The 55,609-nt window shown below is 68.3% G+C and carries 57 protein-coding genes (2 of these 57 only partly in view); 27 read left to right on the top strand and 30 right to left on the bottom strand.

All coding sequences use genetic code 11. The features are described 5' to 3' along the window. Positions 1 to 963: the 5' portion of a PAS domain-containing protein gene (locus EZ216_RS14405; protein WP_135250475.1), read on the bottom strand. It extends 267 nt beyond the left edge of the window; 963 of the gene's 1,230 nt are visible here — the first part of the coding sequence; its start codon is at positions 961 to 963; its stop codon lies beyond the left edge, outside the window. Positions 964 to 1,064: 101 nt separating this feature from the next. Continuing rightward, a complete protein-coding gene (locus EZ216_RS14400) occupies positions 1,065 to 2,225 on the bottom strand; it encodes a hypothetical protein (RefSeq protein ID WP_135250474.1) in 1,161 nt (386 codons plus the stop codon). Positions 2,226 to 2,472: 247 nt separating this feature from the next. On the opposite strand from EZ216_RS14400, the gene EZ216_RS14395 reads away from it, so the two are divergent. Further along, entirely contained in the window at positions 2,473 to 3,210 is a 738-nt protein-coding gene (locus EZ216_RS14395; RefSeq protein ID WP_135250473.1) for a response regulator transcription factor, read from the top strand. A gap of 87 nt (positions 3,211 to 3,297) precedes the next feature. Here the strand turns inward: EZ216_RS14395 and EZ216_RS14390 are convergent, their stop codons facing one another. From EZ216_RS14390 to EZ216_RS14380, 3 genes are all read right to left on the bottom strand, one after another. Further along, positions 3,298 to 3,870: a hypothetical protein gene (locus EZ216_RS14390; RefSeq protein WP_135250472.1), complete on the bottom strand. Its 573-nt coding sequence runs from the start codon at positions 3,868 to 3,870 to the stop codon at positions 3,298 to 3,300. A 50-nt stretch (positions 3,871 to 3,920) separates the two neighbouring features. After that, complete coding sequence (locus EZ216_RS14385; RefSeq protein WP_135250471.1) at positions 3,921 to 4,247, bottom strand: hypothetical protein; 327 nt, start codon at positions 4,245 to 4,247, stop codon at positions 3,921 to 3,923. 153 nt (positions 4,248 to 4,400) lie between these two features. After that, positions 4,401 to 5,570 (bottom strand): lactonase family protein, encoded by a 1,170-nt coding sequence (locus tag EZ216_RS14380; protein ID WP_167772927.1) that lies wholly within the window; start codon positions 5,568 to 5,570, stop codon positions 4,401 to 4,403. Positions 5,571 to 6,004: 434 nt separating this feature from the next. Between EZ216_RS14380 and EZ216_RS14375 the strand changes: the two genes are divergently transcribed. Both EZ216_RS14375 and EZ216_RS14370 read left to right on the top strand, forming a co-directional pair. Further along, complete coding sequence (locus EZ216_RS14375) at positions 6,005 to 7,009, top strand: lactonase family protein (RefSeq protein WP_167772926.1); 1,005 nt, start codon at positions 6,005 to 6,007, stop codon at positions 7,007 to 7,009. 239 nt (positions 7,010 to 7,248) lie between these two features. Then, complete coding sequence (locus tag EZ216_RS14370; protein WP_135250468.1) at positions 7,249 to 9,135, top strand: hybrid sensor histidine kinase/response regulator; 1,887 nt, start codon at positions 7,249 to 7,251, stop codon at positions 9,133 to 9,135. 46 nt (positions 9,136 to 9,181) lie between these two features. Here the strand turns inward: EZ216_RS14370 and EZ216_RS14365 are convergent, their stop codons facing one another. Then, on the bottom strand, positions 9,182 to 10,036 hold the full coding sequence (locus EZ216_RS14365) for a hypothetical protein (RefSeq protein ID WP_135250467.1): 855 nt from the start codon (positions 10,034 to 10,036) through the stop codon (positions 9,182 to 9,184). 495 nt (positions 10,037 to 10,531) lie between these two features. On the opposite strand from EZ216_RS14365, the gene EZ216_RS14360 reads away from it, so the two are divergent. Continuing rightward, positions 10,532 to 10,978: a hypothetical protein gene (locus EZ216_RS14360; RefSeq protein WP_135250466.1), complete on the top strand. Its 447-nt coding sequence runs from the start codon at positions 10,532 to 10,534 to the stop codon at positions 10,976 to 10,978. Between the two features lie 16 nt (positions 10,979 to 10,994). Here EZ216_RS14360 and EZ216_RS14355 read toward each other — a convergent pair whose 3' ends face one another. Beyond that, a complete protein-coding gene (locus EZ216_RS14355; protein ID WP_167772925.1) occupies positions 10,995 to 11,510 on the bottom strand; it encodes a hypothetical protein in 516 nt (171 codons plus the stop codon). 277 nt (positions 11,511 to 11,787) lie between these two features. Between EZ216_RS14355 and EZ216_RS14350 the strand changes: the two genes are divergently transcribed. After that, on the top strand, positions 11,788 to 12,402 hold the full coding sequence (locus EZ216_RS14350) for a response regulator transcription factor (RefSeq protein WP_135250464.1): 615 nt from the start codon (positions 11,788 to 11,790) through the stop codon (positions 12,400 to 12,402). Positions 12,403 to 12,438: 36 nt separating this feature from the next. Here EZ216_RS14350 and EZ216_RS14345 read toward each other — a convergent pair whose 3' ends face one another. Both EZ216_RS14345 and EZ216_RS14340 read right to left on the bottom strand, forming a co-directional pair. Continuing rightward, a complete protein-coding gene (locus tag EZ216_RS14345; RefSeq protein ID WP_135250463.1) occupies positions 12,439 to 12,900 on the bottom strand; it encodes a hypothetical protein in 462 nt (153 codons plus the stop codon). A gap of 61 nt (positions 12,901 to 12,961) precedes the next feature. Further along, positions 12,962 to 13,531, bottom strand: coding sequence for a hypothetical protein (locus tag EZ216_RS14340; RefSeq protein ID WP_135250462.1), 570 nt, complete (start codon positions 13,529 to 13,531; stop codon positions 12,962 to 12,964). Positions 13,532 to 14,110: 579 nt separating this feature from the next. Between EZ216_RS14340 and EZ216_RS14335 the strand changes: the two genes are divergently transcribed. Next, entirely contained in the window at positions 14,111 to 14,605 is a 495-nt protein-coding gene (locus EZ216_RS14335; RefSeq protein WP_135250461.1) for a hypothetical protein, read from the top strand. Between the two features lie 31 nt (positions 14,606 to 14,636). Here EZ216_RS14335 and EZ216_RS14330 read toward each other — a convergent pair whose 3' ends face one another. The 7 genes from EZ216_RS14330 to EZ216_RS14300 form a co-directional block, all read right to left on the bottom strand. Continuing rightward, positions 14,637 to 15,188 (bottom strand): DUF6869 domain-containing protein, encoded by a 552-nt coding sequence (locus EZ216_RS14330; protein WP_135250460.1) that lies wholly within the window; start codon positions 15,186 to 15,188, stop codon positions 14,637 to 14,639. Between the two features lie 51 nt (positions 15,189 to 15,239). Beyond that, the gene (locus tag EZ216_RS14325) at positions 15,240 to 16,202 is read right to left on the bottom strand and encodes a Csu type fimbrial protein (protein ID WP_135250459.1); all 963 of its coding nucleotides are present in this window, start codon (positions 16,200 to 16,202) and stop codon (positions 15,240 to 15,242) included. Next, positions 16,199 to 18,559: a fimbria/pilus outer membrane usher protein gene (locus EZ216_RS14320; RefSeq protein ID WP_135250458.1), complete on the bottom strand. Its 2,361-nt coding sequence runs from the start codon at positions 18,557 to 18,559 to the stop codon at positions 16,199 to 16,201. Before EZ216_RS14320 ends, EZ216_RS14325 begins: the two co-directional genes overlap by 4 nt. Continuing rightward, the gene (locus EZ216_RS14315; RefSeq protein ID WP_135250457.1) at positions 18,534 to 19,295 is read right to left on the bottom strand and encodes a fimbrial biogenesis chaperone; all 762 of its coding nucleotides are present in this window, start codon (positions 19,293 to 19,295) and stop codon (positions 18,534 to 18,536) included. The genes EZ216_RS14320 and EZ216_RS14315 overlap by 26 nt, the downstream gene beginning before the upstream one ends. 10 nt (positions 19,296 to 19,305) lie before the next feature. Further along, positions 19,306 to 19,812, bottom strand: coding sequence for a Csu type fimbrial protein (locus EZ216_RS14310; protein WP_135250456.1), 507 nt, complete (start codon positions 19,810 to 19,812; stop codon positions 19,306 to 19,308). Between the two features lie 293 nt (positions 19,813 to 20,105). Next, positions 20,106 to 20,309, bottom strand: coding sequence for a hypothetical protein (locus EZ216_RS14305; protein WP_135250455.1), 204 nt, complete (start codon positions 20,307 to 20,309; stop codon positions 20,106 to 20,108). 35 nt (positions 20,310 to 20,344) lie between these two features. Continuing rightward, entirely contained in the window at positions 20,345 to 20,683 is a 339-nt protein-coding gene (locus tag EZ216_RS14300) for a DUF805 domain-containing protein (RefSeq protein ID WP_135250454.1), read from the bottom strand. 276 nt (positions 20,684 to 20,959) lie between these two features. Here EZ216_RS14300 and EZ216_RS14295 point away from each other — a divergent pair, with 276 nt between their 5' ends. The 9 genes from EZ216_RS14295 (at position 20,960) to EZ216_RS14255 (ending at position 31,759) form a co-directional block, all read left to right on the top strand. Next, positions 20,960 to 21,568 carry a GspH/FimT family pseudopilin gene (locus EZ216_RS14295; RefSeq protein WP_167772924.1) on the top strand — a complete coding sequence of 203 codons (609 nt, stop codon included), beginning with the start codon at positions 20,960 to 20,962 and terminating at the stop codon, positions 21,566 to 21,568. Beyond that, entirely contained in the window at positions 21,568 to 22,110 is a 543-nt protein-coding gene (gene pilV / locus EZ216_RS14290) for a type IV pilus modification protein PilV (protein ID WP_135250452.1), read from the top strand. The genes EZ216_RS14295 and pilV overlap by 1 nt, the downstream gene beginning before the upstream one ends. Then, positions 22,083 to 23,072, top strand: a complete 990-nt coding sequence (locus tag EZ216_RS14285) for a PilW family protein (RefSeq protein WP_135250451.1) — start codon at positions 22,083 to 22,085, stop codon at positions 23,070 to 23,072. Before pilV ends, EZ216_RS14285 begins: the two co-directional genes overlap by 28 nt. 11 nt (positions 23,073 to 23,083) lie before the next feature. Next, positions 23,084 to 23,692, top strand: a complete 609-nt coding sequence (locus EZ216_RS14280; RefSeq protein ID WP_167772922.1) for a pilus assembly PilX family protein — start codon at positions 23,084 to 23,086, stop codon at positions 23,690 to 23,692. Then, positions 23,685 to 27,134: a pilus assembly protein gene (locus EZ216_RS14275; protein ID WP_167772921.1), complete on the top strand. Its 3,450-nt coding sequence runs from the start codon at positions 23,685 to 23,687 to the stop codon at positions 27,132 to 27,134. Before EZ216_RS14280 ends, EZ216_RS14275 begins: the two co-directional genes overlap by 8 nt. Before the next feature lie 4 nt (positions 27,135 to 27,138). Then, a complete protein-coding gene (locus tag EZ216_RS14270; RefSeq protein ID WP_135250448.1) occupies positions 27,139 to 27,612 on the top strand; it encodes a type IV pilin protein in 474 nt (157 codons plus the stop codon). 179 nt (positions 27,613 to 27,791) lie between these two features. Next, complete coding sequence (locus EZ216_RS14265; RefSeq protein ID WP_135250447.1) at positions 27,792 to 29,126, top strand: lactonase family protein; 1,335 nt, start codon at positions 27,792 to 27,794, stop codon at positions 29,124 to 29,126. Between the two features lie 152 nt (positions 29,127 to 29,278). Next, positions 29,279 to 30,934: a hypothetical protein gene (locus EZ216_RS14260; protein ID WP_135250446.1), complete on the top strand. Its 1,656-nt coding sequence runs from the start codon at positions 29,279 to 29,281 to the stop codon at positions 30,932 to 30,934. Between the two features lie 63 nt (positions 30,935 to 30,997). Next, the gene (locus tag EZ216_RS14255) at positions 30,998 to 31,759 is read left to right on the top strand and encodes a hypothetical protein (protein ID WP_135250445.1); all 762 of its coding nucleotides are present in this window, start codon (positions 30,998 to 31,000) and stop codon (positions 31,757 to 31,759) included. A 36-nt stretch (positions 31,760 to 31,795) separates the two neighbouring features. Here EZ216_RS14255 and EZ216_RS14250 read toward each other — a convergent pair whose 3' ends face one another. Next, on the bottom strand, positions 31,796 to 33,442 hold the full coding sequence (locus EZ216_RS14250) for a vWA domain-containing protein (RefSeq protein WP_167772920.1): 1,647 nt from the start codon (positions 33,440 to 33,442) through the stop codon (positions 31,796 to 31,798). Then, positions 33,439 to 33,852, bottom strand: coding sequence for a hypothetical protein (locus EZ216_RS14245; protein WP_135250443.1), 414 nt, complete (start codon positions 33,850 to 33,852; stop codon positions 33,439 to 33,441). Before EZ216_RS14245 ends, EZ216_RS14250 begins: the two co-directional genes overlap by 4 nt. 292 nt (positions 33,853 to 34,144) lie before the next feature. On the opposite strand from EZ216_RS14245, the gene EZ216_RS14240 reads away from it, so the two are divergent. Next, positions 34,145 to 34,336, top strand: coding sequence for a hypothetical protein (locus EZ216_RS14240; RefSeq protein WP_135250442.1), 192 nt, complete (start codon positions 34,145 to 34,147; stop codon positions 34,334 to 34,336). Between the two features lie 33 nt (positions 34,337 to 34,369). Further along, a complete protein-coding gene (locus tag EZ216_RS14235) occupies positions 34,370 to 35,083 on the top strand; it encodes a pseudouridine synthase (RefSeq protein ID WP_135250441.1) in 714 nt (237 codons plus the stop codon). On the opposite strand, the gene EZ216_RS14230 is transcribed toward EZ216_RS14235, so the two are convergent. Further along, positions 35,080 to 35,847, bottom strand: coding sequence for an alpha/beta fold hydrolase (locus EZ216_RS14230; protein ID WP_135250440.1), 768 nt, complete (start codon positions 35,845 to 35,847; stop codon positions 35,080 to 35,082). The two genes, EZ216_RS14235 and EZ216_RS14230, sit on opposite strands and share 4 nt — an antisense overlap. Positions 35,848 to 35,942: 95 nt before the next feature. On the opposite strand from EZ216_RS14230, the gene EZ216_RS14225 reads away from it, so the two are divergent. From EZ216_RS14225 to ntrC, 9 genes are all read left to right on the top strand, one after another. Further along, the gene (locus EZ216_RS14225; protein ID WP_239024396.1) at positions 35,943 to 36,890 is read left to right on the top strand and encodes a YncE family protein; all 948 of its coding nucleotides are present in this window, start codon (positions 35,943 to 35,945) and stop codon (positions 36,888 to 36,890) included. After that, entirely contained in the window at positions 36,856 to 37,677 is an 822-nt protein-coding gene (locus tag EZ216_RS14220) for a polysaccharide deacetylase family protein (RefSeq protein ID WP_135250438.1), read from the top strand. The genes EZ216_RS14225 and EZ216_RS14220 overlap by 35 nt, the downstream gene beginning before the upstream one ends. Next, complete coding sequence (locus EZ216_RS14215; RefSeq protein WP_135250437.1) at positions 37,674 to 38,630, top strand: sterol desaturase family protein; 957 nt, start codon at positions 37,674 to 37,676, stop codon at positions 38,628 to 38,630. The genes EZ216_RS14220 and EZ216_RS14215 overlap by 4 nt, the downstream gene beginning before the upstream one ends. Before the next feature lie 5 nt (positions 38,631 to 38,635). Beyond that, positions 38,636 to 39,484, top strand: coding sequence for an EI24 domain-containing protein (locus EZ216_RS14210; RefSeq protein WP_135250436.1), 849 nt, complete (start codon positions 38,636 to 38,638; stop codon positions 39,482 to 39,484). Then, entirely contained in the window at positions 39,468 to 40,274 is an 807-nt protein-coding gene (locus EZ216_RS14205; protein WP_135250435.1) for a competence/damage-inducible protein A, read from the top strand. The genes EZ216_RS14210 and EZ216_RS14205 overlap by 17 nt, the downstream gene beginning before the upstream one ends. A gap of 208 nt (positions 40,275 to 40,482) precedes the next feature. Further along, on the top strand, positions 40,483 to 41,901 hold the full coding sequence (glnA, locus tag EZ216_RS14200; protein ID WP_135250434.1) for a type I glutamate--ammonia ligase: 1,419 nt from the start codon (positions 40,483 to 40,485) through the stop codon (positions 41,899 to 41,901). 251 nt (positions 41,902 to 42,152) lie between these two features. Then, a complete protein-coding gene (locus EZ216_RS14195) occupies positions 42,153 to 42,668 on the top strand; it encodes a hypothetical protein (RefSeq protein WP_135250433.1) in 516 nt (171 codons plus the stop codon). Between the two features lie 4 nt (positions 42,669 to 42,672). Then, positions 42,673 to 43,758 (top strand): nitrogen regulation protein NR(II), encoded by a 1,086-nt coding sequence (glnL, locus tag EZ216_RS14190; protein WP_135250432.1) that lies wholly within the window; start codon positions 42,673 to 42,675, stop codon positions 43,756 to 43,758. Between the two features lie 40 nt (positions 43,759 to 43,798). After that, positions 43,799 to 45,274: a nitrogen regulation protein NR(I) gene (gene ntrC / locus EZ216_RS14185; protein ID WP_135250555.1), complete on the top strand. Its 1,476-nt coding sequence runs from the start codon at positions 43,799 to 43,801 to the stop codon at positions 45,272 to 45,274. Between the two features lie 99 nt (positions 45,275 to 45,373). On the opposite strand, the gene xth is transcribed toward ntrC, so the two are convergent. From xth to EZ216_RS14155, 6 genes are read right to left on the bottom strand one after another with little or no spacing between them, the layout of a single operon-like run. Continuing rightward, positions 45,374 to 46,150 (bottom strand): exodeoxyribonuclease III, encoded by a 777-nt coding sequence (gene xth, locus EZ216_RS14180; RefSeq protein ID WP_135250431.1) that lies wholly within the window; start codon positions 46,148 to 46,150, stop codon positions 45,374 to 45,376. 13 nt (positions 46,151 to 46,163) lie between these two features. Beyond that, on the bottom strand, positions 46,164 to 46,781 hold the full coding sequence (locus EZ216_RS14175; RefSeq protein WP_135250430.1) for a DUF4337 domain-containing protein: 618 nt from the start codon (positions 46,779 to 46,781) through the stop codon (positions 46,164 to 46,166). 1 nt (position 46,782) lies between these two features. Next, a complete protein-coding gene (locus tag EZ216_RS14170) occupies positions 46,783 to 47,283 on the bottom strand; it encodes a dihydrofolate reductase (protein WP_135250429.1) in 501 nt (166 codons plus the stop codon). A gap of 4 nt (positions 47,284 to 47,287) precedes the next feature. Next, a complete protein-coding gene (locus EZ216_RS14165) occupies positions 47,288 to 48,097 on the bottom strand; it encodes a thymidylate synthase (RefSeq protein ID WP_135250428.1) in 810 nt (269 codons plus the stop codon). 7 nt (positions 48,098 to 48,104) lie between these two features. Beyond that, positions 48,105 to 49,517: an FAD-binding oxidoreductase gene (locus EZ216_RS14160; protein WP_135250427.1), complete on the bottom strand. Its 1,413-nt coding sequence runs from the start codon at positions 49,515 to 49,517 to the stop codon at positions 48,105 to 48,107. After that, the gene (locus EZ216_RS14155; protein ID WP_239024387.1) at positions 49,514 to 49,906 is read right to left on the bottom strand and encodes a DUF2069 domain-containing protein; all 393 of its coding nucleotides are present in this window, start codon (positions 49,904 to 49,906) and stop codon (positions 49,514 to 49,516) included. Before EZ216_RS14155 ends, EZ216_RS14160 begins: the two co-directional genes overlap by 4 nt. A gap of 23 nt (positions 49,907 to 49,929) precedes the next feature. Between EZ216_RS14155 and EZ216_RS14150 the strand changes: the two genes are divergently transcribed. Continuing rightward, the gene (locus tag EZ216_RS14150) at positions 49,930 to 51,132 is read left to right on the top strand and encodes a YihY family inner membrane protein (protein ID WP_135250425.1); all 1,203 of its coding nucleotides are present in this window, start codon (positions 49,930 to 49,932) and stop codon (positions 51,130 to 51,132) included. On the opposite strand, the gene EZ216_RS14145 is transcribed toward EZ216_RS14150, so the two are convergent. The 5 genes in view from EZ216_RS14145 to EZ216_RS14125 are tightly spaced (at most 33 nt apart) and all read right to left on the bottom strand, a layout consistent with a single transcriptional unit that may run on beyond the window. Next, positions 51,129 to 51,455: an Mpo1-like protein gene (locus EZ216_RS14145; RefSeq protein WP_135250424.1), complete on the bottom strand. Its 327-nt coding sequence runs from the start codon at positions 51,453 to 51,455 to the stop codon at positions 51,129 to 51,131. The genes EZ216_RS14150 and EZ216_RS14145 overlap by 4 nt on opposite strands. A gap of 33 nt (positions 51,456 to 51,488) precedes the next feature. After that, positions 51,489 to 52,772 (bottom strand): cytochrome P450, encoded by a 1,284-nt coding sequence (locus tag EZ216_RS14140; protein WP_135250423.1) that lies wholly within the window; start codon positions 52,770 to 52,772, stop codon positions 51,489 to 51,491. Next, positions 52,769 to 54,379, bottom strand: a complete 1,611-nt coding sequence (locus EZ216_RS14135) for a GDYXXLXY domain-containing protein (RefSeq protein WP_135250422.1) — start codon at positions 54,377 to 54,379, stop codon at positions 52,769 to 52,771. The genes EZ216_RS14140 and EZ216_RS14135 overlap by 4 nt, the downstream gene beginning before the upstream one ends. Continuing rightward, positions 54,376 to 55,347 (bottom strand): DUF2157 domain-containing protein, encoded by a 972-nt coding sequence (locus tag EZ216_RS14130; protein WP_135250421.1) that lies wholly within the window; start codon positions 55,345 to 55,347, stop codon positions 54,376 to 54,378. The genes EZ216_RS14135 and EZ216_RS14130 overlap by 4 nt, the downstream gene beginning before the upstream one ends. Next, positions 55,344 to 55,609, bottom strand: the 3' end of a protein-coding gene (locus EZ216_RS14125; RefSeq protein ID WP_135250420.1) for an alpha/beta fold hydrolase. The gene runs 541 nt beyond the window's last position; only the last 266 of its 807 coding nucleotides appear in the window; its start codon lies off the right edge, out of view; its stop codon occupies positions 55,344 to 55,346. Before EZ216_RS14125 ends, EZ216_RS14130 begins: the two co-directional genes overlap by 4 nt.

The following is a 55,609-nucleotide window of genomic DNA, read 5'->3' as shown; positions in this document are numbered from 1 at the left end:
AAGCTCCGCCAGACTCCCCACGCCCATCAGGTCGAGGAAGGCCTGGTTGCATTCCGCAAGTTTCGAGCGGAGCATGATTCGCGGGACCGCGGAACTGGGCGGCAAATCTGCCGGCAGGGGGACTGGCATTTCAACGCGCCAGATCGGGTCCGCGCTGGAGGCTATGAAGTGCTTGTAGCGCTCGTCGCTCTCCCGCATCCTCTGTTCACCCAGACGCCGATCATGGATGTCCGTCACTGCGCCTGAATGGCCGAGGAAACTTCCGTCCTGGGCGAAACGGGGGTTGCCGACGCAGGTCACCCACCGCCAGGAGCCGTCATGGCGTCTCAATCGATGCTCGATCCGGAAGTGGGTCTTCTGCTCGGCGGCGCGCCTGGCGCACTCCGTCGCCATCGAGATGTCGGCGGGATGCACCATCTTCAGCCACCCCAAGCCCAAAGCGTCCTCGGGACTCTGCCCCGTGTACTGATACCAACTGCGCGAAAAGAAGGAACAGAAGCCGTTCGGGTCCATCACCCAGAGCAGCGCGGGCGTCTCGTCGGCAAGCATCGACAACTTCGCCTGCGCCCGCACGCGGTCGGTCTCGTCCAGCAGTACAGCTGAGTGCACGACCATCTCACCGCTTTTCACGCCGACATCGGCACTGGCACGCATGAAGCGGACAGGATCACTGCTCGAGCGAAACGCGACGTCCAGGCTTTGTCCCTCCGCCAGGGCTTTGGCGGCTGCAGAGCAGACTGCCTGGTGATCGCCTGGGTGAACCAGGTCAAGCAGATCGTCGAGGGATCGGCCTGCGGCGTCCCCTCCTTCAGGATCGGACGCCCACCAACTGACCCCGACGAGTGCGGCGAGATCGCGAAGGCTGCGAGACGACTTGGTCTTGGCGGTTTCCATGGGTGCAAAGGCTAAGGTGGCGTTGGCGACAAAGGTCGGATGCGCAAAGCGGTCATCGGCAAACAGCACCCAACCCTCGCTTGCGGCGACGACTCGACCAAGCCAAAGGCAGCTCCAACCACCAGGGAGGTGATGAGCAGCGAGGCCGCGGAGAGGGTAGGTGGCTGCAATCAGTCAACGTCATTCCCGGTCACGAGTTCGAAACGCTGCGAATAAGCCAGGGCTTCGAGCGTGAACCGAAGATCTTGCAGCAGCTGCGCGTCGGAAAGCTTTCCCCGATCGAGTTCGACGTTGCCTGCGCCATCGAAGGCACAAACGACACCGTCTTCGTCCACGGACAGGGGATATGTCGCGTCTTCGGCCGCGAGCGCGACAGGTCGTGCGCTTGAACTTGCGCCTGACCAGAGGATTTCGACAGCGGCTCCCGGCACGCCAACGGGGTACCTGCCCAGCAAATGACCCTGAACGTCATGAAAGTAAGCCCACCCCCGGCGTTCCCGCAGCACCATCGATGGCGCCCAGTCCGGCAGCTGGAAAGCCAGGTCATAGGACAGGTTTTCCCGGCCGGTTCCCTTCCACGGCGCCGGCGGCCGCATCCAGTCCGTTTCGAACACCCGCCTGTGCAGGAAGTTGAAGCCGATCTTCCGCGCCAGGAGAACTTCGCCAACCTTCTTCTCGATCCGGGCAGCGCGTCCAGCGGCGTCTTGCACGGTCGCTACCGCGTCAGCCACAACCTGAGCAGCAGTGGCGGCCACGCGCGCGCAGCCTCGGCCACGCTGCACAACTCTCGCGCCGTTCCATTCAACTGATTCACCTGGCGCGCCGGCGTAGAAAAGTACGCCCCCGGACGGGTATCTGACCGCGTCGACCCGGCCCGTGACGTCACGGCGCAATTCCAGACTCTGCGTCGCCACGCCGTCGAGCACCTGCTTGTGCCTCACCACACGGCCTTCGCAGTCCCGTCGCCAACGGGTCGTCACGGCAATTTCGCGAACTTCGCTAAGCGCTGCGGACGGCGCGCCGGCCACGGAGAGGTTGTATTCGGCGCCCGGCAAACCATAGAAGAATTCCGCGATCTGACCTGGACGCAGAACCACGCGGATTCGCCCTCCGTCATCGCGCAGCACCTCCGTTCCATTTCCAGGAGCGTTCGAGGATTCCACGAGCGATTGGATGTCCATGTCCGAGCGCGTCACCCGATCAACGCCTTCCGGTTTCGCTTCTGGCCCCGGTTCCGCATGCAAGGCTACCCCCAAGAGTGAAGCAGTCGCGGCAACCACGACGGTACGGACAATCGACACGCATTCATCGACGCAGCTGATCGAGTTCACGGCACGCAGCCCAGACTGGCCAGCATAGACGCACGACGAGCGCGCGTCCTTCAAATTCCATTCCGTGCAGGTCGCTTGCGAGTTTCTTGGTCGCCTTTGAGTGCTCTTTGATTGTTCGGATGCGATGGCTTCATTCGAAGCCTCTAGGATCGACGGGCTCCGGTGAGATCGGGGCGGCTTGTGCAAATGACCCATTTCCCAGGCTCGATTCATCTACAGGCGGTCGAGAGAGGAGCAGTTGACTACCTTGAGCAGTTCCGGCAACGCGGCGCTCCGCGCGCCCGTGCAGCCTTGCAAGATCCTGGTCGCCAGCGAACACGGCATCATCCGGCAGGGCCTGCGGCTGATGCTCGGCGCCGCGACCTCGCACGTTCTGGTGGATGACGCGCGGCCGATGCGCGAGATCCGCGAGGCGATCGCTTCCCTCCGCCCGGACGTGGTCGTTGCCGACGTGAGCACCGGACCCGAGGGCGTGAGCGCGCTCGCACAGGTCTTCGCCGACCGGCCGCCGCCGGCGCGGCTGCTGCTGCTGTACCCGCCGTGCACCACTCCGGGCACCGGGATGTTCTCGATGCTGCGCGGGTACGCCGCGGTCTCCGCCTCCAACGATCCGATGGAGCTGCTTGGCGCGCTGCAGGCGCTTCTGTGCGATGAAGTCCGAACCGGCGTCGACCCAGGCGAAACCGTTCCGGATTCGATGGTCGTGGAAGGCGTCCGCATCACGCCGCGCGAGCGCGAAGTCATGCAGCTGATCACCCAGGGCCTGTGCAACAAACGGATCGCACGGGCGCTGAACATCAGCCTTGCCACCGTGCGAACGCACCGCCAGCGCCTCATGAGCAAGTTGGGCCTGCGCAACTCGGTGGAAGTGGCGCTGTTCGGCGCGCGGGCCTTCCGCAACGGGCAGGCCGAACCAGGCCCGCGGCAGCCCGTGCGGCGCCCGCCGGCCAAGCCAGCCAAGTGCGCAGCCAGCGAGGCGACGTAGGCCGCTTTCGCGTCGATCAGGCGTTCCACAGCGCGCCGCCGATCGCCGCGCGCCAGCGACGCCCGCGCCAAATTGACCGGGAACTTCCTATCCGCCGGGCGCCGCACCCGCGTCCGGCAGCTTGCACTTCTTCTGCAGGAACAACCCCACGATGTGGTCGTTGCGTGCCTGCGCATACGCAAGTTGCTCCTGCGCCTGCGCCATGCGCTGGTAGGCGGCCGTCATCCGGCCCGCACCCTTCTGCATGGCCGAACGCTGGGCCGATGCCTGCGCCTGTGCCGCCAGGCTGCTGACCATGCCGCCGCCCGGGACCATGCCGAGCAGCGTGGAGCCGACCGGCGCGCCCATGCCGCTGTGGGCCTGCTGCATCACCTCTTCCTGGGCCACGTTGGCCTCGCGCTGCGCCGCCTCCGCGTCCGCCCGATGCTTCGCGATGGCCGCATCGAGTGCGAGCGACTCGGCGTGGATCTGCCCGCAGGTGAGCGCCGCGTCGGTGATCTTGCGCACGCCGGCCGGCGGGCTCGCGGGCACGGCCGGCATCACGGGATCGGGCAGGTCTTCGTCCTCCATTTCCGCAGTTGCCGCTGGCGCCGCGGCGAAGACCGGCAGGCTGAGAGCGAGCGCCAGCGCGAGCAGGAAAGAGGCGGGACGCAGCTTCATTCGGCGTCGACGCGGTTGCAAGAACTCCTTGGCGCTTCTCGACGAGCGCCTCAATCGTTGTCGCCTCCCCCTCGGCATGCCTGAGGCTGGCTTGCGTTGATCGCCGACACCGGCGCGGCAACCCACTGACCCCCTTGCAGCATCTCCACCTTGCGCGCGCCCGCGACGGAGGCAGCGATGTGGCCGGTCTTCGACTTTCGATCGAGAAACACCAGGACGCAGCCGTCCTTGGCCGTTTTGAGTCGACCCTCCACCCAATCTCCCGTCCCAAGACTGGGATCCAGCACACGCATCCGCGTGCCTTCAGGAACGGGGGATGCGGCAAAGACGAGAGCGCTGGCGAGCGCCGAAGCGGCGAGCACGAGGGACTTGAACATGCGGGTAAGCGACAGGGGTGGATGGGTTGCCCCGCGGCCGATCTGGCCGGCTGAGCGGCCCTCTCATTCTTCACGCAGCGGGCCTGCTCGGATACTCAATGAATCTGCACTTCGCAGGCGGATTGCATTCCGGGGCCGGGTCGTTCAGCTGGTTCAAGACAGCGCCAAGCGAGTGCCGCCACCGAACACCGACACCTTTTGCAAGGGCGTCAGGTCACCGCTGTTGGCTGAATCGCAGGAGAACACTTCGATCTCACTGCCATTGGAGCTCGACACGTAAACGACGCCGCCGCCCGAATCGATCGAGATGGAGGCAGACCGAAGGACGGCTTTGGTCAACACGGTACCCGCGGTCAGGCTCCCGGTGGTGGGATCGATTTCGAGCTTTCGCAGGTCGCCCCCGAATGGCGTGGTGTTGTTGTGTGTTGCCAGGTACAGGTACCGTCCTGAAGGATGGACAGCGAGGCCACCCGGTTGCGCATCCAGGGCGAGATGTTGCCGCTGGGTGAGGGCCCCAGTGGCCGCATCGATGCCGTGGGCCGTCACGTTGCGATCGTGCACGTTGGACGTGCTGGTGTAGAGCGCCTGTCCAGCCGGATCAACCGCGAGGCTTTCGATGCCGAATGTTGCGGGCGTGCTGGCCGCCTGCGTCAGCAGGCCGGTACCTGGGTCGACCGCGATCGACCAGAGGTTGCCCCCACCCGCGGCGGAGAAGACGAAAGCACCCGAAGGATGGAATTCGAGAACACCCGTGTCGCACGCGAGGGAACCAATCAGCGTGAGCCCTCCGGTCGCCGGATCGATGAGGTACGACGAGAGCTGCCGGTTGAAGCGATCCCCCACGCAGAGGAACTTGCCCGAGGGATGCAGCGCAAGCACGTCGGGGCTTGGACCGGCGGGGAATGAGCCCTTGAGGGTCAGCGCACGCGTCACCGTGTCCACTTCGTAGAGTTTCACCTCGCCATTGGCGGGTTGCGCCGCGTAGACATGTTCGGGCCGCGCGCCCATGCAGACGTGGACGGGCGCGCCATCGGTCGTGAGCGACTGAATCTCCGTCAGTGCGCCACTGGAGGGGTCCACGCTGTATTCGAAAAGCGTCGCGGCGCTCGATCCCGAATAGGCGAACCTTGCCGTCGGTGGCGCAGGGGGCGCGGCCGGCCCGGGCGCCATCGGCCCCGGAGTCTCTTCGGCCGCGGAGGAAGATTCGCCGCTCCCGTCCCCGCCGCCGCTGCCGCCGCAGGCTGCGAGTTGCGACGCGGCGGCTGAGGCAAAAAGGAACAACTTCGCCAAGGTGCGGCGGCGCGTGATCGAGGTGTGGGGCATGAAGCGTCTCCGTGAAATGCCTATGGAGCCAACAGTACGCCTGCACACCCGACCGGCGTTACGCAGATATTGGTCAAACAATCGTGGCTGTCGCGGGCCGGCCCTTGCTCGCCGGGCGGGGCCGCGTCGAGGCACTTGCTCCTGACTCTCCATTCGCGGAAAAGTGACTATCCCCTCCGGAGACCAAGTGCTGCAATCGAAGAGTCCCGCCCATTCACTGGGCCGGGGCTCATTCGATTGCCAGCATGACCACTCGCCGCGACGCCCTTCAACGACTGTTCACTTCTGTATCCCTGCTCTCGGCCATGGACCTGCTTTCGGCATGCGGAGGGGGCGACGACGACAGGGGAAGCGACGACAGCCCCTCGCCAGCCCCTTCGCCGGTAGGCAATCCACCCGCCCCGGCCCCGAGGCCCTCGCCGTGGGCGTACGTCATGAACACGTCGGCGTCGCCGGCCGGTACGGGCGTGACCGCCGTCGCGTTGAATGCCACGACCGGGATCGCGGAAAGCATCGTAGGCACGATCGCGAACATCGGCAGTCCAACCGCACTCTGCTTGGCGGCGGACGGCTCGTTCCTCTACGTGACGGACAGCAGCAGCCACACCGTGGTCATCTACTCAGTCGACCGTGCCACGGGAGCCATCTCACTGGCTTCGACGCCGACGGTCCCGGCCGGCACCTCGCCGACTTCGCTTGCGCTCCATCCGAACGAGGACATTCTTTACGTCTGCAACTTTGGCAGCGCGGACATCTGGGCTTTCCGCATCGACCGCGCCACAGGCATCCCGTCGCGGTTCTCTGTCGCACCGGGATCGGGCAGGGGAAGCCCCGTGGGCGTGACCGTACATCCCAGCGGCAAATTCCTCTATCTCTCCGAAGACGAGCAGGGGTGTGTCTCCACCTACACCATCGGGGCGGATGGCAGCCTGGCACTCGCGGATTCCATGGCCCTCGTTTCGGATTTCCCCGGCCCCGTCAGCATCGACCCTTCTGGCCGCTTCGCATTCTTCTCGCAGTATCAGGACAGTTCGCTGCGTGTCGTGCCGATCGACCCGCAAACAGGCATTCTGATCGAACCCGCCACCCGGCTGATCAGGATGCCGCCGCCGTTCAACTATGTCCGCCTGGCTTTTCACCCGCAACGACCGGACTGCGTTTACGCCACCGTCGGCAATCAGGACGTCGGCCAATTCACCCTCGATGCGGCCACAGGCGACCTGGCGCTCGTGCGCCGGGTCACGGTGGCGTCGGCACAGACTCTCGACGCCGTCCGCGTGGACGCCAGTGGCAAGCGCCTCTACGCATGCGACAGCAGTTCGGCGGAGATGCACACGTTCAGCTGCGATGAGGCAACGGGGCAGCTGACGTACCAGGGCGCGGGGGAGGCAGGCGAGTTGCCTTCCGACTTCGTCCTCTTTGATGGCTGGAACTCCTGAAGGCCCGGCAGGGAGAACCGGGTCACCCACGGCACGGCAGCGACTCCATTCTCCATCCGGCATGCTCCTCGTCTGACGTTCACAAATGCCGAATGGCTTGCGCCCGGTGATGGCTCCCGGGCGCTTTTTTTTCTGGCCGACAGCTTTCGCGAGCGCGGCTGCCTGGCGGCCCGCTTCATTGACTGCTGGGTAGGCTGCCGATACGCTTGATCCCTCCCGATCCGCCCGCTTGCTCCCTGATGTCGATCCCGCTGAGCCCCGAACTGGTGCCGGAGCAAGACCTGGGCGTTCCATCGTCAGCTCCCGCTCGACCAGTCCTCTCTTCTTCTCATCCCAATGACACGGCGCAGGCCGCTGCTGCCAGCGTCGACATCGGCCTGGAAGAGGAGATCGCGCGGCGGATGACCGCCCGCTATGTGGCGAACCTCCGGCAGACGGGCGTGGTCGCGAACCTCGGCACCGCTTTGCTGTTCGCGGGTTTCTTCTGGCACCACAAGGACGCGGCGATCCTGGCGTGCCTGGCCGTGGTTTTCCTCCTGGGGAGCGCTTGGAGCTCGGTCGGTCGCTGGCCGATGGACCGGCTCATGCGCCAGAGCCGGATGGACGAGGAGCAGCAGATCCTGCTCTTCGCCAGTGCCTGCTCCCTGGCGTATGGGGCCAGCGCCTTCGTGCTGTATTCCCGCGGCGATGCCTTCGCCAATGCCGTGCTCGTCCTGGGTTATGTCATGGCCTTGCACAGCACCGCGTCGGGGACGTTCTGGCTGAAGCGCCCCATGATCGCGGCCTGCTCGCTCATGGGCGGGGGAATCGCATTGCGGTTTGCTCTCGAGCCGGACTTCATCCACCGGTTCATCGCGACGGGCGTGGTGTTTTTCACGGCGATGCAGGTGACGTTCGCCATGCAGGCCCACCGGATGCAGGCGGAGTCGATCCGCCAGCTGATCCTCAACGAAAGGCTGGCGGCACGACTGGACGAGCAGGCGCGGCTTGCCGATGCCGCGAGCCTGCAGGCCGAGCGCGCCAGCCTGGAGAAGAGCCGATTCCTTGCCGCCGCGAGCCATGACCTGCGCCAGCCGCTGCACGCGGTATGCCTGCTCACGGACCTGGTCAGCACGGCGCACAGGGCGGAGGACCGGCACGACGAGCAGTTCTCAAGGCTGGCACGCTCGGTCTTCGAGCTGTCGGAGACCGTCGACGCCATCCTCGACCTGTCGCGGCTCGACGCGGGCGACGAGCCGCCGCGGCAGGAGCCGGTTCGCGTCGCGGACATGATCGCGGTTCTGCACCGCCGATACGCCGCGCGGGGCGCGCAGAAGGGGCTGGCTTTGCGCTTCTTCCATCGTGGCCAGACGGTCCTGGCGGATCGCCGGATGCTCGAGCGCCTGCTGGGCAACCTCGTCGACAACGCGATCAAGTACACCGACGCGGGGGGCATCCTGGTGGCGGCCCGCACGGTCTTCCACCAGGGGCAGCGCCAGGTTCGCTTCGAAGTTCGCGACTCGGGCGTGGGAATTGCGCCCGCGCTGCACGACCAGGTCTTCGAGGAATTCTTCCAGGTCGGCAACGCCGCTCGCGACCGCAAGGAAGGATTGGGGCTGGGCCTGTCCATCGTGCATCGCATGGCGCGCGCGATGGACGCGTCCGTCGGTCTGCGCTCGGCGCCCGGGGCTGGCTCCACGTTCTGGGTGCGCCTCAGGTCGGCGCCCCCTTCGGCGTCCGACGACACGCCGGAAGTGCGGGGCGCGGGCGACCTGGCCGATCTCCGCGGCGTCCGGGCGCTGGTGGTCGACAACGAATGGCAGATCGTGGAGGCGGCGTCCGCGGTCCTCACCCGTGCCGGCGCGCGCGTGACGCCGGCCGCCACCTCGCAGGAAGCGCTGGCCGCGCCCGGTGATTTCGACGTCGCGGTGCTGGACTACCGGCTGCGTGGCGAAATGACGGGCGTCCAACTCGCGCGCGTGCTGCGCGAACGCCTGGGTGAGCGGCTCGCCATCCTGATCATCACCGGCGACAGGGCGCTTCCCGATGCGGGTGAACTGCGCCAGGCCGGGCTCCAGGTGCTCTTCAAGCCGTTGCGCGCGGCGGCGTTCACGGCGGCCGTGGCGCAAGTCCTGGGCCGGCGCTGATCGCCGTGCGCCCGTTGCGGACGGCCAGGCCCGCGACCGCGGCTTGTCAGAGGTCCGTGAATCGCCAGGACAACTCGACTTCCACGCTGCCTGTCCGCTTGCCGCCCATCCCGGGCTTGTCGCCGAGCTGCAAGGTTGTCTTCGCCTGGCCCGACCTGGGTGCGCCATGCAGTTGCTGGCGGACCCAGGCCAGGGCTTCCGCGCTCAGCCGCAGTTCCGTGTCCCTCTCGCGCAGGATCGGATGGGAGGACCCTTCCGAATAGGTGGTCTTGCCGCGCACCGGGGGCTCTCCCAGCGCGACGTGGATCGTCTGCGCCTTGGGGTCGAGGAAGAGGTCGTTGAGCTTGGGGCAGATCAGCAGCAGCTTGTCGCCGGCGGTGGCCTGGTAGTCCGCCTGCGATTTCTCGGTGAAGGCTTCGCTCTTGTGGATAGTGGGATCCGACAGTACGCCCTCCCGGCTGCGCTGCACGACGGCGTGCATTTCCGCGCCGCAGTCCTGCTGCGCGCGATAGGCCAGGTAACGCGCATCGCCCCGGGCGGGCGCGGGCGTGGGCGCCGGAAGGGGAGCGGGGGAGGGCCGCGCGGTGGAGCGCGCCCGTTCCCTCGTGGGGCGGCCGGACGGCGGGGGCGCCATCGCGGGGCTTGGCCGGCTGAGCGCGACCAGCGTCCCGTCGGTGCGTAGGGTGGCTTCCAGGTGCAGCGTCTCGCTCGACGTTCCGGTGCTTGTCTCGCCGGCATAGCCGTTGGCGATGCTTTCCCGCACCTGGATCTTCAGATCCAGCAGCAACCGGCCGGTTTGGGTCGCCGCGAAGGCCGGCAACGCACCGGTAGCGAGCGCAAACGGAATCAGCACGGCCACGGCGCACCGGTGAACCAGGCCATCAGTCATGGAGGAGGGCATGGCCGCCAGTCTGCGGTGCGCGGCGCGCGCCGTCACGTGTCGATCGGCCTTGACATCGGGATGGAAGGCTGCACTCCCCGCGCAGATGTGAGGTGGGCCACTTGTGAGTGAACTCTGAGGGTGTCGGCATGGACCCGGCCCCTAGACTTTTCCTGACCGGGTCGGCGCGCCGCGGGAATCGTTCCCGTGGGCTTCCATTCCGGCATGCGGTCCCGCTCAGCGCGCCGCCCCCGAAAGTCCGCGATGGCCAGCGAACAACCTCCAGGGCTCTCCATCCGCCTCAGGACAGCGGCCGGGAGTGGCGCATCCCAACCTGCGTGCCATGCCGGGGCGAGCGCGTTCCGTCTCGCCTCGTGGCCCGATCTGCTGGACGCCGCATCGGGCCGCTCCACGCGGACGGCACGGCTGGACACCCTGATCTGCGGCCGGCGCGCGAGGTTGGAAGCGGGCGCTCCATCCCGCGCTTTCGTCCAGGGCACGGAGCTTCGCGCCTGCGTGCAACTCGCCGTCGACGCAGCGCCCGCGGTGATCCTGTTCGACCGGAAGCTGAAGGACCGGATCGAGGCACAGGCCTACGGCATGTTGACCGAGCCGGAACGCACGGCGGTGGAGCGGTCCCTCCCGGAGGAGATCCGTTGGCTCGCCGTCTACCCCGAAGTGAAATGGCGCTCCGCGCCCGACATGTTCTGGCGGCGCTTCGCGGTCCTCACGGCGAGGAAGGAGCATGCACCGGCCTGGATCGACGACCGCTTCGTCGACTTGCTGCTGGGGCTTCCACTCGGCGCCGCGCCCACGCCGCTGATGCTGGCCGTCGAGCGTGGACAGTGCACCCTGCGCACGCAGCTGACCCCCGGTGACCGCTGGCACCTGGACACGCTCGACGCGATCCTTGCTCATGCCTGCGACCGCGCCGCCCGCACCTTCCCGCGCGCTCGGACTTGAAGAGGTCCGTCCCCGTTCAGCGGGCCGTGACAGCGGAAGGCACGCGCGCGCGGTCGACTTCCATCGGCGTGCCGGGCACCCGGGAACCGTCGCGGCCCGCATCGGTTTCCAGGCGGACGATCACCTGGTGGATTTCCGACAGCACCGCCGGAGAGCGGACCGGTGAAGCCGCATGAAGCCAAAGGCCGCCGAAGATGCTGACCTCGCCCAGCCACGTGCCTTCGAGCGCCTTGCGCGCCTTGGCCTCCAGCAGGGGCAGTGCCAGGAGCATGCGGACGCTGCGCCGCGGCTCCCACTTGGCCAGTCGAAGCAGTCCGATGTACACCGAGCGCCCATCCGGCGAACCGCCCACGACCTGGATCTGGATCTCCACCGTGCCCTTCGGAATGCCGAGCCGGGAAAGGCGGTTGCAGAGAAGTTCCCGGTACTCCTGCTCGACCCCCTGGTCGGCCGTGGTCTGCACCGTGAACGCGGATTCCTCGAAGGCCCCCTGCGGTGCAGGTGCGGAGTGCCCGGATCGCTTGTCAAACATGGAAGCTGCTCCTGCGAATGGCGGCGGGAAGAGACGGCCGGCACTGGCTGTCGACACGGTGCGATTCTGGAAACACTTCGCTGTGCATGTAAGAAAGTTCATGCTCAGATTTCATAGAATCAGATGCATGTGTTGTCCCTTGCCCACCGCGCATCGCGCGAGCGCCGGCGGGCGGCGGCAACACGGTCGACGGCGCCGAGACGCCGCTCGGGGGGGATGAAGTGACCATTGCGGCACCCGGACGAAGTCGGTGCCGCGTACCATCTCCCTGCACACCATGAAGATCCTGCTGATCGACGACCACGAACTTGTCCGCTACGCGATCGGCAACCTGCTGAAGGACCTGGTGCATGGCGCGGTCATCGTCGAGGCTTCGTCGCTGGCGCGGGGATCGCGCGCCTATTCCGAAATGGAAGGCGGCGCCGACCTGGTCGTGCTGGACCTGAACCTGCCCGACTCCCGGGGACTCGCGGGCGTCGGCCGGTTCATGCGGCAGCACCCGCAAGCCCGGCTCGTCGTCTTGTCCGGCAGCGTCGATGAGGCGATCGCCGCGGAGGCGGCGTCCATGGGCGCCATGGCGTTCCTCCACAAGACCAGCGACATCCAGAGTCTGCGCAGCCGGATGCTGGAGGTTCTGGCCAAGGTCGGGGCGGCCGCCGATCCGGCCGCGCCCGGGCCCAGGGGCCCGGCGCCTCGCGTGTGGGCCGGCCGGGACCTGGGCCTGAATGCCCGCGAACTCAAGGTGCTCGACCTGGTCCTGCAAGGCCACAACAACCGGGAGATCGCCGAGGAGATGAACATCGCGACGGGCACGGTGAAGAACCACATCTCCGGCCTGCTCGCCGCCTTCGGCGTCACCTCCCGCGCGCGGCTGATCGCACTGTTCCACTGAGCGCCGGCCGGCAGACGTCATGCCGGCGCGGCGGGCTCAGTTGATCTCGAGGACTTCGATCGCGGAGGAGGTCAGTGGCGCGCGCGTATCGTCACGCGACGCTCCCGGCTTGGACTTGGCCGGCTGCGGCCGCCGTTGCCGGTCGCGTTCGCGCTCGGCTTCCAGGCATTCGCGGAACGCCACCCGGGAAGCGGGATCCAGCTTGCCTGCGACCTCATGGAAGCTCTCCAGCAGCAGTTCCGCGTCGACGCGCGGCGCGCTGCCGCGGCGCAGCCGCCTGCGGATCGTGTCGTAGAGCTCCACGGTCGCGGGAAAGCTGCGCTTCTCCTGGCCGCGAGGGCATCGGGACAGCACCAGCGCCAAGCCACCCGCGACCGTCAGCAGTCGCTGGGTCGGGCTGGATTCGGGGCCCGGCGCATCCGGGACCTCGCACAGCTCGATGGGTGAGCGTCGCCAGCTGGCAGGGCTACCAAGGAGAGAAAAGACCGAGTTGAACATCGTTGGTCACCTCCATCACTTTCACCGTCGCGGCGGGCGGCATCCAGAAAGGCCGCATCGACTAACCGTCCTGGCCGCCGTACATGGGCTGCGTCGGGCGGAAGTCGTGGCCGGGATCGTGTCGCTTGGGCGCAGCGTCGAACATGCGCTCCAGCCAATCGCGCGAGCTGTCCGGTGACTTGTCCTCGCGTCGCGGCTCCGGTTTCTGGCGAGGCTTCTGCACGGCGCCCCAGGAGCTCACCGGCGGCATCGGCTGGTGACGATGGCCTGCCGGGAGGTCGAACCGCACCGACGTGGCCAGCAGCCACTGCGGCGATGAATGGTCGAGCCTGGCGAGCGTGAGGCGAATGAGGTCGAGCAGATGGGGCAGGTGCGGCATGAGCCTGGCCTCCGCGTTGCGCACCACCAGGCGTGCGTGCACGCCCAGGCTGCCGCGCGCATCCTTGGAACTGAGCGCCTCGATGCCGAGCCATTGTTCCGGAATGCCGTGCCGGCGGATCGTGTCCCTATGCGCCATGCGCACCAGTTGCCCACGGGTCTCCGTGACGCCGAGGCCTTGAGGTCTGGGCGGCTTGGCGGCGCCGGCGCCCTTCGACGGGCTCCGGCCAAACAACCGGGCAACGAGTCCCATGGATTTCCTCCTCAGTCCAGGCGCTGGCGCGTCCACTTCCGGTCACCGTGGTGTCGCTGGTGAGCGCACTGGCCTGTGAAAAAAGTCTATCGATGAGGACGCGGCCGGATGGCAGAGAACCTCTGCAGATACCCGAAAGAGTTTGGGCAGCGCAGGCGCAAGCGCCCGCCGGCTCGATTGCCAACCGGCCAACGCTTCGCGTGCGCATCGGCATTGGCCACGGCTGTGGTCAGGCAGAAACCGCGGCGCGATGGCGCATCGGACCGTTGCCCGACCGAAAGCATTCCGAATGAAAAGCGAAGGTTGCGGTATGACGTCACGGCGAATGACTTTGGTCATTGCGGATCCATGCACCGTCACTTGACAGTCCTGCCCACGCATCCGGCCAGGGCACGACCCGAGGTCCGGGCGGATCAGGGAGCAGGAACGCCGTCGCGATGACTGACGGTGTGCAGGAGCAGCAAGATGACGGAAATTTCAGAAGTACATGGGGCGGGCAGGCCGCCGCACGATGGCGGCCTGCTCGTTCAGGGCCCGAGGCGGCAGGTCGCCGTGCCGCTGCTGCGTGAGGGCCGGCACGTGGGTGTGATCTTCCTGGACAGCGAACTGCAGGACCTCACCGGCCTGGACGACGAGACCAGCCGCAGCGCATTCATCACGCACATCGAAGCGGCGATGGAACTGGCCATCGGTGTGCCCCATGGCGAGCTGGCCGCACCCCTCACGCCGCTGAGCGAGGCGCCGTCGTCCCGGCAGCCCATCAAGATCCGGCGGTTCCCGAGGAACGACGTGATCTTCGTAAACGGCGAGTACCTGATCAAAGGCCTGGCCGGCGTGATCTTCTGGAAAGTGATCCAGGACTATCACCGGCTGGGCCGGACAGAGTTCAGCAACCTGGAGCTGCGGCTGGAGCTTTCGCAGACGCACCCCGAAAAGGCGGAGAACCTGGAGTCCCGGCTGGTGATGCTGATCCGCCGGTTGGCCGACTTCAAGGACCTGCGGATCGAACGCATCGCGCGCGGCAAGATCCGGCTCGTGGTCAACCGCCCGACGGAGCTGATCGAGGCCGGCTGAGGCCAGCGCGCACCAGGATGGCCGCGGCGGCTCAGTGCGCCAGAAGTCGCTGCAAGCGGGTCCAGACGTCCTGGCAGATGCCGCTGCGCCAGATCGCGTGGAGCATGCCCGCGAACTCCACCTCCTCGCGCACCAGCGATTCGATCCGGCCGATGTAGAGGGGGCCATGGATGATCAGCAGGTCCTCCAGCGGACCCGCTGCGAGGCAGGCCCGCTCGATGGTCGAAGTGCGGCGATGGAACTCCGCCTGCAGCCACGGCCAGGCGACGCCTGGATCCGTTCGCACCAGACCCGACAGCACCTCGAGTTCGTCCAGGCAGATCACCACCGGATCGCCCGTGCGCGAGGCGCGTCCCCGAGGCACCGCCGCGCCGCGCGCGCGAGGCTCGGCCAGCGGCCGGTAGTAGTCCGGCAGCCGCGCTGCCGCGGCGCCGCGCCGCCTGCGCCCGCCGGCCTGGCGCAGCAGCTTGGCCTTGTGTACCGGCACGCTGAGTTGGGCGTAGATGGCCCTGGGTGTCGTCTTGTTCGCAGGCACCGTGGGTGCTGTCGGAGCCTGTCGTTGCGCGCTGGCTTGCTGAGTCACGTTCATTCCTTTTCCGATTCGTTGCCTACGCCGTTGGATGGACGTCGGCGTTCAGTAGGTCAGCGTCACGACGATGACGTCCGTGTACGTTCCCGCAACCGGGTTGCCTTGGGCAGGGACGAGGCCGTACACCGTGCTGGCCTGGGGGCTGTTGATGCCTTGGCCGACGCCCGTGACGGCATTGGGCGCGCTCGCGCCCCATCGCTGCGACCGGGCCGCGTCCCTGTAAAGCTCGTACGTGACGAACCCCTTCGGCGAGCGCATGCGGCGCGTCGATGCCTGGCTGAACAAGCCGTTGTTCAAACCGAGCGACCAGGGCGTCCCGGTCGGGCAGCGAACCGTGATCGTGGCCGTGGACTGCAGGGCCGCGACGAGGTCGGGCACCGAGCCGAAATTCATGTCGGTGGTCAGGCCGATCCGGCAGCTGGCGGAGATCGTGGCGCTGGCATCGAAATAGAAGGAGATCGTGCCCTTGTCGGGCCCTTGCATGCAGTCCGCGGGCGGGGCGCCCGCGGCGAAAGCCCATGCCAGCGACGCGCCGGGCAGTTGCGAGTGGTAGTTTCCCGCCGGAACGTTCTGGCCGGCCAGCACTCGCCCGTAGACCGGAATGTTCACCGCGAACTGCGTGGAACTTGCCGCCACGGCGACGACGTTCGTATAGACGGGATACCCGCCGCCGGATGGCGGCGGGCCGATGACGCTCGTCCTCGCGGGGTCGGAGTACAGGTCGTACAGCAGTGCCGAGCCGGCGTTGTTCATTCTGCGGGGCGCGATCCCCGTCAATGGAGAACCCTGCGGCAAGTACAGGCAGTAGCGCAGGAACCCGGCGGTGCCTTGCGGCTGGCAGCCGAGCGTCACGCTGCCGGTCGCTTCGCTTCCCGTGTCCATCGACGCGGTGTCGAAAGCGATGGCGGAGGTCCCCTGGTTCCAGCAACCGCTGAAGACCTGCGCGTGCGCGCCTGACGTGAAGAGCAGGGCGGCCACCAGCACCAAGAACAGGCGGATGCGTGTCATGGCGCGGCCTTGCAGGTCACGGTGGCGCGAGTGGGCCCGGGCAGCGCCGGCGACGCCACGGTGAAGGCGCCGCGGCAGGACTCGCTGCGCGCGGTGAGCATTGCCGGGCCATCCGCCAGTCCGTCTGCATACACGAATCCATCCTGGCCCACGATGGCGCGGGCCGCGGTGCCGCCGCTCGCCAGCTCGACCTCGGTGCCCGCGGTCAGGAAGCTTCCATCACCGTCGACGACCGTGAGCTCCACCGTCCGCGCACGGCGCAGCGCGAACGCCGCGGTCACGCCGCTTCGCCGCTCGGGGATGGCGTCGGTGCTCACCTCGTCGATCCGGTAATCGGCAGGCAGGTCCAGCACGTCGATGCTCAGGCGGTTGCGCTGGTAGGCATTCAGGCGTGGAACCACCAGCGTGCCGGTGCCGTCGGTGACGCCCACCGGCCTGTTTTCCAGCCGCACCGGAATGCCCGGCACGCCGGAGGTCGAGACCACGGCGAACGCATCGTCGACACGCTCGACCGTCCGGACTCGTCCGGCGGTCACGAGCAACGAGCCGTCGAGTCCGGCGTAGACCAGCGTCGAACGCGCGCGCCCCGAGCTGATCGCGCCGGCGGTCCACTGGCCGGCGCGCGATGCCGAGGAGACTTGCGCATGCGCGCTCGGGGTGTGGCCATCCGCGGAAGCCTGCAAGCGGTAGCTCACGCCGTCGTCCGGCCCGGCGGCATCCCGGTTGGTCTGGAGGGTCACCGCGTCGCGGCCGTCGGTGCGGGTGAAGGTTGAGGACAGGCTTCTGCGACCGTCGAGGGGAGCGGTCCACGTCACGGTCACTTGCCGGGAGCGCAGGCCCGCGCCGCGCGCCGACAGGACGATCAACTGGAAGGTGCCCGCGCCCTCCAGGCTGCGCGTGAGGCTCGCGCTGAGGACGGACGTGCGTTCGTTGGTGGCCGATGACTGGCTTGCCCAGCCGATGCTCGCATGGCCCATCGGCGTCGGTGCCCCCACGGTGAGCGAGGCGAGCGCGCGCGGGGGTGGCCCGTCGCCCTGCGACGCCGCGTCCCGGAACCCGCTGCTGCGGCGAACCAGGCTGCCCGTGACGCTCAAGGCGGGCCCGACGAACTGGTAGGACGCGGCCCGTTGCCATCCCGCGCCCGCAGGGGAGTCGCTTCGCGCCAGCGAAAGGCCCGCGACGCCGACCCGGGGCGACAGCCGGTACAGCGCGCCGATGCCGCCGAGGACGAGATCGCGACCCGTCTCGCCATGGCCTTCGAGCGTGAGCGTGTCGCTGAAGCCGTAGCGTCCCGTGCCGATGCCCACGGGATGCGACGTGTAGTCCGCCGACCGCGTGCCGTAGTTCCTGCGCGGGTAGCCCCACTCGACCGAGCCGTCCCACACCGATTCGCGCAGCAGGGTTGGGGCCGCATAGAAGTCGAGCTCGGTGCGCTGAACCCGTCCTTGCATGTCGGTCAGCAGGACCTGCGCGTGGCCGGCGCCGGTCACGAAGGGCACCGCGTCGATCTGGAACTGCCCCGGCCGCACGGGTTCGTTCATCTGCCGCACGCCGTTCACGAACAGTTCGACGGTCGAGGGCAGGGCAGTCTCGCCCGCGAGGGAGAGCAGCGGCGAGGTCGGACGGTAAGGCTGCAGCCCCAGGTCCCGCCCGAGCTGGATGCCGCCGATCCGCATGGACCTTGTCCACGAAAGTCCCGACGTGATGGTGTCGCCTGCCGAAAAGGACGCGAGGGTCTCGGGAATGGCGTGCCGCCAGCTGGAATCCAGCCGGACCGCCGTCGTGCCCTGCGCACCGTCGCCTTGCGCGGCGCGGGCCGCGAAGCCCTGCGTCCAGATGCCCGGCGCGGAGGTGAAGGCGCGCACCTCGAACTGGCCACCCAGCGAGCGCGACGTCGCGCTCGACTGGCCGAACAGGTCGTAGTTCAGCAGCACACCTTCCACGCGCTGCGACGGCTGAGGCGGCGCGTCCGGCTGCAGCCCGATGGTGAGGCGCAGCGGAAGGCTGTCGAGCAATTCAGCGGGGACTGTCATGCGCAGCTGCTGCCGCTCGATGTCGTAGTGGACGGCCGCACCCGGCAGGCTGCGCAACCGCACGTTTTCGCGCCGGTCCACGGCCGCGCTCCCGACTCGCAGGCCCAGGTGTTGCAGGTCCGGTGCCGACATGAAAAGGTCGTCCCCGCTGCGCAGCACTTCGTATACCGCGGCATGGGGGACCTCGTTCAGCACCACGTTCAGGTACAGCCGCTGCCCGTCCGGTGTGCCGGGTCCGGCGGGCGGCGCCGAGGCGCAGAGTGAGGGAGCCAAAGCGATGCAGAGCAGGAGGAGCCAGCTACGGCGCGCCGCTGATCGTGGCAAGGGAATACTCCTGCGCCGTGTCTTGCAGCCGGGCCTTGATCACGCCGGGCGCCAGCGACCTGGCCGATGCCGGCATGCCCCAGCGCCTGCGCTGGCCGGACAGGACATAGCCCAGCAGCCCGGGCACCAGCACCGTCCTGCGGCCTTGCGCGTCTTCGTGAACCACATGGCTCACGCGCACGCGCCGGCGTGCCGGGTTCGCGAGGGTCAGCGTGGGCGTGTCCCCGCCTGCCCAGGCGCCGGCCACCCCCACTGCGGGCGCGTCGCGCGGCACGGCCACGTCGTTGACGAAGACAGGAACCGAATACCGCAGCACCAGCTGCAGGCCGCTGCCGGAGGCGGCCTGCGGCGCGTCGCCGCCCGCGGCAGCCGCAGGGCGCACCGGTATCTCATCGACCAAGAGGCGGAAGCTTTGCTCGTCGCCCGCGGCGGCGTCCTCGCGGCGCACGATGCGCACCATCTGCGTCCGTCCGGGCGCGATCTCCACCATCGGCGGGCTGGCAGCCAGGGCCTGCGTCGGTTCGAGCCGGTCTTCGTCATCGGCCTGGCTCCACCGGAAAAGCCGCACCTGGGCGTGGAGGGGCTGGGTGCCCGTGTTCATCAACCACAGTGCCTGCGCCTTCTCGGCCCCGGTGAACTGGATCGAGACCGGCGACAGCTGCAGGTCCGCCGATCTCGCCGGCCACACCGCCACCAGCGCGGAAAACAGCGCGATGGCCTTCCAGCAGGCACGCATGTCCGGGAACTCAGTAGGTGACCGTGGCGACGACGGTGTCGACGTAAGTGTCGGCAGCGAAGTTCACGTTCGTGAGCTTCCCGTAGACCTGGTACGTCTGGTTGCCGCCCGAGCCGCTGCCGGAGACGACGCTGCCGGCCGCGTTGCCCCAGAACGCCGTCGTGGACGCGTCCTGGTACAGGTCGTATGGCACGAATGCGCCGAGGGAACCCTTCATCTTGCGCTGTCCGGGCGTGGGCACGGCGGGCGCGTTGCTGCCGCCGTTGAGCCCGATCGAATAGCTGGTGTTGGGACTGCAATTGACGGTCACGGAACCGGTCGCGGTCACCGTGACCGGCCCGGAGGCCCGTGCCTGCGTGCCGAAGTCCACCGCGGTGGTCGCCGCGGTATGGATGTCGCAGGTCTCGGTGATGACCAACTTGACCTGCAGGTTCGCGGTATCCGTCGCCGCATGGGTCAGCGGGGCGGTGAGCGTCGCCTGGAGGGCCAGGCAGGCGATGGCAACGGTTCGACGCATGGTGTCTCTCCTCGTGTGGACAAGCTTCAAATTGTTTCTGCGAGCGTTTGTCCTTTCCAGAGCAGCCGAGCGCGAAAGTTTGCTCAGACCTCAGTCATATGCGCGCGCATCGCACCGTGCGCGAACGCGTGCGCCCCCTTTGCGCCTTCTTTGCATGAAGCACGTGCGCCCTGGCCGCAAGAATCGACTGGCGCCGCCGGGGTGTGGAAGCCCGGGATCGGGCCGCTGAAGATCGGATCGGCAGGAAGGTGGCCAGCGTGACGCGGGACAGGCGTCCACGAGTTCCGCCGCTGTCAGGTGGCTGTCGGACCTCGGTTCACCGCGCCGGTCGGTTCGGGCTGGTCTTTGCTGTGAAGGAGGGGCGTGGTCCGGTCCGCGACCGCCAGGACCGTCGCTTCGGATGGCGGTTCCAACGCCTCGGGCTTGCGGCCGGCCTCGGCCCCCAGCACCGCGGACCGGCGGGCGCCATGAGCGACGGCGGTGCCGAAGAGGAGCATCTGGACCTCCAGCGCGCCAAGTCGGCGGCTCGGAATCATTTGGCCGCCACGGCGCCGAAGTCGTTCGCGCCGTCGCTCGGTTGCGCGAGCCAGAAAACCAGCACCGCCCAGCCCGCGACCGGAATCAGCCACAGCAGCTGGAGCCAGCCGCTTTTGCCGATGTCGTGCAGGCGGCGCGAGCCGGCCGCCATGCAGGGCACGCACAGCGCCAGATTGAGCAGCAGGCCCAGCCAGGTCAGGTTCAATGCGGCGGGCAACGTGGAGGCCAGCAAGCAGGCGAGCATGAACCACCAGAACTCCGGCCGCCCGGCGCGGCCTTCGAACTGCGCATAGTTGTCGCGCAGGCAATGCAGGACGGACTGCTTGAAATCCACGGGTCGGTTCTCCTTGGGGACTGGCGCATGCGGCCGCCAGTGCCGCACGCATGGCCTCTGGTGCCTGAAGCGGAGCGACCCGCGATTGTGCGGCGCGTGCGCAGGCCCTCACCTTGCGTTTGCGCTCAAACTTCCTTCACGGGCCGACGCTCTGGGCGAGCGAGCAAAACTCTGCGTCGCCTGACTTGCTTTTGAGTATTGAGGCGCGCCCGCAGCTCCACCATGTCTACAGCCGCAACCGTATCGTTGCGGCGCTACACGCGTGGAGAACGTCCAATGCCAAACCTTCGTCGAGCGATCCTTGACCGGCCGCTGATGGGTCGACGGCGCAGCCGCGCCACGCGTGGCTTCACGATCATCGAGCTGATGACCGTCATGGCGATCATCGCGGTGGTAGCGACGGTGGGCCTGCCGTCGTTCCAGAGAATGATCCAGGGCGCCGCCGTGTCCGGCGCCGTCAATTCCTTCCTGTCCGACATGAGGTACGCGCGCAGCGAGGCGATGCGACGGGGCGGCAGGGTGGTGCTGTGCCGCAGCAGCAACGCGGAGGCGGCATCGCCGACCTGCGACAACAGTTCGGCGCCCGCGGGCTGGGCGACCGGCTGGGTGGTCTTCGTCGACCTGGACGGCAATGGCGTCCTCGATCCTGCCGACCCGATCCTGAAGATCCAGCCGTCGGCCTCGGGGCTGGACCTCATCGACGACGGCGGCGCGTCCAAGGTCTACCGGTTCACCGCGCTGGGCCGCTTGCTGCCGGGCGCTGCGGCCGTCCAGATGTCCTTCGGAGGCGCCGCGATCCAACCTTCGTTGCGGCGCACGGTGTGCGTCCTGCCCACCGGTGCCGCCAGGCTCCAGCCCAACGGGATGGCATCGTGCGCAGTGTGATGTCTCGCCGCCGCTCGCGCGGATTCACGCTGATCGAGGTGCTGGTGTCCATCCTCGTGCTGTCGTTCGGAATCCTCGGCATCAGCGGCATGTTCGCCTTCTCGGTGCAGATGCCCAAGCTGTCGTCGTACCGCACGGCCGCGGTGAACATCGCGGCCAGCCACGTGGACAAGGTGCGCGCCAACGCGGCCGGTTTCTACGAAGGCGCCTACGAAAAGCCGATGTCGTACGACGGCACCTTCAACGCCATCTCCGTGCCGGTGTGCACCTACCCCGCCTGCACGCCGCTGGCGCTGGCCGACATGGACAGCGCGGAGACCAGTTCGCTGGCGCGCAAGGAACTGCCGGCGGGCGGGATGCTGCTGAGCTGCACGCCTTCGCCCTGCGGGCCCGCGTCCACCGGGCACGTGTGGGTGATCTGGCAGGAGCCTCAGACCCGGTTCGCCCTGCAGTCGGCGGCGTCCGACAACTGTCCCAACGCGGTGACCAGTGCCTTCAACAACCCGAGGCCTCGATGCGTGTACCTGCCCTTCCAACCGTGAGCCGGCCTTCCGGTTCACGCAGAGCGTGCCGCGGCTTGACGCTCGTCGAGCTCATGGTGTCGCTGGTGCTCGGCCTGGTGATCACGCTGGCCATCATGACGGCCTACCTGTCGTCCTCGCGCGCGGCGCAAGTCGCCGACGCGGTGGCCCGCATGCACGACGACGCCACCGCCGTCCTGGCGCTGCTGAGAACGCAGATCCGCATGGCGGGCAACAACCCCGAGCGGCCGCTGCGCGCGGCGGCGGCCGCCCGCAATCCGGTCTATGCCGGCCCCGGCGTGACCAAGTTCGCCATCCGCGGCTGCGACGGCGTGTTCGACAACCTGGCGGCGGCCGCGAAGATCGACGACCTGACGTGCCCGTCGCCGGGCAACGCACCCGACTCGCTGGCGATCACGTACGAGGCCGATCCGTTCAACACGGCGGCGATCGACGGCGGCGCCGTGCCGCTGGACTGCGCGGGGTTTCCGCTGGACGCACTCATCGCGGCGATCAACGTTTACGACCCGGTGTCCAACATTCCCGCGCCGGCGAACTTCCAGTTCTACTTCAGCGAGAGCCGCTTCTACGTCGCCACCGGCAGCGACGGCGTGCCCCGGTTGATGTGCCGCGGCAATGGCGCCTCGTCCGAGCCGGCCATCGTCGCCGAGAACGTGGAGGACTTCCAGATCGCCTACGGGCTGCTGTCGCCCACCGCGGCGCCGGGCTCGTCCGCCGTGGCCGGCTACCTGCCGGCCGCCGCGATGGCGACCCAGGCGGAGTTGCTGGCCCTGAGCGAGCCCGATCGCTGGAGCAAGGTGGCGTCGGTCCGCATCTGCCTGCTGCTGCGCAGCCCGGCGGAGGTCGTGCACGACGCGGATTCCGCCAAGTACGTGGATTGCTCCGGCGCGCTGGTGGCCGCGCCGGACTTGCGGCTGAGGCGCGCCTTCCGGGCGACCGTCGCCGTGCGGGGGCGCACATGAGCGCGGTGGCCATGGCCGTCCGTCGACGGCAGGCCGGCCGCGCGGGCAGGCGGGCGCAGCAAGGCGCGGTGCTGGCGGTGGCGCTGATCTTCCTGGTCGTGCTGTTCCTTGCCGGCGCTGTCACGATCCGCACGACGCAAAGCTCGGAAGGCGTGTCGGGCGCCGCCAGGACCGGCGAACTGGCGTTCCAGGCCGCGGAGATCGCGCTGCGCCATTGCGAGCGCTCGCTGGTGGACGTGATCCACGTGGCGAAGGGCGACGCCTCCACCTACACCACGACGTTCAAGCTCACCGACATCCAGACGCGGGACCAGGCCGGCTCGTGGCAGGTCATGACCAACTGGGACGACGAGACGCCGACGGTGCCGGTCTACACGCTGCCGCTGGACCTGGTGAACGTGGCCGCCACGCCGCCCGCGACCTTCAAGCGCGCGCCCGAATGCATGGTGGCGCCCGTGCCCACCGTGAAGCAGGGCGACACCACGCTGTCGGACAAATCGTCGTTCCTCATCACCGTGCGGGGCTTCGGTCCCGAGGTGGCGGCCGTCCAGCCCGGCCCCAACGCCCGGCGGCCGCAGGGCACGGAAGTGTGGCTGCAGTCGAACGTCATCCTTGAATAAAGCCGAGGTGCCCATGCGGACCATCCAGAAAGTCGTCGCGTTCCTGCTGCCCGCCTGCGTGGCGTTCGCCTGCCAGGCGGACGTGGCGCAGGAGCCCTTGCTGAACCGGCCGCGGTCGGTGCCGCCTAACCTGATGCTGGTCATCGACACGTCCGGGTCGATGTTGTCGACGCTGTCTTACGAGTACGGGAATCCGACGCCGGCGGGTCCAGAGGGGCCATATCCTTCAAGCACCGGGTCGGGGCCTGGATGCGGGATCTATCCATGCAGGTCGCCCCAGATCAACAAGATGGCCTATGACCCTCGTGTCCGCTACGAACCTCGTACCACGCTGGCGGGCCAGCCCCTGCCTAACACTGGGACCGTTTGGTCCACTTGGCAGGTCTACTTCAGCCGCATCGGGAGTGGCCCTTACGAGACCGGCGATATTGAGTGGGCGGACACGCCCGCCTACTACGTGTCGGCCTACCCGCCGCCGGCGTCCGAAGTCGTGCCAGGCAGCACGGCTTCCTATCCTGCGGTGGTGAACACGGCAACTCTCCCGCCGGGAACGTTGTTTCCCAAGTTCCGCGAACGGACCGATTGCGTCCAGCGCCCGGATGCGTGCACGCTGCAGGAGGAGAAGGACAACTACAACAACTACAACTTCTGGTACTCGTCCCGGATTGCCATGGTCAATACAGCCATCGCGAAGGTTTTGTCGGAGGTTCCCGACGATGTGGTGCGAGTGGGGGTGGCGTCCTACGGCGAGATGAGCAACTGGTTCGGCCCCAACATGCATCTGGGCGTGGGCGTTTCGAAACTGGATGCCAGCCAGAGAGCGCGGATCGATCAATGGATCAGCACCGTTCGAATTGGGGGAGATACGCCCACCCGGACCGTCATGGGCCGGGTCGGCCAGTATTTCGAGCGCAAGGACAGCGACGGGCCGTGGGCAACGGTTCCGAACCCCGCTTCGACCAGTTTCAAGCCGACGGTGGCCACGGGTCCGGGCAGCGCCGAACCGGAGTCGGCCCACGCGTCGTGCCGGCGGTCCTACGCCATGCTGTTCACGGACGGCTACTGGAACGACAAGACCACCGGCGCCGACGCCCGCCCGAAGGTCGGCAACGTGGACGGTACCGGCTTCACGATCTCCCGCAATCCATCGCCGCCGTACGTGTACACGCCGATGGCACCTTATGCCGACCTCCAGGAGGACACGCTGGCGGACGTGGCCATGTCGCTCTGGGGGCGCGATCTGCGGCCTGACCTGCCCAATCGCGTGTCTCCCCTCTCTCGCCCCGCCAACCCGTCGACCTGGCAGAACCTGACCTTCTACGCTGTGGCGCTGGGCCTGCCGGGCAGCCTTCCGCAGACGCCGGCCATGCTGGCGGAGTTGTCGAGCGGCATCCGCCCGTGGCCTGTTCCGGTACCGGACAAGCCATCCACCATCGACGACATGTGGCACGCCACCCTCAACGGGCGCGGCGAAATGCTGACGGTCAAGAACAGTCGCGAAGTCACGGGCGCTTTCCGCCGCATCATCAACGACGTCGTCGGCAGCCCGCACACGCTGTCGGGTGTCGCCGTGTCCTCGGCCTACCTGCGCGCGGGCACCCGCAAGTACAAGCCTCAGTATGTCCCCGGCGAATGGGCCGGCATGCTCAGCGCGATCGCCCTGGATGCGGCGACCGGCAACGAGCGCAATCCGCCGACCATCTACTGGCAGGTCGAGAAGGGTCCGGCGCCCGATGGCAGCCCGGTTACCACCATCCCGGACCATGCCGCGCGCAACGTCGTCACCTGGAGCAGCATGGGCGGCGTCAACTTCGACGCCGCCGGCTCGGGCCTGAACGCGGACCTGGTGAACTACGTGCGGGGCGACGCGTCGCAGGAGTTCCGCAACGGCGGGTACTTCCGCAACCGCGCCTACCGGCTGGGCGACATCGTCAACTCCAACCCGGTCTTCATCAAGGAAGGTACTGACTTCGCTTACGAGAAGCTGGTAGGCAACTTCGGCGACTACCGCAACTTCGTCGCGGCCAAGGCGGCCCGGCCCGAGGGGGTCGTGTTCGTGGGCGCCAACGACGGCATGCTGCACGGTTTTCGGGACAGCGATGGCGCGGAGGTCTTCGCTTACGTGCCGCGGGCCGTCTATCCCGACCTGTCCAAGCTGACGCTGGACCCCTATCCGCACCACTACTTCGTGGACGGTCCCTTGACGGACACGGACGCCTACCTCGGCGGCACGTGGAAGAACCTGCTGCTCGGCACCACTGGGGCGGGGGCGAAGGCCGTCTTCGCGCTCGACGTCACCAACCCGACGGCCTTGGGCGCGTCCAAGATGCTTTGGGAGGTCAGCTCGACCACCACGGGTTTCGCCAACCTGGGCAACGTCGTCAACGACGTGCAGGCGGGCATCACCCGCTCGAACGACTGGGTCGCCCTCTTCGGCAACGGCGTCAACAGCAGTTCCGGCGCCGCCTCGCTCTACGTCGTGAACCTGGCCACGGGCAGCCTGATCCGCGAGATCGTGGTGCCGGCGGGTGGCGGCAACGGGCTCGTCGGCCTGCGGGCCGTATACGACGCCGAGCGTCGCCTCGTCGGCGCTTATGGCGGCGACCTCCAGGGCAATCTCTGGAAGTTCGACCTCACCGGCGCTTCGGGCACCTGGCAAGTCGCCTTGGGCGGCCAGCCGCTGTTCGCGGCCGGAGCGACGCAACCCATCACCGCGGCCCCGGCCGTCGTGCCCCACGAGAAGGGCGGCTCCATGGTCATCTTCGGCACGGGCAAGATGCTCGAGAGCGCCGACATCCAGGGGCCTTTCAAGCGGCAGCGGGCCTACGGCGTCTGGGACACGGCGGGCTTCGGCACCTCGGGCGGGAGCCCGGCGCCGTTGTCCTCGCTGGTGCAGCAGGTGATCACGCCGGTGCAGATCGGCACGCCGCCGACGACCTATTTCCAGATCACCCGCAACACGGTGAACTACGCTGCGAACCAGCGCGGCTGGTACATGGACCTGGATAGCGGGGACGGCCAGCGCGTCATCTACCCGCTGCAGCGCGTCTCGGACGGATTCGTGCTCCTGAGTACCCTCTCCCCGGTGAGCGCGACGCCACCCGACGTGTGCACCCCGTCGGGCTCGGGCTCGGGCTGGGTCTATCTCATCAACGCCTTCACCGGGTCCGGTCCCGAAAAGCCCGCGTTCGACACCTCGCTGGACGGCTCCGTCTCGGTGATGGACGCCGTCGTGGCCGGCTACGTCGATGCCGTCGACGGGCGGCCGACCTCGATCGACATCGGAACCACCAAGTCGATGGACCGTTTGTGCATCGAGTCCGCCGATTCGCAGTGCATCCGCATCGAGCTCAGTTGCGGCCAGGCCGGGGCCAAGGCCTGTCCGACCGCCAACGCCAGCGGCCTGAAGTCGCGCCAGTGGCGGCAGATCTTCCCGAGGTGAGGCCATGAAGAAAGCTTCTGCCCTTCGCACCGGCGGCTTCACGCTGCTGGAGGTGATGATCCCGATGATCATCATCGCCGTCCTGACCGCCATCGCCTTTCCCTCGTACCTCGAGCACGTCGCTCGCACCCGGCGCGCCGACGCCCGCGCCCAGCTGCTCCAGGCCGCCCAGTTCATGCAGCGGTTCTACGCCGCCAACGACAGCTTCGCGATGGACCGCTCGGGCGGGCCCGTGCTGTCGGCGATGCCGGCGCCGCTGAAGCAGTCGCCCCAGGACGGCCAGGCGATCTACACGCTGGACATCCCGGCCGCGGGCCTGACGGTCATGGGCTACGAGCTGCGCATGGAGCCGGCGGCAGGCGGCCCGATGGCCTCGGACAAATGCGGCACGCTCACCTTGGCCTCCGACGGCCGGCGGGGCGTGGTGATTGGCGGTGTGCAGGGCAACGCAGCCACCGTGGAGCGGTGCTGGAAGTGATGGCTGGGTCGAACGGGGCGGCCGGCGAAAGCGCAGCTTTTTGGCGAGATGTTCTCGACTCGCGTCGTGAAGGTGTCGGTCAGTGAGTGAATTCGAAGCGCGGGCTGAGCGAAGAATGCAGATGTTCGCCTCGGCTGACGGGTGGAATCGGCGCAGTCCATTCACCCACGGAGCCTGCCTTGAGTGCGCCAATCCTGCTGCGACCGTTTCGCGCCTTTCTTGCCTCGCTGGCGATACTTGCCTTTGCCGGATGCGGCGGCGGGGAGAGCGGCAGCGGCGGCGAGAGCGGCCAGCCGTCGCCGGCAGCGGATGCGGACTTCACGGTGAGCGCCGAAGTGGCCGGGCTTCGCGGCTCGGGTCTGGTGCTGGCGCTGGACGGTGCCGAAGATGTTGCGGTGGGCACCAACGGGCGAATCGCCTTCGCCCGCAAGTTGAAGGCGGGGCAACCCCTCTCGCTCACCGTCAAGACCCAGCCATCCATGCCCGCGCAGAGGTGTGGTGTCGAGCTTCCCGGCCAGGCCGTGATGGCGGACACGGTCGTCCAGGTGCGCTGCAGTTATGGATCGTCGGCTTTCGTCTACGTCGGCAACTTCGGGGCGGGCATTGAGGTCCTGAAGGTGGAGGCGGGAGCCGTATCGAAGATCCAGAGCCTCCCTTTCGACGGACCCGACTCGGTGGCCGTTTCGCCGGACCAATCGCTGGTGGTGGCCAAGGGAGCCGGCAACAACTCGTTGGTCGATTTCGCAGCCTTCCGCGTCGACGCCGCGAGCGGAACATTGACCGCAACGCCCGCAACGCCCGCGAAGGTGAGTTCGAACGTTTCCAATCTGGTGTTCCATCCGAATGGCAGATTTGTCTACGTGCCCGACCCCGTCAACGGCACCATCACGCGCTTCCAGCTGGATCCGGCAACAGGGGCGCTCACCACCGCGGGAGCGGCGTTGACAGGGCTGGGCAACGTGAAGCTGGCGCTCCGGCCTGATGGCAAGTTCGCCTACGCCATCAACGTCGGGGCCAGTGGCGTCCAGGTGTTCAGCGTGCACCCGGACACGGGGGGGCTGACCCCCTTGCGGAGATTCGACACTGCGAATCTAGCTTTCGCCCTTGCGGTCGACCCGTTGGGCAAGTACCTCTATGTCGGTCAGGACACGTCCACCGATGCCTGGGTCATGGACCCGCAGACGGGTTTGGTGTCCATCGCCGCCACCATTGCGAAACCCGGCGCACTCGTTGCCGCGCACCCGAGCGGTGACTTCCTCTTCGTGTATGGGTTGCTCGGAAAAATCGCTTCCTACCACGTCGACCGACAGACCGGTCAGATGGAGCTGGCGGGCGAAGTGCCATGCGGACCGGGTCTTTCGGCTCTCGTTGGCCTGGGCGACCTCATCCTGTCGTCCAACGGCGACCAGACAGCATCGGTCTTCCTGGTGGATCCAGCCTCCGGAGTGCCGTCCCTGATCGGCGATACCGCCTTTGGGGCCGGGATCAGCGACGTCAAAGGTGTCCTTCGGTAGGCGCTGCCGTCGGCGAGTTGAAGTCTTTCGCTGGCCTGCCATGTGTGGCCATGGGGTGGTGCGAATTCCCGGTGCGAATACTGCGTGAAGTCTGCCTGTACGCATGCGCCGGCCGATCGCACCATGACGGCACAACGCATTCGTGGGAAATCATGGCAGTGAACAATTTGAGCAATCGTGTCTTCAGGACCGTCCTGGCCATCGCGGTGGCGTCGGCGGTCGCGGCGTGTGGTGGTGGCGATGGGCCCGTGACCGGCGCGGGCGGCCTGGGCGATTCCGGCGGTGAGCCGTCGGGCAACCCGACAGGCAACCCGTCGGGCAACCCGTCGGGCAACCCGACGGATACCACGGCGCCTACGGCATCGCTGAATATCGCCGCAGGAGCGCTGGACAAGTCGCAGTCCGTCGTCATCCGTTTCAGCGAGTCCATGGCCATCGGCACATTGCAGCTCGGCGGGGACCTGGCGGCCAATGCCGTGCCAACCTGGTCCGCCACGCAGTCGGCCAATGACACGCTGACGCTCACTCCCTCGGGCGGCTCGTGGCCGTTCGGCGTGGCGCTCGGGCTGAGCGTCGCGGCCAGCGACCTAGCGGGCAATGCGATGGCGAAGGTGCAGACCAGCTATCAGGCCAAGTTGGCCTTCGGTGCATTTCCCGCTGCGGGAACCGTCTTCGGTCAGCAGGATTTCTCGTCGAACGACTCGCAGCAGGGCCTCGCCAATCCCACGGTGCGCACGCTTTCCGCGCCGGCAGGGAATGTGATCTTCAGCTCGACCGGGACCGTGTTCGTCGCAGACAGCAACAACAATCGCATCATGCTGTACGGCTCGACGCCCAGCGCGACCAATGAGGCGGCTCTTGGGTTTCTTGGCCAGCCAGACGGCAACAGCAATGTCAGTGGCACTACCCGTGTGCGCTACCATTTCCCGCGAGGGCTTTCGGCCGGCGGCGGCAGGGCCGCGATCACGGATACGGCGAACAATCGCGTCCTGATCTACCCGACCCTTCCACTCGATCTGAGTGTCCTCCCTGACGTCGTCGTCGGACAGTCGGACTTCACGACGAGTTCAACGGCCTGTGGGGCGACCAATTTCGATTCGCCATCAGGTTCGGCGTTAACCGAAGATGGAAAGTTGCTTGTCGCTGATGCGGCGCACAACCGGGTCCTGATCTGGAACCAGGTGCCCATCACCAACGGCGCCGCGCCCGATCTGGTCTTGGGGCAAAAGGACAGCTCGCACTGCGGTGCCAACGACGATTTGCAAGATGGTGGCAACCATGTCGCTCCCACCGCGAGGACACTGAACTTCCCCTCCGGCGTGTGGTCGGACGGGCAAAGGGTCGTCGTGCTGGATATGCTGAACCAGCGGGCACTGGTGTGGAACACGTTCCCGACGTCAAGTTTCCAGCCCGCGGACCTGGTGATCGGCCAGAAGACGTTCAGCGCTAGAAAGGCGAACGACGACAACCAGGATGGTGCGGAGGATGCATCGGCATCCGCCCGCACGCTGAACTTCCCGAATGGCGGCATCGCCTTCAACGGCGTCCAGTTGGCCATCGCCGACACGGGAAACCACCGGGTGCTCATCTGGAACGCCTTCCCGACAGCGAACTTCCAGCCCGCCGATGCGGTCCTCGGGCATGCAGGCTTCGCCGGGAAAGCGGAAAACGACTCGGACGGCGACGGAAACCCCGACACGCCCAACGGCGCGGTCTTCTCTAGCCCCAACGGGCTTGGCATGCACGGGGACAAGCTGTTCGTGGTCGACAACGGCAACCACCGGGTGCTGGTGTTCAGCGTTCCCTGACGGGCGCGACCGCGAGTGTCCGCGTCTTCCTCGAGCGGCCGCCAAACGACTGGATGCGTCGGCGTGGCCCTGGCGGCCGAGGGCAACACGTTCGCCGTAACTGTACGGAGCCTGGCGGCTGCCGAGCGCTTTCGGCAGGCGCTTTGCGCGAAGTTTGACTATTGCGCGCGCCTGCGTCCGGCAACCATCGATGCATCCGCATTGATCGCATGCACGGCCATGAATCCGACTCGCTCCAAGCACGCAGAGAAGATCGAAGATGAGCTCAGGCGCGCCGGACTGCCGCGGCACCTCGTCTCAGTCCTTCATCGCGCCGGGCTTAGAACGCTGAAAGACCTGGCCGCGCTCAGCATGGAACAGCTTCTCGCGATCCGGGGAATCGGCGCGATGGGGGGCTGCCGCGTGCGCGAAGCCCTGCAGGCAAGCGATCTCGCCTTTCAGCCATCGGCCGATGCGAGGATCGCCGCCTGGGAGCGGCATTGGCACCAGCAGCCCGCGGAACCCGAGGCGATGGGCGATGCGTCACCTATCGCCCGCCTGCCGCTGGAGAGGCGCACGCTGCGCTGCTGCGTCGCGCAGGGACTGACCACTGTCAGCCAGGTGCGTGCCTTGTCTCGCGCGCAAATGTGCGCGCTGTTCGGAAACCGGGCAACGGTCGACCTGCTGGGCTGCCTCAGGGCGGCGGGGTTGCCCGCTCAGGGGGAAGCGCGTCCCGGCGCCCCACGCGCGCGGACGCGGCCCACCACCCCGCGGCGCCGCACCGTCGCCTCCGCCATCCATCGCCACTCGACCTACAGGGAAGCCGGGATCGCCACGGCGACGTGACGACGCGCAGGGCGAGCGCTGGCGCGCCCACCGCCGTCAGAGCTTGACGCCCGTGGTCTGCCCGGCCTTGACCGTGACGGACCGGAATTCCTGGCGGCCTTGCATGCGAACCTGGTAGTCACCGGGCGCCAGGCGAAGCGCTTCACCGCCTGTCATTCCCTCGCCGACGCGTTGCCCGTCGGGCGTGGTGACTTCGAATCCCGTGCGCATGGCCGCTTCCATCGCGCGGGCAAGCCCGGCCGCGTCGCCGGCGTCGTGGTAGCTGCCGTCCGCGAGCTGGGCCCAGTGGCGCAGCGTGGCCTGCAGGCGCCGGTCGTCGATGGCGAATCCGACGATGTTCACGCGAGTGGAGGGAGTGGCTTTCTTCAGCCGCGCGATGGCGGCGGCGGCGTCGCCGCCGCAGGTTTCTTCGCCGTCCGTGAGCAGGACGATGAGCCGCGGACCCTTCGCCGCGGCGAGGTCGTCAGCGGCCTTTTCGAGCGAGGCGCCGATGGGCGTTCGTGCCAGGTTCCTGACCTGGAGCGCCGTCATCTTCGCCGCGACGGCCGCGGGGTCGAGTGGACCCAGCGGCATCTCGAGGTCGGTCTGGCACGAATCGGTTTCTCGCCCGTAGATGCGCAAGGCAAAGGGTATGCCGCGGGGAAGGGTCGTCGACGTCAGCTTCCTGAGTGTTTCCCGCGCCCAGTCGATGCGACGCTTTGAGCCCATGCGCTGCAGCATGCTGCCCGAGGCGTCGAGGATGATCTCCACCGCGCCATCGGCCGCCAGCGTGGCGGCGTCGACCTTCAGGAAACCGGGCGGCTGACGCCCCGGCGACACCTTCAGCGGCGCGCGCGCCAGCGTTGCGTGGGACTGGCCGGTGCTGTAGCGCAGCTCGTAGTCGCCCGCGTCCAGGGGAGCGGCCAGGCGTGCCGGGTTGCCGCGCGCGGTGTAGGCGAAGTTGCCTGAGGCTCCCTCGTGCGCGGTCTTCGGAACCACGGTGACGTAGTCGCCCGCGTTGTTCGGGCCCTGCCACTGCACCTGCAAGGGGTTGCCGCTCTCGACTTCGGCTGGGGCCGACAGCGATGCGTCGACGGGGTCCACATGCAGGCGCGCGGAGGCCAGCGTGGCATAGGACTGGCCGGCAAGGTACCTCACCTCGTAGTCGCCCTGCTCGTCCGGCGCCCGCAGCTCGAGTGCCCCCGTCTTCACGTAGACGAACGGGCCGTAACGACCCTGCGGGGAGCCGGCCTTCACGACGGTGACGAAGTCGCGTGCGTTGCCGGGCCCTTTCCATTCCACGCGCAGGCTCTTGCCGGCCTGCACCCGCGCCGGTGCCTCGAGGCTGGCCTCGGCGCCTTCCACCTGCAAGGACGCGCGCGCCAGCGTCGGATAGGGCGGCCGGGCACCCATGAGGCGGATCTCGTAGGCGCCGGCCCGGGCGGGCGCTGTCAGGCGGATCGAACCGCCTTCGCCGGCGTGCTTGTAAGCGTCATAGAAACCTTCGCGGCTGCCTTTGGCCACGATGGCAAGAAAATCCCGGGGCTGGGCGGGGCCCGTCAATTTCACTTCCACTTCGGACCCCGCCTTCGTGCCGGCTGGCGCCTGGAGGGCCGGCTGGGCCCAGGAGGCGCCGTACAGGCCCAGCGGGGCCACGGCCTGCAGGAAGACCAGTGCGAAGCGAGGCGTGAGGGCGGCGGTCATCTGGCCCGCCCGATGGAAGATGCGAACGGCCGGGCGGCCACGTTGGCAGCGGCAGCGTCCGCCCATGCCGCAGGCGCCTGCGGCGTCGCCGGGATCGCCGCGAACTGGGCAACGATGCTCAGCGCCGCGCTGGGCTTCAGGTCACCGCAAAGGCCGACGCCCCGCTGAAACGAATCCTCGAACGGCAAGGCGCCGTCGGGGCCGCCGCCGATCCTCATGATCAGGTACGTTTCCAGCTGCGGACCGGGGTCGCCCACGATGGAGAGGATGATGCCGTTCGGCAACTGGAAGGTGCAGATGCCGGTATTGCGGATGTTCTCCTCCCACTGGGCCATCAGGACAGCCTTGCGATGGGCCAGAAGAATCCGTTGGGCGAGGACCTGCAATCCGGTGTGAATTTGCGCACTCATTGGCGTGCTCCTGCCGGCGCTTCGCGCCGGTTGCGGCGAAGTATCCGCAGCGACCGGAGAAGCAGATAGGCAGAGACTGCTCACGGAGACAGTTTCGCCGGACATTGGTGCGGCGCCGGCACCATCCATCGCGGCCGAGCCGCCGTGCCCTCACGGGCCGGCGGCTCTTCTTCTTCTGCTTCTGGCGCACGGCACGCGTCCTACACGCATGCGGCCAAGTCCTACACCCGACGGCAGGCGCCGCTCCTAGGCTGCGGCCCACTTGTTCCCGACCCGCCAAGGACGCACCTCCATGCACCAGTCCCCGTTGAAGGAACTCGGCGGCCCCCGCCGCGAGAAGTACGCCGCCTTCTTTCCCGTCTCCGAAGACGATGACGCCGACGAGCGCCGGCTGCAGCGCGGCAGCCAGCCGAAAGCCCGGAAATTCCACCTGCGCCAGGAAGCACCGCGCGGCGAACGCGCGCGCCAGCACCCCAAAGGCTGACCGTCCCGCCGGGTAGCGCATACTGCGCGCCCGATGCAACTGCAGCAGATCCTTTTCAGCCAGGGGTTCGGCACCCGCCGCATCTGCGCGGGCCTCATCCAGCAAGGGCTGGTCGAGATCGCCGGCAACGTGCGCACCGACCCGCTGGAGGAAGTGGACCCCGAAGGCCTGCGCTTCTCGGTGCAGGGCCGCGAGTGGCCGTTCCACGCCAAGGCGTACCTGATGCTGCACAAGCCGGCGGGCTACGAGTGTTCGCAGAAGCCGTCGGCCTGGCCAAGCATCTACACGCTGCTGCCCGGGCCCGTGCGCCAGCGCCCCGGACCGCCGGGCGTGCAGGCCATCGGCCGCCTGGACCAGGACACCACCGGCCTGCTGCTGCTCAGCGACGACGGCACGTTCATCCACCGTATGAGCTCGCCCAGGCACCACGTGCCCAAGGTCTACGAGGCGGTGACCAAGCACCCGATCGACGCGCGCCAGGTCGAGCGCCTGCTCGCCGGCGTGGTGCTGGACGACGACCCCAAGCCGGTGCGCGCTTCCGCCTGCGAAGCGGCGGGCGAGCAGCTCCTGCGCCTGACGCTGACCGAAGGCAAGTACCACCAGGTCAAGCGCATGGTGGCCGCGGTGGGCAATCGCGTGGAAGGGCTGCACCGCTCGCGCATCGGCGGGCTCGAACTGCCGGCCGACATGGCGCCTGGCCAGTGGCGGTGGCTGGATACGGCTGAGTTGGCGCTGCTGCGCGCTTAGGGGTTTCCGCGCAGGAACTGCGCGATGCGCTGCGTCACCGCTTCCGGCTGGTCGCGGTGAGGTGAGTGCCCGCAGCGCTCCAGCACTTGCATCTCGAAGGGCCCGTTGGTCGGCGCGATCTCCTCGATCTGCCGCAAGGTGCCGTACGCGTCGTCCACGCCCTGGATCGCCAGCACCGGCGCGGTGATCCTGCGGCACTCGGGCCGGATGTCGAAGTCGCGGAACGCCGGGTTCAGCCACGCGTCGTTCCACTGCCAGAACGCCACGTCGACGTCGGCGTGGAACTTCGCCAGCCGCTCGCGCAAGCCCGTGCCGTACGCGTCGCGGGCCTGTGCGATGGAATCCACCGACACGTCTTCCACGATGACGTGCGGCGCCATCACCACGCAGGCCGCAAGCGGGTGCCGGCTGGCATGCAGCAGCGCGATGCTGCCGCCGTCCGAATGGCCCACCAGCACCGGCGCCTGCAGGTCCAGCGCCTTCAACAGCGCGGGCAGGACCTCCCACGCCTCGCGATGCATGTAGCCGGGCTGTAACCGTCCTGCACCACGCACGTCGGGCACGGGGTCGGATCGGCCGTAGCCGCGGCGCGAGTACACGATGCCCGCGCGGCCCGTGGCCGTGCACAACTGCGCGGGCCAGTCGCGCCACATCGACACCGAGCCCAGGCCTTCGTGCAGGAACACCACCGGCGCCAGTCCTCCGGCGGGTGCCGGGATGCGTTGCACTTCCAGGCGCACCCCGTTGATTTCCATCAGTTCCATGCGAGGGATGTTACGGGAGCGCGCGCACCTGCAGACTACACTTGCGAGTTGTCCCGAAAGCCCTCGTGATCCGTCTCTTGCGTTCCCTCGCCCTCGTGCTGGCCGCCTGGTGCGCCGCCCAGGGCGCCGCGGCCCAGAACCGCCCGATCTTCGTGCTGAATTCGCTCGACGCGAACGTCAGCATCATCGACCCGGCCAACTGGTCGGAAGTGCGCCGCCTGCCCACGGGCAAGGAGCCGCACCACCTGTACCTCACGCCGGACGAGAAGTCGCTCATCGTCGCGAACTCGCTGGGCGACTCGCTCACTTTCATCGACCCGAAGACCGCCGAGGTGCAGCGCGTCGTGCGCGGCATCCTCGACCCCTACCAGCTGCGCTTCTCGCCGGACATGAAGTGGTTCGTCACGGCCGGCAACCGCCTGAACCACGTCGACGTCTACCGCTGGGACGGCAGCAACCTGCAGCTGGCCGGCCGCGTGGCGACGTCGCGCACGCCCAGCCACATCTGGATCGACAGCCGCAGCACCACGGCGTACGTGTCCATGCAGGACAGCGACGAACTGGTGGCGGTGGACCTGGCGTCGCAGCAGGTGCGCTGGCGCGTGAAGACCGGTCCGATGCCGGCCGACGTGTACGGGACGCCCGACGACCGCACGCTGATCGTCGGCCTGACCGGCGGCGACGGCATCGAGGTGTTCGACGTCTCCGGCGCGCAGCCGCGCAGCGTGCGCCGCATCAAGACCGGCGCGGGCGCGCATGCGTTCCGCGCGGCCGGCGACAAGCGCCACGTGTACATCAGCAACCGCGTGGCCAACACCATCAGCAAGATCGACCTGAACACGCTGGACGTGGTGGCCAGCTATCCGGCGCCGGGCGGTCCCGACTGCATCGAGGTGCTCGAAGGCGGCAAGATGCTGATGGTCACCTCGCGCTGGGCGCGCAAGCTCACGGTGATCGACACCGAGACGCGCAAGGTCGTGCGCCAGGTCAACGTGGGCAAGTCTCCCCATGGCGTCTGGACCCTGGACCACGCGCCGCGCTGAACTGCGCCGCGCCGCCGCCGCGGGCCTGCTCGCGCTGGCGGCCCCCGCGCTGTTCGCGCAGGACTGCGGCAAGCCGGTCTACCTGACGTTCGACACGGGCCACATGGGCGTCGCCCCGCTGGTGGCCGACGTCCTCAAGCGCGAGAACATCCGCGTCACCTTCTTCGCCGCGCAGGAAAAGACGAAGGAGGGCGACGGCAGCCTCGGCCAGCACTGGGCGCCCTGGTGGAAGGCGCGCGCCGCCGAAGGCCACGAGTTTGCTTCGCACACGTACGACCACGTCTATTGGCGCGCCGACCTGCCCGACGGGCGCTTCCGCGTGCGCCCCTCCTCGGGGCCGCAGGAAGGCCGCGACCAGGTCTGGACCGCGGCGCAGTACTGCGAGGAGATCCAGCGCGCGGCCACGCGCCTGCGCGAAGTCACCGGCCGCGAACCGCTGCCGCTGTTCCGCGCGCCCGGCGGCAAGACGTCGCCGAAATTCCTGGCCGCCACGCGCGCCTGCGGCTGGCAGCACGTGGGCTGGGCGCCCGCCGGTTTCCTGGGCGATGAACTTCCCAGCGAAAAAGTGTCCAATGACCAGCTGCTGGCGCGCGCGTTGCGCGACATCCGCCCGGGTGACATCCTGCTGGCGCACTTGGGCATCTGGTCGCGGCAGGACCCGTGGGCGCCGGCGGTGCTGGAACCGCTGGTCAAGGGCTTGAAGGAGCGGGGCTTCTGTTTCCGCACGCTGCGCGAGCATCCGCAGTACGCGGGCTGGATAGCGCAAAAGGAAGAGCGAAGGAAATGAACGGGTTGGAAGCGGCGTTCGGCGCCGCGCAGCAATGGTTGTTCGAAGCGGTGGTGCAGCCGGCGATGTTCGCGCTCGGGCTGGCCAGCCTGCTGGAAGACGGCTACGCGGCCACCGGCTGGCTGCTGGTCGGCCTGCTGCAGATCGCCGTCATGCTGCTGGTCATCGGCCCGCTGCAGCGCTGGCGCCCGGTGGAGAAGGTCACCGACCGCACGGCGGTGCGCACCGACGTGCTGTATACGCTGATCCACCGCCTGGGCCTCTTCCGCGTCGTGCTGTTCTTCACCGTGCAACCGCTGTTCGACGAAGGTTTCGGCTGGCTGCACCTGCAGGGCATCGGCGCCTTCCAGCTCGACGCCCTGTGGCCCGGCATCACCGACCTGCCGATCGTCAGCTTCGCGCTGTACCTGGTCGTGTTCGACTTCGCCGACTACTGGATCCACCGCGGCCAGCACGGCCTGCGCTGGTGGTGGGGCCTGCATTCGCTGCACCACTCGCAGCGGCAGATGACGATGTGGAGCGACAATCGCAACCACCTGCTGGACGACGTGCTGCGCGACAGCCTGCTGGTCATCCTCGCGCAGCTCGTAGGCGTGCAGCCGGGCCAGTTCGTCGCCATCGTCGCCATCACGCAGCTGTCGGAAAGCCTGCAGCACGCCAACCTGCGGTTGTGGTTCGGCCGTTTCGGCGAAAGGCTCTGGGTCAGCCCGCGCTTCCACCGGCTGCACCACGCCGTCGGCCTGGGGCACGAGAAGCGCGGCCGCGGCTCGCTGGGCGGCCACAACTTCGGCGTGCTGCTGCCGTGGTGGGACGTGCTGTTCGGCACCGCCAACTTCGAGCACCGCTACGAGCCCACCGGCATCCGCGACCAGGTGGAAAAGAACCGCGACTACGGCCGCGGCTTCTGGTCGCAGCAGTGGCTGGGCTTCAAGCGCATGCTGGGGCGGGGCTGAAAGCCGTGGGGCTGCTGCTCGATTCCTTCTGGCGCGCGGCGGCTTACTGCCTGCATCCGCGCGTCATCGCGCTGTCGTTCCTGCCGCTCATCGTGATGGTGGCCATCGCGCTGGGCGCGGGCTGGCTGTGGTGGGATGGCGCGGTGGACGCGGTGTTCCGCTGGCTGGAATCGTACGAGCTGATCTCGCGCGTCGGCGGCTGGCTGGTGTCCCTGGGCTTCGGCGGGCTGCGCACGGTGATGGCGCCGCTGATCGTCATCTTCCTGGCCACGCCGGTCATCGTGGTCGGCTCCATCGTCGCGGTGGCGGTGCTGATGGCGCCGGCGCTGGTGCACCTGGTCGGCGAGCGCCGCTTCCCGGCGCTGGAGAAAAAGCGCGGCGGCAGCGTGCTGGCCAGTATCGCCTGGTCCATCGGCTCTTCGTTGCTCGCTCTCATCGCGCTGGTGATCTCGCTGCCGCTGTGGCTGATCCCGCCCTTGATCCTGGTGCTGCCGCCGCTGATCTGGGGCTGGCTCACCTACCGCGTGATGGCTTTCGACGCGCTGGCCGAGCATGCCAGCAAGGAAGAACGGCGCCTCATCCTCAAGCGGCACCGCTGGCCGCTGCTGGGTATCGGCGTGCTCACCGGCTACCTGGGCGCGGCGCCCAGCATCGTGTGGGCCTCGGGCGCACTGTTCGCCGCCGCGTTCGTCATCCTGGTGCCGGTGGCGATCTGGATCTACACCGTCGTGTTCGCGTTCTCCTCCCTCTGGTTCGCGCACTACGCGCTGGCGGCGCTGGCCTTGCTGCGGCAGCAGCCGATCGAGGCGGAAGCGATGGTGCCGGTAGCATCGCGGGATGACCACTCCCGCTGAAATCGGCCTCGTCATCGTCGGCGACGAGATCCTCTCGGGCAAGCGCGCCGACAAGCACCTTCCCAAGGTCATCGAACTGCTCAACGCCCGCGGCCTGCAACTGGCCTGGGCCGATTACGTGGGCGATTCGCCCGCGCGCATCACCGCCACGCTGAAGCGCGCCTTCGACTCCGGCGCGCTCGTGTTCTCCTGCGGCGGCATCGGCGCCACGCCCGACGACCACACGCGGCAGTGCGCGGCGGCGGCGCTGGGGGCCAAGCTGAAACTGCATCCGCAAGCCGAGATGCTGATCCGCGAGCGCATGCAGGACGTGGCGCGCGAGCAGGGCGTGCCGTACGAGCCCGACCGGCCCGACAACATCCACCGCCTGAACATGGGCGTGTTCCCGGAAGGCGCGGTCCTCATCCCCAACCCGTACAACAAGATCCCCGGCTTCTCGGTGCGCGACGTGCACTTCGTGCCCGGCTTCCCGGTCATGGCCTGGCCGATGATCGAATGGGTGCTGGACACGCGCTACCAGCACCTGTTCCGCCGCGGTGCCTACGTGGAGCGGTCGGTCATCGTGTTCGGTTCGATGGAGGCCACGCTGACGCCGTTGATGGAAGAGGTGGAGCGCGACCACCCCGGGGTGAGGGTGTTCAGCCTGCCCAGCGTGGACCACCCGGAATACGGCCGCCACATCGACCTGGGCGTGAAGGGCGAACCCGCCCCGGTGGGGCCGGCTTACGAGCAGCTGGTGGCCGGCCTGAAAGCCTTGGGCGCCAAGCTCGGCCCCGAATTGGTGCGCTAGCATCCACGCACCAAGTTGGCACCTCGTGGTTTTGCACCATGAAGGTGCATTGCTCATCGGCCCGCGTCACCGTTCCGTAGGGAAACGCGACCCCGCATGACCGACAATCGCCCGGCTTTGCGCCGGGAGCCATGCACCAGCTTTGGCACAGAACCTGCATCCCGCAGCCCGTCCATTTCGCAACAACCATCCAACCGGAGAAAACCTGATGGCAGCCAAGACCGTCGCAGACGTGATGAAGATGGTGAAGGAGAACGAAGTCAAGTTCGTCGACTTCCGCTTCACCGACACCCGAGGCAAGGAACAGCACGTGTCCGTGCCCATCTCCCACTTCGACGAAGACAAGTTCACCTCGGGCCACGCCTTCGACGGTTCCTCGATCGCCGGCTGGAAGGGCATCGAGGCGTCCGACATGCTGCTGATGCCGGACCCGAACACGGCCAACATCGACCCGTTCTTCGAAGAGACCACGCTGTTCCTGTCGTGCGACGTGCTCGACCCGACCGACGGCAAGGCCTATGACCGCGACCCGCGCTCCATCGCGCGCCGCGCCGAGGCGTACCTGAAGGCTTCCGGCCTGGGCGACACCGCCTACTTCGGCCCGGAACCCGAGTTCTTCATCTTCGACGACGTGCGCTGGGGCAACGACATGTCCGGCTCGTTCTTCAAGATCGACGAGTACGAAGCGCCCTGGAACACCGGCAAGCAGATCGAAGGCGGCAACAAGGGCCACCGTCCCACGGTCAAGGGCGGCTACTTCCCCGTTCCCCCGGTCGACAGCACGCAGGACATGCGCGCCGAGATGTCCCTCATCCTCGAATCGCTGGGCATCCCGGTCGAGGTGTTCCACCACGAAGTGGCCGGCGCCGGCCAGAACGAGATCGGCACCAAGTTCAGCACGCTGGTGCAGCGCGCCGACTGGACCCTGCTGCTCAAGTACGTGGTGCACAACGTGGCCAACGCGTACGGCAAGACCGCCACCTTCATGCCCAAGCCGCTGGTCGGCGACAACGGCTCCGGCATGCACGTGCACCAGTCGATCTGGAAGGACGGCAAGAACCTGTTCGCCGGCGACGGCTACGCGGGCCTGTCGGACTACGCGCTGTACTACATCGGCGGCATCATCAAGCACGCCCGCGCGCTGAACGCCATCACCAACCCCGGCACCAACAGCTACAAGCGCCTGGTGCCCGGCTTCGAGGCGCCGGTGAAGCTGGCCTACTCGGCCAAGAACCGCTCGGCTTCCATCCGCATCCCGTTCGTGGCCAACCCGAAGGGCCGCCGCATCGAAGCGCGCTTCCCCGATCCCCTGGCCAACCCGTACCTGGCCTTCTCGGCCCTGATGATGGCCGGCCTGGACGGCGTGGAAAACAAGATCCACCCGGGCGAAGCCGCCACCAAGGACCTGTACCACCTGCCGCCGGAGGAAGACGCGAAGATCCCGACCGTCTGCCACAGCCTGGACCAGGCGCTGGAGTACCTGGACAAGGACCGCGCGTTCCTGACCAAGGGTGGCGTGTTCACCGACAGCATGCTCGACGCCTATATCGAGCTGAAGATGACGGAAGTCACCCGCTTCCGCATGGCCGTGCACCCGGTCGAGTACGACATGTACTACAGCCTCTGAGCAGGCCGATGGGGGCTGTATTTCGATACAGCCCGATTCACGCAAAGCACCGCCACGGCGGTGCTTTTTCGTTGACGGCGCGCCGCACACGCCTGTGGCTTTCCGCACGGCAGCCCATCAGCAGGCGTTGCCGGGACGGTGCTTTTTGGCCTTTTTGCCTTGCAAATCAGGAGCTTGCCTTGCATTCCTGATCAGCTTTGACATACTGGCAGGCCGTCCTGAGCACGGGCACCGTGCAAGGAGCTCCCCCAATGAAGTCCGCCCTCACCCTCACCATCGCACTGGCTGCCGCGTTCTGCGCGCACGCGCAGGGCGGCGCGCGCATCTTCCGCTGCGGCAACACCTACACCAACGACGCCAAGCAGGCGGAGCTGCAAGGCTGCAAGCTGGTGGAAGGCGGCAACGTCACCGTGGTCGAAGGCACCAAGGTCAATGGCGCCAACGCCGTGAAGGTCGCCGCCGCACCCAGGGAAGCGCCCGCGGGCGGCCCCCAGAAGGTGGAATCGGCCGAGCAGAAGGCTCGCGACTCCGACGCCCGCCTGATCCTGGAAGCCGAGCTGAAGAAGGCCGAAGCGCGCCAGGCCGAGCTGGCCAAGGACTGGAACAACGGCGAGCCCGAGAAGCTGGGCCCCGAGCACCGCAACCACCAGAAGTACCTGGACCGCGTGGCCGAAATGAAGGCCGCCATCGCCCGCAACGACAGCGACATCGCCGGCATCAAGCGCGAGCTGGCCCGCCTGTCGGGGCAGGCCTCCGCCTCCAAGTGAAGGCTTGAGCCCCACCGCCGCTCCGGCGCCGCCGACCCCGGCCCAGGCCCGCTTCCAGGCCTTCGATCTCCTCGCCACGCTCGTCGCCGTCGTCTCGCCCGACGGCACGGTGCTGTTCGCCAACGCCGCGCTGGAAGATGCCCTGGGCACCTCGCGGCGCGCCATCGAAGGCTCCAACTTCCCCCAGTTCTTCACCGAGCCCGCGCCGCTGCGCACCGCCATCGAAGGCGCGGGCAGCAACGAGTTCGCCGCGCTGCGCTACGACGCCTGGCTCACGCGCCACGGCGCCGACGCCACGCAGGTGCACGTGGTGGTGGCGCAGACCGACCGGCCCGACCAGATCGTGGTGGAACTGCTGCCGCTGGAGCAGCAGGCCCGGCAGGAGCGCGAGGAGCGCCTCATCGACCAGGCGCAGGCGAACAAGGAATTGATCCGCAACCTGGCGCACGAGATCAAGAACCCGCTGGGCGGCATCCGCGGCGCGGCGCAGCTGCTGGAGATGGAGATCGGCCGCGACCTGAAGGAATACACGCGGGTCATCATCCACGAGGCCGACCGCCTGCAGACGCTGGTGGACCGCCTGCTGGCGCCGCACCGCCGGCCGCACGTGGTGGGCGACGTCAACATCCACGAGGTGTGTGAGCGCGTGCGTTCGCTGATCCTGGCCGAATTCCCGCGCGGCCTGCGCGTGGTGCGCGACTACGACACCTCGCTGCCCGAATTCCGCGGCGACCGCGAGCAGCTGATCCAGGCGGTGCTGAACATCGCGCACAACGCCTGCCAGGCGCTGGCCGAGCGCATCGCCGCGGGCGAAGCGCAGCTCACTTTCCGCAGCCGCATCGCGCGCCAGGTCACCTTCGGCAAGCAGCGCTACCGACTGGCACTGGAATTGCATGTCATCGACAACGGGCCGGGAGTGCCCCCGTCCATCAAGGACCGCATCTTCTACCCGCTGGTGTCGGGCAGGGAAGGCGGGTCGGGACTGGGGCTGACGCTGGCGCAGACCTTCGTTCAGCAGCACCATGGGCTGATCGAATGCGACAGCGTCCCGGGGAGGACGGATTTCAAGATCCTGATCCCCTTGCCCTGAGACCGACCGAGAACAGTGACCTGACGTGAGCGCCGAACACATGAAGCCGATCTGGATCGTTGACGATGACCAATCCATCCGCTTCGTGCTGGAGAAGGCGCTGTTGCGGGAGGAACTGCCCACGCGCAGCTTCACCAATGCGCGCGAAGTGCTCGCCGCGCTGGACAGCGCCAACGACGACCAGGGACCGCAGATCCTGGTCAGCGACATCCGCATGCCGGGGGGCAGCGGCCTGGACCTGTTGAACAAGGTCAAGGAAAAGCACCCGGGCCTGCCCGTCATCATCATGACGGCGTTCTCCGACCTGGACAGCGCGGTGTCCGCGTTCCAGGGCGGCGCGTTCGAGTACCTGCCCAAGCCCTTCGACCTGCCCAAGGCCATCGAGCTGATCCGCCGCGCGGTGGAAGAAAGCCAGCGCGAGGAAGTGGCCGAGGAGCGCATGAACGGCGCGCCCGAGATGCTGGGCCAGGCGCCCGCGATGCAGGACGTGTTCCGCGCCATCGGCCGCCTGTCGCAAAGCAACGTGACGGTGATGATCACCGGCGAGTCGGGCACCGGCAAGGAACTGGTGGCGCGCGCGCTGCACAAGCACTCGCCGCGCGCCAACGGGCCTTTCGTCGCCATCAACACCGCGGCCATCCCCAAGGACCTGCTGGAGAGCGAGCTGTTCGGCCACGAGCGCGGCGCGTTCACCGGCGCGCAGACCATGCGCCGCGGCCGCTTCGAGCAGGCCGAAGGCGGCACGCTGTTCCTGGACGAGATCGGCGACATGCCGTTCGACCTGCAGACGCGCCTGCTGCGCGTGCTGTCCGACGGGCACTTCTACCGCGTGGGCGGGCACAGCGCGGTGAAGGCCAACGTGCGCGTCATCGCGGCCACGCACCAGGACCTGGAGCAGCGCGTGAAGGAAGGCGTGTTCCGCGAGGACCTGTTCCACCGCCTGAACGTCATCCGCCTGCGCCTGCCCGCGCTGCGCGAGCGCCGGGAAGACATCCCCATGCTGGCGCGCCACTTCCTGCAGCAGTCGGCCAAGCAGCTGGGCGTGGAGCCCAAGCGCATCTCCGATGCCGCGCTGGCGCGGCTGACCTCGTTCGCCTTTCCCGGCAACGTGCGACAACTGGAAAACGTCTGCCACTGGCTCACCGTGATGGCGCCGGCGCAGTCCATCGAGCCGAAAGACTTGCCGCCGGAAGTGGCGGCCGCGATTCCCGTGGCCGTGCCTGCCACGCGTCCGGCGGAGGCTGCTCCCGCGGAAGCGGCCGTGGCGTCCCCGATGCCTGCCGTCACCGCTGCGGCCGCCGCGGGCAACTGGGAGTCGGGACTGGAAGCCGAAGCGATGGAACTGCTCGCCGCCGGCCGCCACGACGTGTGGGAAGCGCTGACCAAGCGCTTCGAATCCAGGCTGATCCTCACCGCGCTGGCCAACACGCGCGGCCGCCGCATCGAGGCGGCCCAGAAGCTGGGCATCGGCCGCAACACGATCACGCGCAAGATCCAGGAGCTGGGGCTGGAGTAGGCGTTGTCATGCCGGGCTTGACCCGGCATCCATCACGGGCGGGTGGATGAAGGCGCGGGAGGTGGATGGCGGGTCAAGCCCGCCATGACACATGCACCGTCAGATCTCGACAGTCACCGGCGCGTGGTCGCTGGGCTGCTTCCACTTCCTCGGCGTGCGGTCGATCGCGCAGCCCTTCACCTGAGGCCGCAATGCATCGCTCACCAGCACGTGGTCGATGCGCAGCCCGCGGTTCTTCTGGTAGCCCAGCATCCGGTAGTCCCACCAGCTGAAGCTCTTCTCCGGCTGCTCGAATAGGCGGAAGCTGTCGCACAGCCCCAGCCTGATCAATCCCTGGAAGTGCTCGCGCTCTTCCTTCGTGTGGTGGATGGTGTCTTTCAGTCCCACCGGATCGAACGAGTCGCGGTCTTCCGGCGCGATGTTGAAGTCGCCCAGCAGCACCAGCCGCGGGTGCGCCTTCAGCTCCTCGCCCACGTACTGGTTCAGCCCGCCCAGCCACGCCATCTTGTAGGCGAACTTTTCCGAGCCCGGCGCCTGGCCGTTGACGAAGTAGCCGTTGACCACGCGCACGGGACCTTCCGGCCCGTCCACCGTCGCCGTGATCACGCGCGAGCTTTCATCCGGGTAGTGCGTGATGTTGCGCACCACGTCGCGCAGCTCGGTGCGGCTGAGGATGGCCACGCCGTTGTACGTCTTCTGCCCGAACACCGCGCAGTGCGCATAGCCCGCGGCCTGCAGTTCCATCAGCGGGAACTTGTCTTCGGTGAGCTTCAGCTCCTGCAGGCACAGCACGTCCACCGGATTGGCCGCGAGCCAGTCCAGCACGTGCTGCAGCCGCGCGGTGAGCGAGTTGACGTTCCAGGTGGTGATCTTCACGGGCGTGCGCGTCTCAGATGTGCAGCAGGGCCAGCGCGCCCACGCCGATGCCGACCACGCCAACGCCCACCATGCCCCACTCCAGCCATTTCTTCTTCGTGAGCAGCGCGATGGCGGCCAGCGCGATGGACACCTGCAGCGCGGTGGTGGCCTGCGCCCAGCGGTGGTGCAGGTGCATCTGCACGTCGCTCTGCTTGTCCCACTCGGCGGACTGCGCCTCCAGCTTGCGCGCCTCGGCTTCGATGTCCTTCTTTTCCTTTTCGTAGCGGTCGATCTTGGCCTGGTACTTCTCGCGATCGGCCGCCGCGGGCGACATGTCGCGCGAGACCTCCGCCAGCGACTGCTTCGTGCTCTTGCTCTGAAAGTAGTTCCACTGGTTGGACGCCTCGGTCTTCTTGATCGCGGCGTTGTTCTTGTACAGGCCCGCGTTGGCCTGCGTGGCGCCGCCCATGTACGCGAAGATCGCGCCGATGGTGGCGATGACCGCCGTGAACATGGCGATCTGGTTGGTCATGCTGCCGCCCGCGATGCCGTGGTGCGCCTGGTCGCCGTGGCCGGCGGCCGCGTGCTGCTGGGCGTGTTCCAGCTCGTGGTCGTGCGGGCCGTGGACGTGGAAGCCGGCTCCTGACATGTCATTGCCCTCCTTGCGGGTCGTTCGTGTACGTGACGAAAGCGTAAGCCAGGCCGGTGGAGGACACGTGACGCTCGCGCGCCCGCTCGTGCCAGCCCGGTCCCAGGGTGGGGGCGAAGGTGTCGCCTTCGAAGGCCTGCTCGATCTCGGTGGCCTCGGCCACCCGCGCCAGCGGCTCGGCCAGCCGGTACAGCTCGCCGCCGCCGATGACCCACGCCTTCTCCGCCCCGGCGCAGAGTGCCAGGGCGGCTTCCAGCGAGGCAACCCGCTCCGCGCCTTCGGCCCGCCAATCGGCCTGCCGCGTCACGACGATGTTGCGCCGGCCCGGCAGCGGCCGGAACTTCGGCGGCAGCGAGTCCCAGGTCTTGCGGCCCATGATGACGGGCGAGCCCATGGTGACGGCCTTGAAGTGCGCCATGTCCTCCGGCAGGCGCCAGGGGATCCTGTTGTCCTTGCCGATCACGCCGTTGGCGGCGCGGGCGTAGATCAGGCCCAGCTGCATGCGCTCAGATCGCCACCGGCGCCTTGATGGCCCCGTGGCACTGGTAGTCCAGCACCTCGAAGTCTTCGTACTCGTAGTCGAAGATCGACGCGGGCTTGCGCTTGATGTTCAGCACCGGGTATGGGTAGGGCGCGCGAGAGAGCTGCAGTTCCACCTGCTCGTGGTGGTTGCTGTAGATGTGGCAGTCGCCGCCGGTCCAGATGAAGTCGCCCACGCCCAGGTCGCATTGCTGCGCCATCATGTGCGTCAGCAGCGCGTAGCTGGCGATGTTGAACGGCACGCCCAGGAAGATGTCGGCGCTGCGCTGGTACAGCTGGCACGACAGCTTGCCGTCCGCCGCGTAGAACTGGAAGAACGCATGACAGGGCGCCAGCGCCATCTTCGGGATGTCGGCCACGTTCCAGGCGCTGACGATGATGCGGCGCGAATCGGGGTTGGTCTTGATCGTCTTGACGGCCTCGGCGATCTGGTCGATGTGCCCGCCGTCGGGCGTGGGCCAGCTGCGCCACTGCACGCCGTACACCGGGCCCAGGTCGCCGTCCTCGCGCGCCCATTCGTCCCAGATGGTGACGCCGCGCTCGCGCAGCCAGTTGTTGTCGCTGCTGCCCTTCAGGAACCACAGCAGTTCCTGGATGATGGACTTCAGGTGCACCTTCTTGGTGGTCACCAGCGGGAAGCCCTCGTTCAGGTCGAACCGCATCTGGTAGCCGAACACGCTGCGGGTGCCGGTGCCGGTGCGGTCGGTCTTGGGCGTGCCGTGTTCGTAGACATGGCGCATGAAGTCTTCGTACTGGGAGCGGACGGGGCGATCCATGAGCGGATTATCCGTGCAGCACCCGGCCCGGATTCATGACGTTTTCGGGGTCCAGCGCCCCCTTGATCGCCCGCATCATCGACAGCGCCACCGGCGACTTGTAGTGCGGCAGCTTGTCCACCTTCAGCGAGCCGATGCCGTGTTCGGCCGAGATCGAGCCGCCGAACTTCGCCACCTGGTCGTGCACGATGCCGTTCACCCGCGCTTCCTGCTCGCGCAGGAACTTCGGCGCGTCGCCGCCCTCCGGCGCCTGCACGTTGTAGTGCAGGTTGCCGTCGCCCAGGTGGCCGAAGTTCACCAGCCGCACGCCGGCGATCTCGCGGCGCAGCAGCGCGTCGGTTTCGTCGCAGAAGGCGGGGATGCGCGAGATCGGCACCGAGATGTCGTGCTTGATGTTCAGGCCTTCCTGCGCCTGCGCCAGCGGGATGCTCTCGCGCACGTGCCACAGCTGGTGGGCCTGCGCGATGTTCTCGGCCACGACGGCGTCGGTCACCAGGCCCGCTTCCATCGCGGCTTCCAGCAACTGCTCGAACTGCGCGCGCGCATGCGCTTCGGATTCGTGGTCGCTGTTCTCGATCAGCACGCCCCACGGGCTCTCGGCCGCGAACGGCACGCGCTGCTGCGGGAAATGCTTGGTCACCAATGACAGCGCGAACTGCCCCATCACCTCGAAGCCGGTGAGGCCCGCGCCCAGGTGAAGGTGCGCCATCTCCAGCAGCCGCACCGCGTCGGCCATGGAGCCGATGGCCGCCCACGCCGTGAGCGCGGCGGCGGGCTTGGGGTACAGCTTCAGCGTGGCGGCGGTGATCACGCCCAGCGTGCCTTCCGCGCCGATGAACAGGTCGCGCAGGTCGTAACCGGTGTTGTCCTTGCGCAGGCCCGACAGGCCGTCCCAGGTCTCGCCCTGGGCGTTCACCACCTCCAGGCCCAGGCACAGCTCGCGCGCGTTGCCGTAGCGCACGACCTGCGTGCCGCCGGCGTTGGTGGCCAGGTTGCCGCCGATGGTGCAGCTGCCTTCGGCCGCCAGGCTGAGCGGGAAGAACAGGCCGGCGGCATCGGCCGCTTCCTGCACGGCCTGCAGCACGCAGCCGGCTTCCACGGTCATCGTCATGTTGTCGCGGTCGATGCCGCGCACGGCTTTCATGCGCTGCAGGTTCAGCACCACCTGCCGGCCGCTGGTGTCGGGCACGCCGCCGCACACCATGCCGGTGTTGCCGCCCTGCGGCACCAGCGAAGTGCCGGCCGCCGCGCAGGCCCGCACGACGGCGGCCACTTCCTGCGTGCTGGCGGGCCGCACCACGGCCAGCGCCTTGCCGTGCACTCGCTTGCGCCAGTCCTGCTCGTACGCGGAGAGGTCGCCTTCGGTCAGCACGTGAGGCGCGCCCACGATGGCACGCAGTTGGTCGGTCAGCGAAGTCATGGGCGTTTCTTGCGGGGCCCGAGCCGCAGCCGCACGTGCATCGCGCACGCCGTGAACAGCAGCAGGCAGAGAACAACTTCCAGCAGGGCGAGGACTTGCGACGTGCCGCGGTCGCTCCAGCCGCGCACCACGCCTTCGGTGAAATACAGCCACACCAGCAGGCTCACCCAGCGGTAGGTGTACAGGCGGTGCCGCAGCAGGCCCGCGAGCGGCACGCACAGCGGCAGCACCTTCAGCGCCCACAACGAGCCGCCGGGGCGCAGGGGCGCCAGCCACAGTTCCCAGGCCAGTCCCAGCGCGATGAGCGCCACCAGGCCGCCCACGGCCAGGGCCCGGATGCGGCGCAGCTCGGGGGAAGCCGGCGTCGCGGCGGAAGCGGTGGTGTCCATGGCCGATGGCATCATAGCGGCCGATGAAATGGGCCCTGCCGCTCGCCGAGCTTTCCCGCTTCCCGTGGCTCGACGCAGCACGCACGCTGGTGCAGCGTTTCCGCGAAGACCGCATCGGCCTCACCGCCAGCAGCCTCACCTTCACCACCACCATCGCGCTGGTGCCGCTGGTGACGGTGACGCTGGCCGTCTTCACCGCCTTTCCCATGTTCGGCAAGCTGCAGGGCGCGCTGCAGACCTGGCTGGTGCAAAGCCTGGTGCCAGACGCCATCGCGCGCTCGGTGCTGGGCTACGTCACTCAATTCGCGGGCAAGGCCAGCCGCCTGGGCGTGGCCGGTCTGGCGGCGCTGCTGGTGTCGGCGCTGGCGCTGGTGCTCACCATCGACCGCACGCTGAACGCCATCTGGCGCGTGCGCCGTCCGCGCCCGCTGGCCCACCGCGTGCTGATGTACTGGGCCGTGATGACGCTGGGGCCGCTGCTGCTGGCCGGAAGCCTCACGCTCACTTCGTACGCGGTGTACGCGTCGCGCGTGCTGCTCAAGGGCGTCCCGGGCAGCTGGCAGGTGCTGCTCGACTTGCTGGAGTTCGCGCTGGTCGCGGGCGCGCTGATGGCGCTGTACCGCTTCGTGCCCAACGCACCGGTGAAAAACACGCACGCGCTGGCCGGCGGCATCTTCGGCGGCCTGGGCATCGAGATCGCCAAGCGCGTGCTGGCCTGGTACCTGGGGCTGGTGCCGACGTACTCCGTCATCTACGGCACGTTCGCCACCGTGCCGATCCTGCTGGTGTGGATCTACCTCGTGTGGATCATCGTGCTGCTGGGCGCCGTGCTGGCCGCCTACCTGCCCAGCCTGCTCAGCGGCGTGCGGCGGCGCCCGCCGGCGCACGGCTGGCAGTTCGAACTGGCGCTGGAGGTGCTGCAGCAGCTGAATCTGGCCGCCAGCTCCTCGCGCCGCGGCCGTGACATCGACGAACTCTCGGGTGCGCTGAAGGTCGACCTGTTGCAGCTGGAGCCGGTGCTGGAAACGCTGGTGCAGCTGGATTGGGTGGGACGCCTGAACGAAGTGGACGACGACGTCGCCACTCGCTACGTGCTGCTGGCGGACGCGCAGTCGACGGCTTTGGAGCCGCTGATGCGGCACCTGTTGCTGCAGCGGAGCGGCGCGACGTCGAAGCTGTGGGACGAGGGCGGCTGGACCCGCCTGTACCTGAAGGACGTGCTCTAGAACCGGATCTTCCCGGTCCAGATGTCCTTGTACATGACCCAGTCGCCCATGAAGCTGTAGAGCGGGCGCTTGAAGCTGGCCGGCTTGTTCTTCTCGAAGCCGAAGTGGCCGATCCACGCGAAGGCGTAGCCGCACAGCAGGCCGGCGGGCAGCCACCACAGGCTGCCGGTGACGAACATCATCGCCAGGCACACCAGGCCGAGGCTGCAGCCCACGAAGTGCAGGCGCCGGCAAGTGCGGTTGGAATGCTCGCTCAGGTAGAAGGGGTAGAACTCCGCGAACGAATTCAGCGTGCGTGGATCGGTGCCGGCGGAAGCGCTCATGCCTGTCTCCTGGTTCTGCTTTTCCGGCGCAGTTTATGCCACGGCGAAAGGCGCGTGCAGGAAGCCGCGGAAGCGCGCCCGCCCGCCGCGCACCGGCGGCTGGGTCAGCCGGTAGCGCGGGAAGCGCGCCAGGAAGCGGCCGATGGCCACCCGGCCTTCCAGCCGCGCCAGGCTCAACCCGGCGCACTGGTGGATGCCGAAACCGAAAGCCAGGTGCCGGTTGTTGACGCGGTCCAGGCGCAGATCGTCGGGACGCTCGAACTGCGCCGGGTCGCGGTTGGCCGCGCCGATGCACAGCGTGACCAGCGCGCCCGGCTCCAGGCGCACGCCGCCGACTTCGACCGCCTGCACCGCGCGCCGGTTGCCCAGCTGGTTGGAAGATTCGAAGCGCAGGAATTCGTCGACCGCCGTGGACAGCAAGGGCTCCAGCGCCTGCCAATCGGGTCGCGGACCGATGGTGCGCAGCAGCCAGTCGAGCTGGCCCGGCCATTCCTGCAGCGCCACCAGCGCGTTGCCGATCAGGTTGGTGGTCGTCTCGTGGCCGGCGTTGAGGATGAAGATGCAGTTCTGCAGCAGCTCCTGTTCGGTGAGCTGCTCGCCGCCCTGTTCGCCCTGGATCAACCGCGTGAGCACGTCGTGCTCGGGGTCGCCGGGGTGCAGGCGCCGCTGCGCCACCAGGCCTTTCAGGTACGCCAGCATCTCGGTCACGCTGCGATTGCCGCGCTCTTCCTGGTCCGGCGTGAGCTTCGGTTCCAGCGCGCCCAGGATGGCCAGCGACCAGTCGCGCAGCGGCCCGCGCTCGGCGTGCGGCACGCCCAGGAGGTTGCCGATGATCTCCACGGGGATGGCGGACGCGAAGTCTTCCACCAGGTCGCCGCCGCCGCGCGCCTCGATGCGGTCCAGCAGCCCATCCACCAGTGTGACCAGGCCCGGTTCCATCTCCGCGATGGCGCGCCGCGTGAGCGCGCCCATCATCAGCTTGCGCACGCGCGTGTGCAGCGGCGGGTCGTTGAACACCAGGCTGGTGGTGTGGTGCGCCAGCAGCGGCGAGCCTTCGCCGTACTTGGGCGTGAACTCCACTTTCTTGTCCGAGCTGAAAGCGTGCGCGTCGCGGTACACCGCGACGAGATCGGCGTAGCGGGTGAGGAAGAAGGAGCCGTCCGGCATGCGGCGCACCGGTTCGCTGTCGCGCAGCGCCGCATACACGGGGAAGGGATTGGCGTAGAACTCCGGCGGCAAGGCGCGCAGGTCGAGCGCAGAAGCGATCTCGCGCGCGCGTTGCGGCGACATCGGCGGCGTGATGTCGGCGGAGTTCATCGCGCTTGCCCCAGCCGCTGCAGCTTCTCGTCGGCCAGACCCACCAGCAGCGCGCGGCCATCCGGCAGCACGCGGAACTCGCCATAGCGCGCGCGGGCGAAGGTGTCGGCATCGCCTTCGCGGAAGAACCATGCGTCGGTCACCAGCATCCAGCGGCCGCCCCTGGGTGTGAGCTCGATGCGCATTTCGTCCGCCGCCAGCGCCGCCGCTTCCGTCACCACGCGCAGCGGCTGCGCGATGCCTTGCGCGTCCAGGCGCGCGATCAGCTGCGGGCGGCGCAGCGTCGCCAGGTTGTCCGGCTCGCGGTCGGTGCGCGGCAAGGGCCAGTTCAACTGCATGTAGTCGCCCTGCATCAGCGAGCGGGGATCGACCGGCGCCAGCGCGACATACACGCGGCGGCCGTTGGCGATCAGGTCTTCCTTCTGCCAGATGGCGAAGTTGGCGACGCCCAGAGTGATGACCGCGGAAGCCGCTACCAGCGCCGCCGGTACCCCAAGGCGCGCCGGTGTCCGCACAGTGGCGCCGCCGATGCGCACCGACCAGGCGAGAGCAGCCAGCACCGCACCGGCGCCCGCGAGCACCAGCGCCTTCTGGGCCAGCGGCCATTGCAGCTGGTAGTAGAACGCGCCGACGATCCAAGCCGCTGCCACGCCCGCGGCCGCGGCGAGAAGCGGCCGCCCGCTGGTCGCGGTCAGCGCCAGCGCGAACAGCGTGCCGCCCAGCGCGGGCAGGAACCAGCACAGCGCCGCCAGCACGAGCGCCACGCCCATCCACGCGGGCCGGCGCAGCCCCGGCCAGGCGCGCGCGGCCAGCACGGCGCCGGCCAGCGCGAACAGCACCGAGCCGGCCTGCATCGCGGGCCACAGGCCGCCGCGGAAATGCCGCACCACGTCGCGGGCGATCTCGCCGGCGAAGCTGCCACCCAGCGTGCCGCCCACCAGGAAGGTCATGCCCGACCACCAGGCCAGGCCGGCCAGGCTTTGCAGCAGCCAGCCGGCGCCGGCGGCTTCCAGCGTGGCGGCGGTGTCCGCATCGGCACGGCCCTGCAGCCACAGGCCCGCGCCCCAGGCGAGCAGGGCGGCGGACAGGCCCGCCCAGACGGGCGTCAGCGGCGAGTTGAAGCGCAGCAGGTCCTTGTCGACGAACATGAGGACGAACAGCCCGCCGGCGGTGGCGCCCAGCAGCACGCGCAGCCACGGCTTGGGCAGCAGGCGCGCCAGCCCCAGGCTGATGGCGAGCAGCACGAACGAGGCCAGCTGCACCGGCAAGTCACGGTACAGGCCCATCGCGAGCAGGCCGCCGCCCGCCAGCAGGACGGGGAACGCGATCTGTTCGACGAAAACCGGGATGCGGTCCGCGCGCAGCAGCATCGCCGCCGCGGCGAGCGCGAGCGTGCCGACGAGGTACGCGCCCACGCCCTTGCTGATGAACGGGCCGAACAGCGCGCCAAAGGCGAACAGCAGCGGCATCGCCGCCAGCCAGGCGCCCAGCGCGGTGAGCAGGACGACCGGCCAGGGCCGTGCCTCCGAAGGCTGCACCGCCGCTTCGCGCGGCAGCAGTCCGCGTTCGACGCCGAAGCGCAACGCGCGATCCACGGCGGTGGTCATGCTTCGGGCTCCCCATAGGCGCGGGACAGGCGCAGCACCAGTTGCACGGAAGCGGCCAGCAGCCCCGCGGCCGCCAGGCCCAGCAGCAGGAACTGGCCGAACCAGTCGCCGTGGTGCCCGTCGAACAGGGCTCGCCCCAGGCCGCACACCAGGAGCGTGTCCAGCGCCAGCGCCACGGCGCTGAGCGCGAACACGTCGAACGCGGCGCGTTGCGCCAGCAGCGCACCGGCGCCCGCCAGCAGCAGCAACCCCAGCCAGTAGTGGGGCGCCACCTTGGAATGGAACAGCCCGCCGAGTGCACTGGCGCCCAGCGCGACGACGGCCAAAGTGGCCGCCGTGCGGAACGACCACACGCCCGCGCCGGTCCAGCGCGAAGCGCTGCGGCTCAGCCCCGCGGCGATGAGGCCCAGCGCGATCCACGCGGTGGCGTGCGTGCCCAGGTCGCCGGGCGCCACGCGCCAGCGATGGCCGGCGTGCGCATACGTCCACAGCGCGACAGCGGTGGTGGCGACGAGCGCCCAGGGCGCCCACACCACGTCGCTGCGCGCGCCGAAAGCGAGCGGCAGGGCCAGCACGGTCCACAGCGCGAACAGCTGCCACGCATCCGCGCCGGTCTGGTAGGTTTGGCCGAAGTACGCGAACAGCCCTCCCGTCGCCAGCAGAGCGGCCAGCCCCGCGGGTGCGCGCAGGCCGGGCCGAAGTGCTGCCGCGACACAAGCCACCAGCACCGCGCCTTGCAGCAACGCGAAGCGGCCCATGCGGCCCAGCGTGTCCCAGTTGGCGGCCAGCCAGAGGATGATGCCCAGCCCGAACAGCGCCGCCGCCAGCACCGCGACACCTCGCGCCAGCCAGCGTTGCAACTGCCCGGGCTCGTGGCCCAGCGCCGCGGCCTGCACCAGTTCGGCCGTGCCGGCAGCCGGCACGCGGTAGCGCTCGGCAAGTTCGTAGATCGGTAGCCGCGTGCTCATGGCTTCAGGAAGTCTTTCAGCGCGGCCAGCACCTGCTCCGGCGCCTCGGTCATCATCTGGTGGCCGCCGTCGACCAGCACCGTGCGGCCGTCGCGCGCCCTGGCCTGTAGCGATTGCGCGGCGCGCGGCGGCGTCATCGCATCGTTGCGGCCCAGCACGAACAGCACGGGGCACTGCACCTTGTCCATCGCCGCCTCGCCGCCCTGGTAGCTGTCGCAGGCGACGAAGCCGCGGTGGAACACGTTGACCTTCGTGTTGCCGG

Source organism: Ramlibacter humi (genome assembly GCF_004681975.1).
Taxonomy (GTDB): Bacteria; Pseudomonadota; Gammaproteobacteria; order Burkholderiales; family Burkholderiaceae_C; genus Ramlibacter; species Ramlibacter humi.
Note: the sequence above shows the minus strand (reverse complement) of the source record. Positions and strands in the feature narration are given on the sequence as shown.

Coding starts and splice junctions, on each gene's coding strand:
- EZ216_RS14390 (WP_135250472.1), bottom strand. CDS start 3,870: ATGAAGCTGCGTCCCGCCTCTTTCCTGCTCGCGCTGGCGCTCGCTCTC.
- EZ216_RS14385 (WP_135250471.1), bottom strand. CDS start 4,247: ATGTTCAAGTCCCTCGTGCTCGCCGCTTCGGCGCTCGCCAGCGCTCTC.
- EZ216_RS14380 (WP_167772927.1), bottom strand. CDS start 5,570: ATGCCCCACACCTCGATCACGCGCCGCCGCACCTTGGCGAAGTTGTTC.
- EZ216_RS14375 (WP_167772926.1), top strand. CDS start 6,005: ATGAACACGTCGGCGTCGCCGGCCGGTACGGGCGTGACCGCCGTCGCG.
- EZ216_RS14370 (WP_135250468.1), top strand. CDS start 7,249: ATGTCGATCCCGCTGAGCCCCGAACTGGTGCCGGAGCAAGACCTGGGC.
- EZ216_RS14365 (WP_135250467.1), bottom strand. CDS start 10,036: ATGCCCTCCTCCATGACTGATGGCCTGGTTCACCGGTGCGCCGTGGCC.
- EZ216_RS14355 (WP_167772925.1), bottom strand. CDS start 11,510: ATGTTTGACAAGCGATCCGGGCACTCCGCACCTGCACCGCAGGGGGCC.
- EZ216_RS14350 (WP_135250464.1), top strand. CDS start 11,788: ATGAAGATCCTGCTGATCGACGACCACGAACTTGTCCGCTACGCGATC.
- EZ216_RS14345 (WP_135250463.1), bottom strand. CDS start 12,900: ATGTTCAACTCGGTCTTTTCTCTCCTTGGTAGCCCTGCCAGCTGGCGA.
- EZ216_RS14340 (WP_135250462.1), bottom strand. CDS start 13,531: ATGGGACTCGTTGCCCGGTTGTTTGGCCGGAGCCCGTCGAAGGGCGCC.
- EZ216_RS14325 (WP_135250459.1), bottom strand. CDS start 16,202: ATGACACGCATCCGCCTGTTCTTGGTGCTGGTGGCCGCCCTGCTCTTC.
- EZ216_RS14315 (WP_135250457.1), bottom strand. CDS start 19,295: ATGCGTGCCTGCTGGAAGGCCATCGCGCTGTTTTCCGCGCTGGTGGCG.
- EZ216_RS14310 (WP_135250456.1), bottom strand. CDS start 19,812: ATGCGTCGAACCGTTGCCATCGCCTGCCTGGCCCTCCAGGCGACGCTC.
- EZ216_RS14305 (WP_135250455.1), bottom strand. CDS start 20,309: ATGCTCCTCTTCGGCACCGCCGTCGCTCATGGCGCCCGCCGGTCCGCG.
- EZ216_RS14295 (WP_167772924.1), top strand. CDS start 20,960: ATGCCAAACCTTCGTCGAGCGATCCTTGACCGGCCGCTGATGGGTCGA.
- pilV (WP_135250452.1), top strand. CDS start 21,568: ATGTCTCGCCGCCGCTCGCGCGGATTCACGCTGATCGAGGTGCTGGTG.
- EZ216_RS14285 (WP_135250451.1), top strand. CDS start 22,083: ATGCGTGTACCTGCCCTTCCAACCGTGAGCCGGCCTTCCGGTTCACGC.
- EZ216_RS14280 (WP_167772922.1), top strand. CDS start 23,084: ATGGCCGTCCGTCGACGGCAGGCCGGCCGCGCGGGCAGGCGGGCGCAG.
- EZ216_RS14270 (WP_135250448.1), top strand. CDS start 27,139: ATGAAGAAAGCTTCTGCCCTTCGCACCGGCGGCTTCACGCTGCTGGAG.
- EZ216_RS14260 (WP_135250446.1), top strand. CDS start 29,279: ATGGCAGTGAACAATTTGAGCAATCGTGTCTTCAGGACCGTCCTGGCC.
- EZ216_RS14250 (WP_167772920.1), bottom strand. CDS start 33,442: ATGACCGCCGCCCTCACGCCTCGCTTCGCACTGGTCTTCCTGCAGGCC.
- EZ216_RS14245 (WP_135250443.1), bottom strand. CDS start 33,852: ATGAGTGCGCAAATTCACACCGGATTGCAGGTCCTCGCCCAACGGATT.
- EZ216_RS14240 (WP_135250442.1), top strand. CDS start 34,145: ATGCACCAGTCCCCGTTGAAGGAACTCGGCGGCCCCCGCCGCGAGAAG.
- EZ216_RS14235 (WP_135250441.1), top strand. CDS start 34,370: ATGCAACTGCAGCAGATCCTTTTCAGCCAGGGGTTCGGCACCCGCCGC.
- EZ216_RS14230 (WP_135250440.1), bottom strand. CDS start 35,847: ATGGAACTGATGGAAATCAACGGGGTGCGCCTGGAAGTGCAACGCATC.
- EZ216_RS14220 (WP_135250438.1), top strand. CDS start 36,856: ATGGCGTCTGGACCCTGGACCACGCGCCGCGCTGAACTGCGCCGCGCC.
- EZ216_RS14215 (WP_135250437.1), top strand. CDS start 37,674: ATGAACGGGTTGGAAGCGGCGTTCGGCGCCGCGCAGCAATGGTTGTTC.
- EZ216_RS14205 (WP_135250435.1), top strand. CDS start 39,468: ATGACCACTCCCGCTGAAATCGGCCTCGTCATCGTCGGCGACGAGATC.
- glnA (WP_135250434.1), top strand. CDS start 40,483: ATGGCAGCCAAGACCGTCGCAGACGTGATGAAGATGGTGAAGGAGAAC.
- EZ216_RS14195 (WP_135250433.1), top strand. CDS start 42,153: ATGAAGTCCGCCCTCACCCTCACCATCGCACTGGCTGCCGCGTTCTGC.
- ntrC (WP_135250555.1), top strand. CDS start 43,799: ATGAAGCCGATCTGGATCGTTGACGATGACCAATCCATCCGCTTCGTG.
- EZ216_RS14175 (WP_135250430.1), bottom strand. CDS start 46,781: ATGTCAGGAGCCGGCTTCCACGTCCACGGCCCGCACGACCACGAGCTG.
- EZ216_RS14170 (WP_135250429.1), bottom strand. CDS start 47,283: ATGCAGCTGGGCCTGATCTACGCCCGCGCCGCCAACGGCGTGATCGGC.
- EZ216_RS14165 (WP_135250428.1), bottom strand. CDS start 48,097: ATGGATCGCCCCGTCCGCTCCCAGTACGAAGACTTCATGCGCCATGTC.
- EZ216_RS14160 (WP_135250427.1), bottom strand. CDS start 49,517: ATGACTTCGCTGACCGACCAACTGCGTGCCATCGTGGGCGCGCCTCAC.
- EZ216_RS14155 (WP_239024387.1), bottom strand. CDS start 49,906: ATGGACACCACCGCTTCCGCCGCGACGCCGGCTTCCCCCGAGCTGCGC.
- EZ216_RS14150 (WP_135250425.1), top strand. CDS start 49,930: ATGAAATGGGCCCTGCCGCTCGCCGAGCTTTCCCGCTTCCCGTGGCTC.
- EZ216_RS14145 (WP_135250424.1), bottom strand. CDS start 51,455: ATGAGCGCTTCCGCCGGCACCGATCCACGCACGCTGAATTCGTTCGCG.
- EZ216_RS14140 (WP_135250423.1), bottom strand. CDS start 52,772: ATGAACTCCGCCGACATCACGCCGCCGATGTCGCCGCAACGCGCGCGC.
- EZ216_RS14135 (WP_135250422.1), bottom strand. CDS start 54,379: ATGACCACCGCCGTGGATCGCGCGTTGCGCTTCGGCGTCGAACGCGGA.
- EZ216_RS14130 (WP_135250421.1), bottom strand. CDS start 55,347: ATGAGCACGCGGCTACCGATCTACGAACTTGCCGAGCGCTACCGCGTG.